This window comes from Roseateles aquatilis, assembly GCF_002205645.1.
Lineage (GTDB): Bacteria > Pseudomonadota > Gammaproteobacteria > Burkholderiales > Burkholderiaceae_C > Roseateles > Roseateles aquatilis.
In genome coordinates this window covers 113,509-170,070 of the sequence record NZ_NIOF01000011.1, presented here as the reverse complement: position 1 = coordinate 170,070, position 56,562 = coordinate 113,509, and the positions used below count along the sequence as shown (strand labels likewise).

The 56,562-nt window shown below is 70.6% G+C and carries 52 protein-coding genes (2 of these 52 cut by a window edge); 30 read left to right on the top strand and 22 right to left on the bottom strand.

Annotated elements, in window-relative coordinates; translation table 11 throughout:
- A protein-coding gene (locus CDN99_RS20930; protein ID WP_088386842.1) for an XdhC family protein crosses the window boundary here: on the top strand, positions 1-525 show its 3' portion. Its footprint begins 483 nt before the window's first position; only the last 525 of its 1,008 coding nucleotides appear in the window; the start codon falls outside the window, past its left edge; it ends in the stop codon at positions 523-525.
- A 6-nt stretch (positions 526-531) separates the two neighbouring features.
- Here the strand turns inward: CDN99_RS20930 and CDN99_RS20925 are convergent, their stop codons facing one another.
- The gene (locus CDN99_RS20925; RefSeq protein WP_088386841.1) at positions 532-1,149 is read right to left on the bottom strand and encodes a DUF6515 family protein; all 618 of its coding nucleotides are present in this window, start codon (positions 1,147-1,149) and stop codon (positions 532-534) included.
- 297 nt (positions 1,150-1,446) lie between these two features.
- On the opposite strand from CDN99_RS20925, the gene CDN99_RS20920 reads away from it, so the two are divergent.
- Positions 1,447-2,124, top strand: a complete 678-nt coding sequence (locus tag CDN99_RS20920; protein ID WP_088386840.1) for a glutathione S-transferase family protein — start codon at positions 1,447-1,449, stop codon at positions 2,122-2,124.
- A gap of 1 nt (position 2,125) precedes the next feature.
- Here the strand turns inward: CDN99_RS20920 and CDN99_RS20915 are convergent, their stop codons facing one another.
- The 8 genes from CDN99_RS20915 to CDN99_RS20880 form a co-directional block, all read right to left on the bottom strand.
- Positions 2,126-2,851, bottom strand: coding sequence for a cytochrome c family protein (locus CDN99_RS20915; RefSeq protein WP_158218911.1), 726 nt, complete (start codon positions 2,849-2,851; stop codon positions 2,126-2,128).
- Positions 2,852-3,114: 263 nt separating this feature from the next.
- A complete protein-coding gene (locus CDN99_RS20910; RefSeq protein ID WP_088386838.1) occupies positions 3,115-5,538 on the bottom strand; it encodes a penicillin acylase family protein in 2,424 nt (807 codons plus the stop codon).
- 16 nt (positions 5,539-5,554) lie between these two features.
- Entirely contained in the window at positions 5,555-6,178 is a 624-nt protein-coding gene (locus tag CDN99_RS20905) for a response regulator (RefSeq protein WP_088386837.1), read from the bottom strand.
- Positions 6,179-6,394: 216 nt separating this feature from the next.
- On the bottom strand, positions 6,395-7,900 hold the full coding sequence (locus CDN99_RS20900; RefSeq protein WP_088386914.1) for an ABC transporter substrate-binding protein: 1,506 nt from the start codon (positions 7,898-7,900) through the stop codon (positions 6,395-6,397).
- Between the two features lie 8 nt (positions 7,901-7,908).
- Positions 7,909-8,655 carry an ABC transporter ATP-binding protein gene (locus CDN99_RS20895; protein ID WP_088386836.1) on the bottom strand — a complete coding sequence of 249 codons (747 nt, stop codon included), beginning with the start codon at positions 8,653-8,655 and terminating at the stop codon, positions 7,909-7,911.
- Positions 8,652-9,632: an ABC transporter ATP-binding protein gene (locus CDN99_RS20890; protein WP_088386835.1), complete on the bottom strand. Its 981-nt coding sequence runs from the start codon at positions 9,630-9,632 to the stop codon at positions 8,652-8,654. The genes CDN99_RS20895 and CDN99_RS20890 overlap by 4 nt, the downstream gene beginning before the upstream one ends.
- A complete protein-coding gene (locus CDN99_RS20885; protein ID WP_088386834.1) occupies positions 9,629-10,438 on the bottom strand; it encodes an ABC transporter permease in 810 nt (269 codons plus the stop codon). The genes CDN99_RS20890 and CDN99_RS20885 overlap by 4 nt, the downstream gene beginning before the upstream one ends.
- Positions 10,435-11,397 carry an ABC transporter permease gene (locus CDN99_RS20880; protein WP_088386833.1) on the bottom strand — a complete coding sequence of 321 codons (963 nt, stop codon included), beginning with the start codon at positions 11,395-11,397 and terminating at the stop codon, positions 10,435-10,437. Before CDN99_RS20880 ends, CDN99_RS20885 begins: the two co-directional genes overlap by 4 nt.
- Positions 11,398-11,585: 188 nt before the next feature.
- Here CDN99_RS20880 and CDN99_RS20875 point away from each other — a divergent pair, with 188 nt between their 5' ends.
- Complete coding sequence (locus tag CDN99_RS20875) at positions 11,586-12,275, top strand: cistern family PEP-CTERM protein (protein ID WP_141100898.1); 690 nt, start codon at positions 11,586-11,588, stop codon at positions 12,273-12,275.
- Positions 12,276-12,420: 145 nt separating this feature from the next.
- Positions 12,421-12,819: an Abi family protein gene (locus tag CDN99_RS29770; RefSeq protein WP_088386831.1), complete on the top strand. Its 399-nt coding sequence runs from the start codon at positions 12,421-12,423 to the stop codon at positions 12,817-12,819.
- Between the two features lie 16 nt (positions 12,820-12,835).
- Here CDN99_RS29770 and CDN99_RS20865 read toward each other — a convergent pair whose 3' ends face one another.
- Positions 12,836-14,182 (bottom strand): MATE family efflux transporter, encoded by a 1,347-nt coding sequence (locus CDN99_RS20865; protein WP_088386830.1) that lies wholly within the window; start codon positions 14,180-14,182, stop codon positions 12,836-12,838.
- A 264-nt stretch (positions 14,183-14,446) separates the two neighbouring features.
- Here CDN99_RS20865 and CDN99_RS20860 point away from each other — a divergent pair, with 264 nt between their 5' ends.
- Positions 14,447-14,818, top strand: a complete 372-nt coding sequence (locus CDN99_RS20860; RefSeq protein ID WP_088386829.1) for a glyoxalase superfamily protein — start codon at positions 14,447-14,449, stop codon at positions 14,816-14,818.
- Here CDN99_RS20860 and CDN99_RS20855 read toward each other — a convergent pair.
- Positions 14,799-15,062, bottom strand: a complete 264-nt coding sequence (locus tag CDN99_RS20855) for a hypothetical protein (RefSeq protein WP_088386828.1) — start codon at positions 15,060-15,062, stop codon at positions 14,799-14,801. The genes CDN99_RS20860 and CDN99_RS20855 overlap by 20 nt on opposite strands.
- Positions 15,063-15,272: 210 nt before the next feature.
- Positions 15,273-16,436, bottom strand: a complete 1,164-nt coding sequence (locus CDN99_RS20850) for a phospholipase A (protein WP_088386827.1) — start codon at positions 16,434-16,436, stop codon at positions 15,273-15,275.
- A 152-nt stretch (positions 16,437-16,588) separates the two neighbouring features.
- On the opposite strand from CDN99_RS20850, the gene CDN99_RS20845 reads away from it, so the two are divergent.
- The 20 genes from CDN99_RS20845 to CDN99_RS20750 all read left to right on the top strand — a co-directional run bounded on the left by CDN99_RS20845 (position 16,589) and on the right by CDN99_RS20750 (position 39,979).
- Complete coding sequence (locus CDN99_RS20845; RefSeq protein ID WP_088386826.1) at positions 16,589-17,986, top strand: hypothetical protein; 1,398 nt, start codon at positions 16,589-16,591, stop codon at positions 17,984-17,986.
- A 333-nt stretch (positions 17,987-18,319) separates the two neighbouring features.
- Positions 18,320-19,204: an N-acetylmuramic acid 6-phosphate etherase gene (locus CDN99_RS20840; RefSeq protein ID WP_088386913.1), complete on the top strand. Its 885-nt coding sequence runs from the start codon at positions 18,320-18,322 to the stop codon at positions 19,202-19,204.
- Between the two features lie 34 nt (positions 19,205-19,238).
- Positions 19,239-19,601, top strand: coding sequence for a transposase (locus CDN99_RS20835; protein WP_088386825.1), 363 nt, complete (start codon positions 19,239-19,241; stop codon positions 19,599-19,601).
- 5 nt (positions 19,602-19,606) lie between these two features.
- The gene (locus tag CDN99_RS20830) at positions 19,607-20,899 is read left to right on the top strand and encodes an MFS transporter (protein ID WP_088386824.1); all 1,293 of its coding nucleotides are present in this window, start codon (positions 19,607-19,609) and stop codon (positions 20,897-20,899) included.
- On the top strand, positions 20,896-22,047 hold the full coding sequence (locus tag CDN99_RS20825) for an acyltransferase family protein (RefSeq protein ID WP_238139629.1): 1,152 nt from the start codon (positions 20,896-20,898) through the stop codon (positions 22,045-22,047). The genes CDN99_RS20830 and CDN99_RS20825 overlap by 4 nt, the downstream gene beginning before the upstream one ends.
- Positions 22,048-22,080: 33 nt before the next feature.
- Positions 22,081-23,604 (top strand): glycoside hydrolase family 10-like protein, encoded by a 1,524-nt coding sequence (locus CDN99_RS20820; protein ID WP_088386823.1) that lies wholly within the window; start codon positions 22,081-22,083, stop codon positions 23,602-23,604.
- Positions 23,605-24,188: 584 nt separating this feature from the next.
- Complete coding sequence (locus CDN99_RS20815) at positions 24,189-27,662, top strand: TonB-dependent receptor (protein ID WP_088386822.1); 3,474 nt, start codon at positions 24,189-24,191, stop codon at positions 27,660-27,662.
- A 274-nt stretch (positions 27,663-27,936) separates the two neighbouring features.
- Positions 27,937-28,938 (top strand): N-acetylglucosamine kinase, encoded by a 1,002-nt coding sequence (locus tag CDN99_RS20810; RefSeq protein WP_088386821.1) that lies wholly within the window; start codon positions 27,937-27,939, stop codon positions 28,936-28,938.
- On the top strand, positions 28,935-29,777 hold the full coding sequence (locus tag CDN99_RS20805; RefSeq protein ID WP_088386820.1) for an N-acetylmuramoyl-L-alanine amidase: 843 nt from the start codon (positions 28,935-28,937) through the stop codon (positions 29,775-29,777). The genes CDN99_RS20810 and CDN99_RS20805 overlap by 4 nt, the downstream gene beginning before the upstream one ends.
- A gap of 87 nt (positions 29,778-29,864) precedes the next feature.
- A complete protein-coding gene (locus CDN99_RS20800) occupies positions 29,865-30,875 on the top strand; it encodes an ABC transporter permease (protein WP_088386819.1) in 1,011 nt (336 codons plus the stop codon).
- Positions 30,876-30,906: 31 nt separating this feature from the next.
- Positions 30,907-31,821 carry an ABC transporter permease subunit gene (locus tag CDN99_RS20795; protein WP_169727055.1) on the top strand — a complete coding sequence of 305 codons (915 nt, stop codon included), beginning with the start codon at positions 30,907-30,909 and terminating at the stop codon, positions 31,819-31,821.
- Positions 31,821-32,765 (top strand): ABC transporter ATP-binding protein, encoded by a 945-nt coding sequence (locus tag CDN99_RS20790; protein WP_088386818.1) that lies wholly within the window; start codon positions 31,821-31,823, stop codon positions 32,763-32,765. Before CDN99_RS20795 ends, CDN99_RS20790 begins: the two co-directional genes overlap by 1 nt.
- A complete protein-coding gene (locus CDN99_RS20785; RefSeq protein ID WP_088386817.1) occupies positions 32,762-33,742 on the top strand; it encodes a dipeptide ABC transporter ATP-binding protein in 981 nt (326 codons plus the stop codon). The genes CDN99_RS20790 and CDN99_RS20785 overlap by 4 nt, the downstream gene beginning before the upstream one ends.
- Positions 33,743-34,011: 269 nt before the next feature.
- Positions 34,012-34,263 carry a type II toxin-antitoxin system Phd/YefM family antitoxin gene (locus CDN99_RS20780; RefSeq protein WP_088386816.1) on the top strand — a complete coding sequence of 84 codons (252 nt, stop codon included), beginning with the start codon at positions 34,012-34,014 and terminating at the stop codon, positions 34,261-34,263.
- Positions 34,250-34,621 carry a type II toxin-antitoxin system RelE family toxin gene (locus tag CDN99_RS20775; RefSeq protein ID WP_088386815.1) on the top strand — a complete coding sequence of 124 codons (372 nt, stop codon included), beginning with the start codon at positions 34,250-34,252 and terminating at the stop codon, positions 34,619-34,621. Before CDN99_RS20780 ends, CDN99_RS20775 begins: the two co-directional genes overlap by 14 nt.
- A gap of 84 nt (positions 34,622-34,705) precedes the next feature.
- A complete protein-coding gene (locus tag CDN99_RS20770) occupies positions 34,706-36,304 on the top strand; it encodes an ABC transporter substrate-binding protein (RefSeq protein WP_088386814.1) in 1,599 nt (532 codons plus the stop codon).
- 126 nt (positions 36,305-36,430) lie between these two features.
- Entirely contained in the window at positions 36,431-37,330 is a 900-nt protein-coding gene (locus tag CDN99_RS20765; protein WP_088386813.1) for a LysR family transcriptional regulator, read from the top strand.
- Between the two features lie 42 nt (positions 37,331-37,372).
- A complete protein-coding gene (locus CDN99_RS20760; protein ID WP_088386812.1) occupies positions 37,373-38,095 on the top strand; it encodes a M15 family metallopeptidase in 723 nt (240 codons plus the stop codon).
- A 76-nt stretch (positions 38,096-38,171) separates the two neighbouring features.
- Complete coding sequence (locus tag CDN99_RS20755) at positions 38,172-39,236, top strand: S66 peptidase family protein (RefSeq protein ID WP_088386811.1); 1,065 nt, start codon at positions 38,172-38,174, stop codon at positions 39,234-39,236.
- 116 nt (positions 39,237-39,352) lie between these two features.
- On the top strand, positions 39,353-39,979 hold the full coding sequence (locus CDN99_RS20750) for a hypothetical protein (protein ID WP_141100897.1): 627 nt from the start codon (positions 39,353-39,355) through the stop codon (positions 39,977-39,979).
- A 13-nt stretch (positions 39,980-39,992) separates the two neighbouring features.
- Here the strand turns inward: CDN99_RS20750 and dacB are convergent, their stop codons facing one another.
- Both dacB and CDN99_RS20740 read right to left on the bottom strand, forming a co-directional pair.
- Entirely contained in the window at positions 39,993-41,426 is a 1,434-nt protein-coding gene (gene dacB / locus CDN99_RS20745; protein ID WP_158218910.1) for a D-alanyl-D-alanine carboxypeptidase/D-alanyl-D-alanine endopeptidase, read from the bottom strand.
- On the bottom strand, positions 41,423-42,370 hold the full coding sequence (locus tag CDN99_RS20740) for an ornithine cyclodeaminase family protein (protein WP_158218909.1): 948 nt from the start codon (positions 42,368-42,370) through the stop codon (positions 41,423-41,425). Before CDN99_RS20740 ends, dacB begins: the two co-directional genes overlap by 4 nt.
- Before the next feature lie 221 nt (positions 42,371-42,591).
- Here CDN99_RS20740 and CDN99_RS20735 point away from each other — a divergent pair, with 221 nt between their 5' ends.
- Entirely contained in the window at positions 42,592-45,453 is a 2,862-nt protein-coding gene (locus CDN99_RS20735) for a TonB-dependent receptor domain-containing protein (RefSeq protein ID WP_088386808.1), read from the top strand.
- A gap of 381 nt (positions 45,454-45,834) precedes the next feature.
- Here the strand turns inward: CDN99_RS20735 and CDN99_RS20730 are convergent, their stop codons facing one another.
- The 4 genes from CDN99_RS20730 to CDN99_RS20715 all read right to left on the bottom strand — a co-directional run bounded on the left by CDN99_RS20730 (position 45,835) and on the right by CDN99_RS20715 (position 50,874).
- A complete protein-coding gene (locus tag CDN99_RS20730) occupies positions 45,835-46,743 on the bottom strand; it encodes a S66 peptidase family protein (protein ID WP_088386807.1) in 909 nt (302 codons plus the stop codon).
- A 47-nt stretch (positions 46,744-46,790) separates the two neighbouring features.
- Positions 46,791-48,059: a serine hydrolase gene (locus CDN99_RS20725; RefSeq protein ID WP_088386806.1), complete on the bottom strand. Its 1,269-nt coding sequence runs from the start codon at positions 48,057-48,059 to the stop codon at positions 46,791-46,793.
- A 9-nt stretch (positions 48,060-48,068) separates the two neighbouring features.
- Positions 48,069-49,490 carry a D-amino acid dehydrogenase gene (locus CDN99_RS20720; RefSeq protein WP_259374725.1) on the bottom strand — a complete coding sequence of 474 codons (1,422 nt, stop codon included), beginning with the start codon at positions 49,488-49,490 and terminating at the stop codon, positions 48,069-48,071.
- A gap of 190 nt (positions 49,491-49,680) precedes the next feature.
- Entirely contained in the window at positions 49,681-50,874 is a 1,194-nt protein-coding gene (locus CDN99_RS20715) for an amino acid aminotransferase (protein WP_088386804.1), read from the bottom strand.
- A gap of 197 nt (positions 50,875-51,071) precedes the next feature.
- On the opposite strand from CDN99_RS20715, the gene CDN99_RS20710 reads away from it, so the two are divergent.
- A complete protein-coding gene (locus tag CDN99_RS20710) occupies positions 51,072-51,482 on the top strand; it encodes a PaaI family thioesterase (protein WP_088386803.1) in 411 nt (136 codons plus the stop codon).
- 72 nt (positions 51,483-51,554) lie between these two features.
- On the opposite strand, the gene CDN99_RS20705 is transcribed toward CDN99_RS20710, so the two are convergent.
- Positions 51,555-52,865, bottom strand: coding sequence for a glutamate carboxypeptidase (locus tag CDN99_RS20705; RefSeq protein ID WP_088386909.1), 1,311 nt, complete (start codon positions 52,863-52,865; stop codon positions 51,555-51,557).
- A 249-nt stretch (positions 52,866-53,114) separates the two neighbouring features.
- Between CDN99_RS20705 and CDN99_RS20700 the strand changes: the two genes are divergently transcribed.
- Both CDN99_RS20700 and CDN99_RS20695 read left to right on the top strand, forming a co-directional pair.
- Positions 53,115-53,459, top strand: coding sequence for a putative quinol monooxygenase (locus CDN99_RS20700; protein WP_088386802.1), 345 nt, complete (start codon positions 53,115-53,117; stop codon positions 53,457-53,459).
- A 112-nt stretch (positions 53,460-53,571) separates the two neighbouring features.
- Positions 53,572-54,063: a BON domain-containing protein gene (locus tag CDN99_RS20695; RefSeq protein WP_238139628.1), complete on the top strand. Its 492-nt coding sequence runs from the start codon at positions 53,572-53,574 to the stop codon at positions 54,061-54,063.
- On the opposite strand, the gene CDN99_RS20690 is transcribed toward CDN99_RS20695, so the two are convergent.
- Entirely contained in the window at positions 54,055-55,194 is a 1,140-nt protein-coding gene (locus CDN99_RS20690; RefSeq protein WP_088386800.1) for a DUF2332 domain-containing protein, read from the bottom strand. The genes CDN99_RS20695 and CDN99_RS20690 overlap by 9 nt on opposite strands.
- 66 nt (positions 55,195-55,260) lie before the next feature.
- On the opposite strand from CDN99_RS20690, the gene CDN99_RS20685 reads away from it, so the two are divergent.
- Complete coding sequence (locus tag CDN99_RS20685) at positions 55,261-55,929, top strand: Crp/Fnr family transcriptional regulator (RefSeq protein ID WP_158218908.1); 669 nt, start codon at positions 55,261-55,263, stop codon at positions 55,927-55,929.
- 18 nt (positions 55,930-55,947) lie between these two features.
- On the opposite strand, the gene CDN99_RS20680 is transcribed toward CDN99_RS20685, so the two are convergent.
- On the bottom strand, positions 55,948-56,445 hold the full coding sequence (locus CDN99_RS20680) for a glutathione peroxidase (protein WP_088386798.1): 498 nt from the start codon (positions 56,443-56,445) through the stop codon (positions 55,948-55,950).
- A 50-nt stretch (positions 56,446-56,495) separates the two neighbouring features.
- Positions 56,496-56,562: the 3' end of a DMT family transporter gene (locus CDN99_RS20675; protein ID WP_088386797.1), read on the bottom strand. 794 nt of this gene lie beyond the right edge of the window; the window shows 67 of its 861 coding nt (coding positions 795-861); its start codon lies beyond the right edge, outside the window — the gene reads right to left on this strand; it ends in the stop codon at positions 56,496-56,498.

The following is a 56,562-nucleotide window of genomic DNA, read 5'->3' as shown; positions in this document are numbered from 1 at the left end:
ACGCACCATGGGCCGCAATGGCGACTGCTGATCATCGGCGCCGGACAGATGAGCCAGTACCTGGCGCAGATGGCGCTGGCGCTCGACTACCAGGTGCAGGTCTGCGACCCGCGCGACGACTATCCATGGACCCTGCTGGCGGCGCCGCTGACGCGGGACATGCCGGACGACGTGGTCCAGCGCCTCGACCCCGACGGACACACGGCGATCGTGGCGCTGACCCATGATCCCAAGCTCGACGACCTGGCGCTGATGGAGGCGCTGCGCAGCCCGGCGTTCTACGTCGGCGCGATCGGCTCGCGCGTCAATCAGGCCAAGCGCCGCGCGCGGTTGAAGGAGCACTTCGACCTCAGCGACGCGCAGCTGGACCGGCTGCATGGACCGGTCGGCCTGCACATCGGCGCCCGCACGCCCCCCGAGATCGCGCTGGCGATCCTGGCCCACATGACGGCGGAACGCTACGGCGTGCAGGTCAGCAGCAGCGCGGTGCCGACGGGCGGGGCGGAGGCGGGGTGCGTGGTGTGAGCGCCCTCACCGCATGCTGTACCCACGCCCATCCATGCAGGCCTCGACCGCGCGATTGAAGATGCCGGCGTCGTTCATCGCCGACGGCTGCGTGGTGGCCCAGCGGTTGCAGGTCTGGCGGTCGGCCTCGGTCTGCTCCGGGCTCTGACCATTGCGCGGATAGATGATCGGATCGGGCCGCGGCGGCGCGACCGGTGCCGGTTGCGCGGCATCGGCGCCGGGGGGCGGGGCGACGACGACGTAGCCCGGGCCGGGCGACGCCACCGCGTAGTACGCGCCGTTGGCGTAGTAGTAGGGCAGGCCGCCGATGCGCAGCGACACGTAGGCCGACGGCAGGATGGGCACCACGAATCCGATCGGCGGCAGGATGACGCGGTAGCTCGGGCCCCACGGCTGGTACCAGACCCCACCGTGATACCAGTAGCGGTTGCCGACGAACATCGCGCCAGACGGCAGGCCGCGCGAGACATAGCCCGGCGACGGGTAGTAGTGGTCGTGGTGATACCGGGCATCGAAGTGCAGGCCGATCTCGGCCCGCGGACCGGGGCCCCCGTGATGCTGGGCGGACGCCAGCCCCGAGCCCAGGGCCAGCACGACGGGAATCAGCCAACGAAGCTTGTTCATGATGGAAGCGCCGGACAGCGCGCGCGTGAGTTCAGGTGGGTATTCAACGCCGGCCCGCTCCGGACCGTCTACGGGGGGCGGTTTCGCAGCGGTAAAGATCCATTGCTCACGGCGCCCCACCCCGCCGCGCGCGGCATTCCTGCGCCCGCGCGGATCGGCGATGATGCGCGCCGTCGCGGCGACCGGCCGCGCATCGACGACGTCTTCACGACGGGCTCACGCCGCCGTCACGACGCCCTCGGCCTCATCGCCCGCTGCGGCTTTTTCCATCGAGTCCTCCCCCGACGCCTCGCCACCATGATCGAGCTCTACTACTTCCCCAGCAACGCCAGCTTCGCGCCCCACGTGGTCCTGAACGAGTTGGGCGTGCCGTTCCAGCTGCGGCTGGTCGACCGCGACAAGGGCGAGCACAAGGCGCCCGAGTTCCTGGCGATCAATCCCAACGGCCTGCTGCCCGCGCTGCGCGACACGCGCGACGCCGTCGCGGGTGACGGCCAGGGCGACCTGGTCTTCTTCGAGACCGCCGCGATCCTGCTGCACCTGGCCGACACGCATCCCGACGCCGGCCTGATGCCGCCGCTGGGCACCGCCGCCCGCGCGCAGGCCTACAAGTGGCTGATGTGGCTGACCAACACGCTGCAGCCGACCATCATCAGCTACTACTACCCCGACCGTTTCGTCGCGCCCGGCAACACCGCCGGCAGCGCCGAGGTCAAGCAGCAGGCGCAGGTCCGCGCCAGCGCGCAGCTCGACCTGCTGGCGGCGGAGTTCGACCGCCACGGCGGTCCGTGGCTGCTGGGCGAGCGCTACTCGGTGCTGGACCCGTTCGCCTTCATGCTGTGCCGGTGGACTCGCAACTTCGCCGATCCGGCGCGCGGTCGACCCGCGTTGGCGGCATTCCTCGCGCGCATGGCGGAGCGCCCCGCGCTGCTGCGCACGATGGCGAGCGAGGCCCTGCCGCAGCCCTGGTACTGACCTAGCGCGCCGGCGTCCCCGGCGGCAACGCGCGCAGATAGTCGTACAGACGCTGCGCGATCGCGGCCCGCTCCGCGGCGGGCATGCCCTCGGCCAACGCCGGCATCGTAGTGCCGGGCCGCACCGCGGCCGGCTCCAGCAGCCAGCGCCGCCAGGTCGCCGCGTCGTAGCCCTTCACGACGACGTCGAGATCCAGCGGCATCTTGTCGCCGCCGTAGCCGCGGACGCGGTGGCAGCTCAGGCAATGCGTGCGCGCGAGATCGGCGGCGCCCGCATAGGTCGCCGCCAGGTCGCCAGGCAACAGCGCGCGCATCGACGACGGTCCCACACGGACCGTCGTCACCTGGTAGGGCCACAACGCGCCGCCTTCGGCCTGCAGCGCCTTCGACGCGCGGTTGTCCCACACGAGGTAATACGGGCCCAGCGGCACCTGCCGCTCGCCCTGCAGGTGGTTGTCCACCTCGAACGCACGCCCGTCCGCGCGCGCCGTCACCAGCCAGGCGCGGTGCTGGGCGAAACGCTCGACCGGAATGCGCGACACGAAACCGTCGAGAGCCCTGAACTCCAGCTCCTGCCCCGGCGCGCGCCAACCCGCGCCCAGCACGCGCGTCAGCACGGCGCCGGCCTCGAAGCCGACGTAGCGGACCTCGGGCATGCGGCCGTCGCGCGCCAGATGAGGCTCCAGCACGGTGACGGTCAGCGGCGCCAGGCCTGGCTTGTCACCCAAGGGCGCGCGCAGGGCCGCCGATGGAGGCAAGTCCCTCGGCGCGACCGATGTCGATGTCGATGTCGATGCCGATGCCGATGCCGATGCCGATGCCGATGCCGCGGAGGGTACGGCCGAAACGGCGGGCGTACCGGTCGCCACCGGCGAGGCGCTCTTGGCAGTCGACGTGATCGGACTCGAGGCGGCCATCACGGCCACCGACGCCATCGCGCCGACGACCGCGACCGACGCGGCCCGCAAGTGCCGCCCGGCCCGCCCCACCGTCATGGCTTCAGCACCAGGTGCCCGCGCGCATGCGCCTGCACGTCGGCCTCCGTCAGCCACTCGCGCCGGTACTGCCCCTTCGCGAGCAGCGGGGCCTGATCGTCGTAATGCGGATCGGGCCAGACGCCGCTCTGCCCGACCGGATTGACGCCCAGCGCCTCCTGCGGCTTCGCGAAGTCGATCAGGCGGCGCGTCGATGGCCCGTAGGTCACCGGCCACGGCCCGTCGCCGTTGCGCTGCGCGAGGTTGTTGGGCACCTCGTGACCGCCGGGCACCGGGAAGGGGCCGACGTTGAAGATCCGGTCCAGCGGTTTCTGCTTGCCGAGCGGATGCTCGTGGGTCAGCGTGTGCACCTTGTCCCAGCGCCACTGCGCGCTATCGGGTCCCATCGTCCGCTGCAGATGGGCCAGCGCGGACTTCCACGCCTGCCGCACGATGTCGGCCTGGGTCTCGCGCTGCGGCGTCGAGCGGTTGTCCCACCAGGGCGAGTCCGCGTCGGCCGTCAGCCGAGGCAGCGCCTGGTCGAGCGCGCGGGTGCGGCGCAGGTTCTCGAACTGCGCCTCGCCGAGTTCGTCCTTCATCGCGGCGCGCAACAGCTCGGCGGTGAATTGCTGGAACAGCACCGGCGCCAGCGCATCGGCGCGATACGCGCCGTTCCAGCGCACCAGCGCCTCCACCAGCGGCTGCTCCTCCACCGACGCCGCGCCGCGCAGCAGCGGGACCAGCGGCCGCAGCACGCGCGGGCCGTAGTCGGTCTGCACGTCGAGCTGCAGCGCCTGGCTGTTCTGCGTGTCCCAGCGCTTGCCCTGGTTGAGCAGCCCGTCGAGGCGACGTCCCCGCTCCGGCAGGTTGTAGTAACCGGGCACCGGCGTCGTCGAATGCGGCTGGAAGTTGGCCGACACGATGTAGCCGCGCGCCGGGTTCTCCTCCTGCGGATTGGCGGAGAACGGCAGGAAGCCGAGCTTGTCGGCCTCCGCCGTCGCGCCGTCGAGGATGAAGGTCGGGTTCACGCCCTCGGGCCGGATCGGCAGTTTGGCGGCCGCCCACCAGCCGATGTCGCCCGCGGCATTGGCCCAGACGATGTTCAGACCCGGCGCGTGGATCAGGCTGGCCGCCTCGCGCGCCTTGTCCAGCGTGTCGGCGCGGCCCAGCTGATAGAACGCGTCGAGCACCGGGTTCTCGGTCTCCAGGAAGGCCCACCACAGCGCGATCGGACGCTCGCCCCGGTCGCCCGGGACGGCGTCGTTGATGATCGGCCCGTGGGGCGAGCGGCGCAGCGTCAGGATCTGGTCCGGCTGGCCCTTGACCTTGAGGACCTCCTGCCGCGCCGTCATCGGCACCCAGCGGTCGTGGACCCAGACCTCGTTCGGATTGGCCGGGTTGATCTTCTCGGCGATCAGGTCGACGTCGTCGTTCTGGAACATCGTCAGGCTCCACCCGAAGCGCTGGTTGTGTCCCAGCAGCGCCATCGGATTGAGCGCGAGGTGATGGCCGTAGAGCTCGAACTGCGGCGTGCGCAGGTGGGCCTCCCACCAGACGGCGGGCGCCGAGTACGCGATGTGCGGATCACCGGCCAGCAGCGGCTTGCCGCTGGCGGTGCGCGTGCCCGAGACCACCCAGGCATTGCTGCCCTCGAACTGCGGCAGCCCGGCCAGCTCCGCGGCGCGGTCCCCGGCGGCGGCCAGCCGCAGCAGCAGGGGCGCGGCCTTGCCCAGGCTGTTCAGCGCCTGCGGCTCCAGCACACCCTGCGGCTTCCAGTCGAGGTCGAAGATGCGCAGGTAGTCGGGACCGAGCTGGTCGCGGATGGCCGTCAGCGCCGGCTCGGTGCGGAACGCGGCGGCGAAGCTGTAGGCCAGGTAGCCGGCCACGCTGAGCGTGTCGGCGGGGGTGAACGGCCGCTTGGGGATGCCGAGGATCTCGAACTCCAGCGGCGCCGGACGCGTCGCCTGGTACTGGTTGACGCCGTCGAGGTAGGCCTGCAGCGCGCGGTAGGCCGCCCCCTGCGAACCGGCTTGGGCGTCGGCCTGGGCCGCGGCAGCGGCCGCCTGCGCGGCCAGCGTGTCGGCCCGCTCGCGGATGCCGAGGGTGCGGAACAGGCGGTCGGTCTCCACCAGCTTGGGGCCGAGCACCTCGGCCAGTTCGCCGCGGGCCAGGCGCCGCAGCATCTCCATCTGGAACAGCCGGTCCTGCGCATGCAGGTAGCCCAGCGCGCGGTAGAGGTCGGCCTCGTTGCGGGCGTCGATGTGGGGCACGCCCCATTCGTCGTAGAGGACCTGCACCGGAGCGCTCAGGCCGGCGAGCCGCAGCTCGCCATCGCGCTGCGGCAGCTTGGCCCGCACATGCCAGGTCAGGCCGGCCGCGCCCAGCGCGACCAGCACCGTCAACGCGATCGCGCCGCGCTTGAGCCAGCGGCCGACGCTCATGGCAGCGTCCCGGGGGTCATGAGCGGGCCGGTTGCCGCAGTTGGGCGAGCGCCTCGACGCGCTTGAGCAGCTCGCGATCGTTCCAGGGCTTCTGGAACATGCCGTACAGGCCCTGGATCTGGTGCAGCCGGGCGTGCAGTTCCTCGTGGCCGCTGATGGCGATGATGGGCATGTCCTCGGTCTCCAGCGCGCCCTGCACCGCCTTGATCAGCCCGAAGCCGTCCATGTTGGGCATCTCCAGGTCGGTGACCAGCACGCCGAAGCGGGTCTGGCCCAGCAGCTCCAGCGCCTCGACGCCGTCGCGCGCGGCGACCACCGCATGGCCGGCCTCGCTGAACAGCTTCAGCAGCTTGGCGCGCACGACGGCGGAGTCGTCCACCACCAGGATGGGTAGACGCTCCGCCGGCGCGGGCGCCGCGACGGGGGGAACGGGCGCGGCCGGCACCGGGGGCGTGCGCGACTCGGCGGCCGACGGCGCCCGCTCCGGGCCGGACATCGGCCGGGGCGCGGGCGGCGGCACGCCGACGTCGCGATGGTCGCCGCGGCGCACCGTGATGATGATGATCACGATGGCCAGCGGGACGGCGATCAGCAGGGGCAGCAGAAACGGCTGCAGGGTCTCGGGCAAATCAAACGGCATGCGGCACTCCGACTCCTCCTCCGGACCGGGCACGCTACACCGCCCGGGGGAGCCACTGTAGAGGAAAAGCCCTCTCACTTGATGGCCGGTGCATGACGCCCGACGAGCAAACGACGTTCAGGCCGCCGTTGACGTTGGCGCGCCACGGCGCGGCCTTCGTTCCCACGCGCCGCGACCGGGCCGGGCCGGGCCGCCTTGTTCCTGTTCTGTTCCGGCTCAGGTCCAGCTCAATGCCGACAGGTCGTTCACGAACAGCGGGGTGCGTGTCCACAAGCCCTTCAGGCCGGCGCGCGCCACGGTGATCCATTGCGGCTGGTACAGGAACGCGGCGACCGCGTCCTGCGCCACGAGCCGCTGCGCGTCGGCGAACAGCCGGGCGCGTTGCGCCGGATCGGCGCTGGCCAGCATGCGCTCGTACAGCGCGTTGAACGCGGTGCTGCGATAGCCCCAGTAGTAGCCGGGCCGGGCGAAGTTGCCGAAGTCGTAGGGCTCCACGTGCGAGATCAGCGTCAGGTCGTAGGCCTTGTTGCCGTAGACGCTGGAGAGCCACTGTGCCCACTCGATGTTCTCGATCCTGACGGCGATGCCGACAGCGGCCAACTGCGCCGCGATCAGTTCGCCGCCCTGGCGCGCATAGGGCACTGGCGGCAGCTTCAACGACAGGCGCAGGCCGGTCGCCCCGGCCTGCGCCAGCAACGCCTTGGCCGCGGCCGGGTCGTAGGCGTTGATCGCGGTGCAGTCGACATAGCCGGGCGTGTCCGGCGTGACGAAGCTGCCGATGGGCACGCCGTAGCCGTCGGCGCTGGCCTGGATGACCGCCTTGCGGTCGATGGCCATCGCGATGGCGCGGCGCACGCGCACGTCGCCGAGCGGCGCGCGCTGATGGTTGATCGCCAGGATCGTCTTGGCCCGCGACGACGCGGAGATGACCTGGAAACGCCCGGGCTGCGCCTTGAACTGCGACAGCGCGCGGGCGGCGGCGACACGCGGGAAGACGTCGACATCCCCCGCCAGCAGCGCCGCCACCTGCGCGGCGGGCTCGCCGATGAAGCGGAACTGCGCGCGCGGGATGCGGATCGCCGCCGCGTCGCGGAAGCCGGGCCAGGCGGCCAGCGTCAGGCTGGCGCCACGCTGCCACTGGGCGACGCGGTACGGGCCGGTGCCGACCGGGCTTTGCGCGTTGCCTGCGGCGCTTTTCGGCTCGACGATCACCGCGGTCGACTGGCCGAGCAGCTCGGGCAGCGCCGGCTCCGGCACCTTCAGCGTCAGCACGACGGTCATCGGATCGGGCGTGGCGATCGCGGCGAAGTTCTCGAAGACGCGACGATCCTTGTTGACGCTGTCCGCCGCGCCCGCGCGCTCGAAGCTGAACCGCACCGCGGCCGCATCGAACGCCGCGCCGTTGTGGAAGCGGACGTTGGGCCGCAACACGAAGGTCCAGGTCCGCTGGTCGGGCGAGACACGCCAGCTCAGCGCCAGCATCGGCCGCGCGGTGCCGTCCTCGGCGATCCTGGTCAACGGCTCCAGCACGTTGTAGAGCACCACCTCGCCGATCGCGGCGGCGGCGCCGGCGGTCGGGTCCAGGCCCGGCGGCTCCAGCGTCATGCCCAGCACCAGCGCCCGGGCGGCGTTGCCCTGGGCCCGGGCGGGCAGGCTCATCGCGGCGCCGAGCGCGGTGCTCGCGGCGCCCAGGGTCAGGCTGTTGAATCGGCGTCGGTCCATGGCGCGGATCATGCCAAAGCGGCCAGCAGATCCCGTGTGTACGGATGTCGCGGTTCGCCCAGCACCTGCGCGGCCGTGCCCTGCTCGACGGCCTCGCCGCCGCGCAGCACCAGCGCGTGATCGCACAGCACCTCGACGGCGGCCAGGTCGTGGCTCACCAGCACCAGGCTGATGCGCTCGCGCCGCTGCAGGTCGCGCAGCAGTTCGAGGATCTGCGCCTGCACCGACACGTCCAGCGCCGACAGCGGCTCGTCCGCGACGATCAGCCGGGGCTGCGTCGACAGCGCCCGCGCGATCGCCAGCCGCTGGCGCTGGCCGCCGGAGAACTGATGCGGGAAACGCAGCGCGGCGTCAGGCTCCAGCCCGACCGCGATCAGCACCTCCGCCACCCGCGCGAGGCGTTGCGCCTCGGTCATCGCGCGCGACGCCAACGGCTCCATCACGCTGCGGCCCACGCGCCAACGCGGATCCAGCGACCCGTAGGGATCCTGGAACACCATCTGCACCCGCGACCGCAACGCACGCCGGGCCGCTGCCGGCAGGGCGTTGACATCCTCGCCGGACCAGAGCACCCGGCCGTCCCGCGGGCGCTCCAGCGCCATCAGCAAACGCGCGAGCGTGCTCTTGCCCGCGCCGGACTCGCCGATCACGCCCAGCGATTCGCCCGCCGGCAGCGTGAAGGCGATGTCGCGCAGGACCTGGCGCCCGCCATACCGCTGGCCCAGGCCGCGGACCTCCAGCAAGGGCGCGGTCATGACGCCACCTCCCAGCAGGCGAGACGGCCGTCGAAGGATGGCGGATCGACGGCGCAGCGCGCGGTCGCCAGCGGACAGCGCGACGAGAACGGGCAGCCGTCGCCGAGCTGCGCCAGCGCCGGCACGTTGCCCCTGAGCGGATGCAGCGTCTGGTCGCGCCCGCCGCCCAGCCTCGGTCGCGCCGCCCACAGCGCCTGCGTGTACGGGTGCCGCGGATGGTCGAGCAGCGCCGATGCCGCGCCCTGCTCCATCACCCGGCCGCCGTAGAGGATCGCGATGCGGTCCACGCGACGCGCGGTCAGCGCCAGGTCGTGGGAGATGAGCAGCAACCCCATGCCGCGCTCGGCGACCAGCTCGCGCAGCAGGTCCAGCACCTGCACGCGCAGCCGCGCGTCGAGCGCGGTGGTGGGCTCGTCGGCGATCAACAGGTCGGGCGCCGCCGCGAGCGCCATCGCGATCAGCGCGCGCTGGCGCTGACCGCCCGACAGTTCATGCGGATAGGCGCTCGCCTGGCGCTCGTCCAGCCCCACCCGGTCCAGCAATGCCATCGCGCGCGCCCTGGCCGCGTCGCGGTCCGGCGCCAGGCCATGCAGCCGGATCGGCTCCATCACCTGGGCCACCACGCGCTGCAGCGGATTGAGCGCCGTGAGCGGTTCCTGGAACACCATCGCGACACGACGGCCCCGCAGCCCGCACCAGCCGTCTTCATCGAGCGTCAGCAGCGCGCGGCCGTCGAGCGCCACATGGCCGCGGACCTCGGCGCCCTCGGGCAACAGGCCCATGATCGCCAGCGCCGTCAGCGTCTTGCCGCTGCCGGATTCGCCGATCAGCGCGAGGCGCTCGCCACGCTCGACGGTCAGGTCGAGCCCACGCAGCGCGTGCAGCCGCGCACCGCCCCGCCCGGGCAGCCACACCTGCAGGTCGCGGACCTCCAGCAGCGGGGGGGCCGCCGCGCGGCCGGTGGCGGTGGCGCTCATCGCGGCTGCTCCTTCGGATCGAGCCGGTCGCGCAGACCATCCCCGAGCAGGTTCAGGCCCAGCACCGCCAGCGTGATCGCGACGCCGGGCGCGATGGCGAGCTGGGGGGCCTCGAACATCAGCGTCTGCGCCTCGGCCAGCAAGCGGCCCCAGCTGGCTTGCGGCGGCTGCGTGCCCAGGCCGAGGTAGGAGAGCCCGGCCTCCGCCAGGATCGCCAGCGCGAAGCTGGTCGTGCCCTGCACGATCAGCAGCGGCAGCAACTGCGGCAGCACGTGGCGCAGGGTGATCGCCACCTTGCCCCGGCCGGCGACGCGCGCGGCGAGTACGAAGTCCCGCGTCCACCAGCTCTTCGCGCTGCCGTTGACCAGCCGTGCGAAGGACGGCACCGCGTGCAGGCCGATGGCCACCATCGCGATGGTCATGCCGGGCCCCAGCGCCGCGGCCAGCAGGATCGCCAGCAGCAACGCGGGGAAGGCGTAGCCCAGGTCCGCGCCGCGCAGGATCAGCGCCTCGACCCAGCCGCGACGCGCGGCGGCCAGCAGGCCCAGCGCGGTGCCGCCGATCAGCCCGAGCCCGACCGCCACCACGCCCACCAGCCAGGCGCTGCGCGCCCCGGCCATCAGGCGACTCAACACGTCGCGGCCGAGCTGGTCGCAGCCCAGCCAATGCGCGCCGCTGGCGGGCGCGAGCCGCCGCGCCATGTCGATCTGCTCCGGCGGCCACGGCGTCCAGGCCAGCGACAGCAGCGCGACCAGCAGCAGCAGGACCGTCAGCGCGGCGCCCAGGACGAAGGCGGCGCGCTTCATGCCTCGGTCCGCGCGCGCAGGCGCGGGTCGATCCAGCCGTGCAGCAGGTCCACGGCGAAGTTGATCAGCAGCACCAGCGCGGCGAGCAGCATCACGCCGTTGCGCACGACGATCAGGTCGCGGTTGGCGATCGCCTGCGCCATCAGGCGGCCGAGGCCGGGCAGCGTGAAGACGTTCTCGATGACGATGGTGCCGGCCAGCAGGTTGGCGAACTGCAGCCCGCCGAGCGTCAGCAACGGGATCGCGGCATGGCGCAGCCCGTGGCGCCAGAGCGCCGCGCGGCGGCTCAGGCCCTTGGCGCGGGCGCTGCGCATGAAGTCCTCGCGGGCGATGTCGAGCAGCGCCGAGCGCGCGATGCGCGCCAGGATCGCGGCCTGCACCAGCGCCAGCGCGATGGCGGGCAGCAGCAGCGCGCGCAGGCCGGGCCACACCCCGCCGCCGAGGTCCTCGCTCCAGCCGGGGAAACCGCCGGCGTCGACCCACCGCAGCTTCACCGCGAAGGCCATCACCAGCAACATGCCCAGCCAGAAGCTGGGCACCGCCAGCCCGAGCTGCGTCAGGCCCATCACGAGGTGATCGCCGACGCGGCCCTGGTGGCTCGCGGCCCACCAGCCCGCAGCCAGCGCCAGCACGACGGTCAACGCCATGGCCAGCAACGCGAGCGGCAAGGTGAGCGCGAGGCGCTCGCGCAGCAGATCGGCGACCGGCGCGCCATAGGAATAGGACAGGCCGAGGTCGCCGCGCGCCAGGCCCGCGAGCCAGTCCAGATAGCGATGCCATGCCGGTTGGTCCAGGCCCAGCTGGCGGGCGAGCGCATCGACGGCTTCGGGAGGCGCCTCGGGTCCCATGATCAATTGGGCGGCGTTGCCGGGCAGCCAGTCGAGCGCGCCGAAGATCAGCGCCGACGCGGCCAGCAGCGTCAACAGCAGCACGCCCAGGCGCTTGAGGAGGTAGGTCATCGCGGCCGGATCATAGGGGGGCGCCTCGGCGCCGAACCGGCCCGCCGGTGTCGCCGTTTTTTACACATCCATTGCCGCATTTATCAGATTTCGTTGCGAATCAAGGGTTTACCAGCATGGCTCGATTCATGCGTGCGGGGTGGGCAGGGAGTCCATAGCCACGTGCATCATCCGAAGAAGGATTGATCATGAAGCCAATGATCCGTTGGGCCGCCGTCGCCGCGGCTACCTGCGCCTTCGCCGCGCAGGCCGGCGCCAGCCCCGTCGTGTTCTCGGCGCTGAACCAGAGCGACACGCTCCTGTTCAGCGCCAGCCAGGACGGCGCCACCCTGAACGCCACCGTCAAGTTCACCCTCACCAGCTGGACGGCCACGTCCGCGACCTTCGCCACCGTCGTCACCAACAGCTCGTCCGGCGCGGGCGGCAACACGTTGATGTCTTTCGGCATCGACACGGTGACGCCCACGCTGACCGGCGCGTCGACCAGTTCCCCCGCCTGGAGCGCCGGCATCAACGCCACGCTGCCCAGCTTCCAGAAAGTGGACCTGTGCATCTGGGACAGCAACAACTGCTCCGGCGGCAACATCAACGACGGCCTGGGTGAAGGCGCTTCGGCCAGCTTCAACCTCCTGCTGACCACCAGCGGCAACTTCCTGCAGGGCATCACCTTCGCCAGCCCCTACGGCATCAAGTTCCAGGACGTGGGCAGAACCGGCCAATCGTTCGAGTTCGCCGGCTGCATCCAGGGGCAGGACGGCTGCGGCGGCGCCACGACCGGCGGGACCACCGTGCCGGAGCCCAACGTTCTGGCGCTGATCGCCATCGGCGCGCTCGCGGCCGGCCTGACCCGGCGCACGCCGTCCGCGCGGCGCGCCTGATCGGCCTCCCGGCCCGCGGGACCCGGCTGCGCGCGCGGGCGCGCCGGCCGGCGATGCGCCATGGCCGGCGCGCCATGCGCCTGGCAGTCCGTGAGCGGCCGGCTTCGCCTGTCATCCTCCCAGGACAGGATCGGCGCACCGATGGATCCGCTCGTGCGCATCGGACGCTCCGTCCGCGGCGGCACAGCTCGGCGTGAATCATCCGGCTGTCCTCACATCGTGGATGCACGCATTCAATGTGACGAGAAATCGAGCGGCCCATCACGCCCGACTCTGGAATCGAACGAATACCCGAGCACCGTTGCTTCCGCCTCTCGCGGCAAGCGGGGATCTGGCCTTCCTGCACGTTGATGAGCATGCCAGGAAGCGCTTGTTCGGCGTACTGTGTTGCATGCGGACGCTGCTCCGGGCCATTGCGAGTGAACTCGACTGGCACCGCCAACTGAAGGCGTTGATGTCCTCCTTCCCACGGACACCGACGCTGTCGATTCACGCCGCAGGTTTCCCGAGTGATTGGGAAACACTGCCGCTCTGGCGCGATTGAAGGGCAGCCGCTCGCCTCAGGCGATCCGCGACGCCCGCCTCAACCGCCGATGCACCGCCCTCGCCTGCGGCACCCAGCCCAGTCGGGCCCAGCGGCGCCACATCAGCAGGCCGCGGATCCACTCGTCCGCCGCGTAGGCGATCCACAGGCCGACCAGGCCCAGCCCGAGCACCTCGCCCAGCAGCCAGCTGCCGCCCGCCAGCACCACCAGCATCGATCCCGCGCCGACCATCACCGGGTACTTCGCGTCGCCCGCCGCGCGCAGCGCGTTGATGACGACCAGGTTGAAGGTGCGGCCCGGCTCCAGGATCACGGTGATCCACATCAGCACGACGGCGCTGGCCAGGATGGCGCGGTCCTGGGTGAACATCGTCAGCAGCCAGGGGGACGCCGCAGCGGCCGCCGCGGCGACGGCGACGCTGATCAACAACCCGCGCGCCAGCGCCCTGCGCACCAGGCGATGCGCCTCGTGCAGTTGCCCCGCGCCGATCAGGTGGCCCACGACGATCTCCGCCGCGAAGCCGGTCGCCAGGCCCGGCAGCAGCACGAAGTACATCAGCTGCGAGGTGTAGCTGTGCGCCGCCAACGCCGACGCGCCCAGGTGACCCGCCACCGCGATGCTCACCATGTAGGCCAGCCGGTAGGCGATGTTCTCCGCCGCGCCCGGCAGGCCGATGTGCAGCACCGCCGCCAGCTCGACCCGCGGCAGGCGCCACCAGTCCGATGCCTTCCGCCGCAGGCCGAGCCGGGCACGCCACAACCACACGTGCAGCCCCAGGCCCAGGCCCCGGCTGATCGCCAGCGCCACCGCGAAACCGGGCAGCCCCAACAGCGGCATCAGCAGCACCGCCAGCAGCAATTGCGCGACCTGCATCACCACCAGCACCATCAGCGTGTCACGGCTGCGCAGATGCGCGCGCATCACGCTCGCCATCGAGGCGTTCCAGGCGTCCAGCATCATCGCGGGCGCCAGCGCCATCAGGAACGGCTGGGACAGCGGCAGCACCTCCTCCGGTGCATTCATCAGGCGCAGCAGCGGGCCGGCGAAGACCAACGCCAGCAGCGCCGTGACGCCGCCCAGCCAGCTGCTGGCGCCGAGCGCGGCCCTGGCCGTCGCGTCCGCCACCGCGCGCCGGCCGCCGCCCAGCGCCTGCGTGATCACCACGCTGATGCCGGCGCCGATGATGCGGAACAGGATGAAGAGCGTGGCCGCCAGCTGATTCGCCAGCGCGAAGGCGGCGCCGGCGGGATCGGAGATCCGCGCCGCCAGGATCGTGCCGATCACGCCGATGGCGATGCCCAGGCAGAGCTCCAGAAACAGCGGCCAGGCCAGGGAGAACAGGCGGGGGGAGGGAGACGACATGAGGCGGCGGCAGGTGGCGAGGGTCGCTCCGCGAGCGCGGCGGGGCGACGCGCGGGATTCTCTCGTGGCCCCCGCGCGCCAGGGGCCGTAACCGCGATGAAACCGTCGAAGCGACGGCGTCGGCGGATGCAGCGGCGCGGATCTGTCGCGCCGGCACCACCCGGCACGCCAAAACGCCTCGCCACCCGACCGCTAGACTGGCGCGATCGCCGCATCGTTCTGGCGTCGTTGTCCCCGTCGTTCCCCTCATCCGGAGCCCCGGCCATGACCTTCACCGTCCAGCAGTCGATCCCGATCCTGCGCATCTTCGACATCGCCAAGGCCCGCGAGTTCTACCTCGACTACCTCGGCTTCGAGGTCGACTGGGAACACCGCTTCGACGACACCGCGCCGCTCTACATGCAGATCTCGCGGGGCGACTGGGTGCTGCACCTGAGCGAGCACCACGGCGATTCGACGCCCGGATCGGTGGTGCTGGTCCAGGTCCAGGATGTCGAGGCGCTGCATGCCGAGTTGTCCGCCAAGCACTATCGCTACCTGCGGCCCGGCATCGAGCACATGCCCTGGAACGCCAAGATGCTGCAGCTGATCGACCCGTTCGGCAACCGCCTGCGGCTCAACGAGTCCCTGGACTGACCGGCGCGGCGACCGGGCAGAACGGCTGGCCGCCGGCCAGGAAGGCGCGGCGCTCCTCGTCGCTGGCATGGCGCAGCACGTCCAGCTCCGCGCGGTCGCCATAGAGCTCGTCGAGCTCCTCCAGCAGCAGCGCGCGCACCGGTGCCTCTTCCGAAGGCGGCAGCGCGCGCACCCACTGACGGTCGCGCCCATCCAGGCGGTATCCCACCACCCAGATCACGCATGTATCGATGAACCCGGCCATCCGCGCAGCCTAGTCGAGGCGCCCGCGCAAGGCGATGGGGTCGCCCCGCCCGGATGCGCCATATTCATCGAATCGCCGCCCGCCGACACGCGCGGCCGGCCTCGCGGCCCGGGGCGACGCGTCAAGCGCCGGTGAAGCGCCCATCAAGCCCCCATCAAGCGCGGATGAAGGATGAATCAGGGATGGATCCGGAAGGGAGCGCGGCCCCGCTCATCGCCACTCGACCACCGACACGCCCACGCCGATGCGGGACTCGCGGAAGTTGTAGTCGATGAGGCTCTCCCCATAACCGCTGAAGAGCTGCAGGTAGCCGTGCAGTCCGCCGCCGATCGGGAACGCCCACTCCAGCTGCGCGGATCCGCGCGAGCGGTCGCCGCCGCGCAGGCTGTGGCGCGCCGTCAGCGCCAGCACGTTGCGACCGATCTTCTGCGTCACCAGCAGCTCGCCGCGGCCGATGTAGTCCTGGATGCCGGGGTTGTCGTCGCTGCCCGTGTTGAGGATGCGCCACCAGGGCCGGAAGCTGACCGTGGTTTCGTCGCGTTCCAGGCTCAGCTCGGCGATCGCGCGATTCCAGCTGCGCGACAGCGGCGCCGCGCGGCCGTTGGACTGGTGGTTGAAGCTCAGGCCAACCATGCTGGCCTTCCAGCCGAAGGGCAGCGCGATGTCGGTGCCGTGGGTCAGGATCAGCTCGGGCTCGTAGTTGGTCTCGCGGAACGGCCGCGACTCGCGACCGTTGTAGACCTGCCAGCGCGAGCTCTGCGTGTACGCGCCCCAGGCCGACAGCGTGCCGTGATCGTCCAGGGCCCAGATCTTGGACTTCAGGCTGACCTGGAACTTGGCCTCGTTCTTGTCCAGGTCCAGCGCGCTGACGACGCCGTTGTCGGGCGTCTCGGACTCCAGCAAGGCATGGTTGGTGCGTGACGCCCAAGACACCGGCAGCAGGTAGACCGGCTTGTAGGGGCGCGGCAGGAAGCGCGGCATCTGGTCCCGGCAGGACAGCTCCCAGCGTTCGGACAAGGTCGAGCCGAGGTAGTTGCGCGCGCTGCCCGACGCTTCGGGCAGGCGCGAGCAGGGATCGTCGGCGCGTGGCGAGCTGGCCGCGGCGGCGACCGGCAGCGCCGCGGGCACGGCCTGCACTGGCATCCGGACCGCGGCCGACGGCGGCGCCGCCTCCGGCGCGCGACCGTGCAGGCGGTCGTAGCAGGCAAGACGTGCCCCCGCGTCGGCGATGCCGATGCAGTCCGCCCGCGCGGCCGGCGACTCGCCCGGCGTCACGGCCATCTGCGCGCGCGCCGTCCCGGGCCAGGCGAGAGCGGCGGCAGCGGCCACCGCGACCGTCGCCACGGCCGGAGACATCCCTCGGATCGACTTCATGTAAGAACTCCCTCTGCCGCCGGCCCGGACCACCCCGCGCTCGCGCGAAGGGCTTCGAGTGCAAACGGCGTGCCCGCCCTCCGCCGCGGCGCGGGTCCGACAAGGCCGAGCAGGCCGCGGGTGCCATGCGCGGCGTCCCTAGAATCGCCCGCATGTTGCCGATCGCTCCCCTCGAAGCACCCGGGCCGCGCCGCCTGGGCGTGGCCCTGTCCGCCTTGCTGCTGGCCGCCTGCTCCCAACTGCCGACGACCGCGCCGGCGCCCGCCCCCTCGCCCGGCGGACCGTTCAGCCCGGCGGCGTTGCAGGCGCTGCGACCGGCGCAGTTCCGGTCGACGGTGGGCAGCTCGACCGAGGCTCAGGACCGCCTGACCCAGGACCGCGCGAAGATCCGGTCCGCCGTCACCGGCGCGGCGAGCGCGCCGCAGGATGCCGCCGCGCTGGGCGAGCTGGCGCGGGCGCTGCGGCTGGTCGCCCACTACCGGACCGACATCGACATCGCCCGCCCCGCCCTGCTCGCTTCGCTGCCGGCGCTGGACCGTCAGCCGACCGAGATCCAGCGTCCGCTGCTGACGGCCGCCTACACGCTGTATGCGGCCGACGCCGCGCCGCTGCTGCGCGACCTGCTGCCCCGGCTGGCGACGCCGCGCGAGTTCGCCATCGCCGCCTACGCCCTGATGCAGACGCGTCAGCCGGCGGACCTGGCGCTGATCCAGTCCCAGCTCGCGCAGCGTGATCGCGGCGAGCCGCGCCTGCAGGCCCTGGCCCTGGCGGTCGCCGCCGCGCAAGGCGTGGCGCAACCGGCGCGCCCACCGCTGGCCGACCTGCTGGCGGTGCGGCCGGGCTACCCGGTGGTGTTCAGCTTCCAGCGTCCGGGTCGGCAGCAGATGGGCCTGGCGCTGGTGCGGCAGGCCGACGGCCGCTTCGTGCGCCGGCCCGACGGCGGGCTCTTCAACATCGAGCAACTGGCGCTGTCCAGCAGCGGCCTGCCCGGCACGATCACGCTGGGCAACACGCCGCAGGGGCTGTTCACCATCCAGGGCGCCGGCCGCGCGGCGACCAACATCTGGATCGGGCCGACGCCTTACCTCCACACCAAGGTGCCGGGCGAAGCCAGCGTCGCCGAATACGAGCAACGCGCCCCCGGCCCGTACGAGCCGCCCTGGACGCTCGACCGCTACCGCGCGCTGCTGCCCGCCTCCTGGCGCGACTACGCGCCGCTGCAGGAAGCCTGGCTGGCCGGCCGCGCCGGGCGCGACGAGATGCTGATGCACGGCAGCACCATCGACCCGCGCTATTACGCCGGCAACCGCTTCTATCCCGGCACGCCGTCCGACGGCTGCCTGGTGGCGATGGAGTACTGGGCCCCCAACGGCACGATGGCGCACAGCGATCAGATCGCGCTGCTGCAGGCCTTCACGGCGCAGGGCCGCGATCGCGGCTACATGGTGCTGGTCGAGCTGGACGCGGGCCCGACGCCGGTCGCGCTGGCCGAAGTCATCGGCGCGGTGCTCGACGTCGAGGCGCGGACCTCGCCGACCGCCAGCCGCTGAGCCGCTGAGCCGACGCTGAATCCGCACGGCGCGATCACGATGACCGCGCAGGCCAGTCCCTCGTCGCCCGCCCGGCCCCGCCGAGGCGTCCGGCAGGCGGGCAGGCACCCCGCCGCTCCGCGGCGCCCGTGCTCCGGGTCCCTGTTGGCGTGCCGCGCGGCGCCGTTCGGGCCATCGGGCGATTACCGCCGGTTATGGCGCTCCCGATGCCTTTCATTGGCGACACCACTATGGGACCACTAGAGTAGGCCGCAGCCTGGGGCCCGTCGCGGTCCGGGCTGATCCTCCGCCCTCTCCGCCCCGCTTCCGTCCCGGCCTCGCGACATGCTCAACATCCTCAATACCGAGACGCCCAGTCTGCAACACCCCGACCTGGACCTGTACGACAGCGCCCGGCTGATGCAGGCGCTGGTCGACGACCAGCGGGCCGCCGTCGAGGCGGTGCGCGCGGCGGCCCCGGCCCTGGCCGCCGCGGTGGACGCCGCGCTGCCGCGCATCGCCGCGGGCGGCAGGCTGCTGTACGCGGGCGCGGGCACGTCGGGCCGGCTCGGCGTGCTGGACAGCGTCGAGCTGGTCCCGACCTTCTCCTGGCCGCGCGAGCGCGCGGTGGCGGTGCTGGCCGGCGGCGAAGGCGCGATGTTCGTCGCCGTCGAGGGCGCCGAGGACGACGAGCACCAGGGCCGCCGGGACATCGAGGTCCTGCAGCCCGGCCCCGACGACGTGCTGATCGGCATCGCCGCATCCGGCCACACGCCCTACGTGCTGGGCGCGCTGGCGGCCGGCCGCACGGCGGCCTGCCTGACGATCGGCGTGGCCAACAACCCCGGCGCCGCGGTGCTGGCCGCGAGCGAGCACCCGATCCTGCTGGACACCGGCAACGAGATCATCTCCGGCAGCACCCGGCTGAAGGCCGGCACGGCGCAGAAGATCGCGCTGAACAGTTTCTCCAGCGCGTTGATGGTCCGGCTCAACAAGGTCTACGGCAACCTGATGGTGGACATGAAGGCCACCAACGCCAAGCTGGTGCGCCGCGCGGTGGCGCTGACGATGCGCGCCGCCGGCGTCGACGAGGCGACCGCCCGCGAGGCGCTGGGCCGTTGCGACTTCAGCGTCAAGACGGCCGTCGTCATGCTGCTGAAGCAGCTCGACGCGCCGTCCGCGCTGGCGCTGCTGGGCCGCCACGACGGCAGCGTGCGGCGCGCGCTGGCCGGGCGCTGATCGGCCGCCCCGCCTACCCGCCGAAAGCCCGGACATGATGCGCGGCCTGCCCCGACGCGAGTACACGCTGGACTTCAAGCAAGACGCCGTCCGGCGCGCGCGGGAGCACGGCCCGTGCGCGACCGCGCGCGCGCTCGGGTTGCCCGAGCAGACGCTGCGCAACTGGATCCGCGCCGGGCTGGAAGGTCGCCCGGTCGGGGCCGAGCAGCCCGGCGCCGACATCACGCCCGCACGCATGGAGCAGACCCGCGCCCAGGCCGAGGAGGCGCGTCGGCATCGCCGCCAGTTGCTGCGCGACGGCGTGTCGCCACCACCGTCTCCGCAGCCGATGGTGCCGCCGCGGACGCAAGCGCTGCATTCCCCGATGCTGCCACTGCCCCGTTTGCACCGACACTGAGCTTCATGCACGCCGCTCCAGATACTCGCAGCCCGTGGGGCTGGGTCCCCTCGCTGTACTTCGCCCAGGGCATTCCGTACGTGGTCGTGATGACGCTGTCGGTCATCATGTACAAGAACCTGGAGATCTCGAACACCGACATCGCGCTCTACACCAGCTGGCTCTACCTGCCCTGGGTGATCAAGCCGCTGTGGTCCCCGCTGGTCGAGCTGATGGGCACGAAGCGGCTGTGGATCGTCGCGCTGCAGTTCGCGATCGGCGCGGCGCTGGCGATGGTCGCGCTGACGCTGCCGGCGTCGAAGTTCTTCCAGCTGTCGCTGGCGGTGCTCTGGCTGATGGCGTTCGCCTCGGCCTCGCACGACATCGCCGCCGATGGCTTCTATCTGCTGGCGCTGGAGAAGCATGAGCAGGCCGCCTTCGTCGGCGTGCGCTCCACCTTCTACCGGCTGGCCAACATCGGCGGACAGGGCGGCCTGGTCTGGCTGGCGGGCGAGCTGCACGAGCGCGGCGGCAGTTGGGCGCTGGCGTGGCAGGGCGTGATGGCGGTGCTGGCCGGTGTTTTCCTGCTGCTGGCCGCGTATCACCTGTGGCGCCTGCCGCGGCCCGACAGCGACGGTCCCGTGCCCAGCGGCGAACGCCACTGGCGCACCTTCTTCCACATCTTCGCGGCGTTCTTCCGCAAGCCCGGCCTCGCGGTGATCCTGGGCTTCCTGCTGCTGTACCGCTTCCCCGAAGCCCAGTTGCTGAAGCTGGCCACGCCGTTCCTGCTCGACAAGCTGGAGGCCGGCGGCCTGGCGCTGACCAACAAGGAAGTCGGCCTGGCCTACGGCACCATCGGCCTGACGGCGCTGACGCTGGGCGGGCTGCTGGGGGGCTGGATCATCTCGCGCGTCGGCTTGAAGAAGGCGCTGTGGCCGCTGGTGCTGGCGATGCACCTGCCCAACGTCGTGTTCCTCGCGATGGCCTGGACGCATCCGGGCAGCCTGTGGATCGTCAGCGGCGCGCTGGCGATCGAGCAGTTCGGCTACGGCCTGGGCTTCACGGCCTACCTGATGTACATGATCCTGGTCGCCGACGGCCCGCACAAGACCGCGCATTACGCGATCTGCACCGGCTTCATGGCGCTGGGCATGATGCTGCCCGGCATGTGGAGCGGCTGGCTGCAGGACCAGCTCGGCTACGTCCACTTCTTCGGCTGGGTGCTGGTGGCGACGGTGCCGTCGCTGGTCATGACCGCGCTGATCAAGGTGCCCGAGGGCTTCGGCCGCAAGGACGCCGCCACGGAGACACGCCGGTGAGCACCGCGCGCGCCGGCGACGGCCGGCTGCTGTCGCTGGACGCGTTCCGCGGCTTCGCGATCGCGGCCATGCTGCTGGTCAACAACCCGGGCGACTGGTCCGCGCTGTACGCGCCGCTGGAGCACGCCGCCTGGCACGGCTGGACCTTCACCGACTGGATCTTCCCGTTCTTCGTCTTCATCAGCGGGATCTCGATGAGCTTCAGCCTGGCCCGCCGCGGCCGGGCGTCGGACCGCGGCGCCGTGCTGCTGCGCACCTGGCGGCGCGGCGCGACCATCATCGCGATCGGGCTGCTGCTCAACCTGTTCCCCTATTTCCACGTCGACACCGTCCGCATCCCCGGCGTGCTGCAGCGGCTCGGGCTGATCACGATCCTGGCCGCGCCGATCGCGCTGTGGTGTGGCTGGCGGGCCCAGTTGGCCTGGTTCGCCGGCCTGTTGATCGTCTACGGCCTGGTGCAGACGCTGGTGGCCGTGCCCGACGCGCAAGGCATCTGGCATCGCGGCTCGTTGCAGCCGGGCGAGGACGTCGGCGCCTGGCTGGACCGGGCGCTGCTCGGCGGCCACCTGTGGGTGCGCAGCAAGACCTGGGACCCGGAGGGCCTGCTCGGCACGCTGCCGGCCGTGGCCAGCCAGATCGCGGGGCTGCTGGCCGGCCGCTGGCTGGCGCTGCGTGGCCGCGATCCGGCGGAGAAGGCGACATGGTTCATGGTCGCCGGGCTGCTCTGCCTGTGGATCGCGCAGGTGCTCGACGCCTGGACCCTGCCGATCAACAAGAATCTCTGGACGCCCGCCTACGTTTTCCTCTGCACCGGCTGGGGAGCACTCGTGTTCGGCGTGTTCTACTGGCTGCTCGATGCCGCGCCGCTGCCGCGGATGCGCGACGCGATGGGGCGTCGCCTGCGGCCGCTGGTGGTGTTCGGCATGAACGCGCTGTTCCTGTTCGCGCTGTCGGGCCTGGTGGCCCGGCTGCTCGGGCTGATCCACATGGCCGAGGGCGTGACGCTCAAGGCCTGGCTGTACGCGCCGCTGCGCGCGCTGCCGGTGGACCCGCGCCTCGCGTCGCTGCTGTTCGCCGCCGGCTTCGTGGCGGTGTTCTACGGCATCGCGTGGGCCATGTGGCGGCGCGGCTGGATCGTGAAAGTGTGAGCGGGGCCCGCGGCGCCCGCCAGTGAGCCTTCGATGCAACGACGACTGCTGATGACCGCGGCCCTGGCCGCGCCCGTGCTGGGATTGCCCGGCTGCTCGATGTGGCGCAAGCCCGAGGAAGTCCCGGCGCTGCCCGCCGCCGCCGGTCCGGACCAGCCGCCACCGGCGCCGCGCGAGTTCCGCGCCGCCTGGGTCGCCACCGTCGCCAACATCGATTGGCCGAGCCGCAAGGGCTTGAGCGACGACGCCCAGATCGCCGAGATCCGCGCGATCCTGGACAACGCCCGCGCGCTGCGGCTGAACGCCATCGTGCTTCAAGTGCGCACCAGCGCGGACGCGCTGTACCGCTCCGAGCTGGAGCCCTGGAGCGAGTACCTGTCCGGCGTCCAGGGCCAGGGGCCGGGCTACGACCCGCTGGCCGTGTGGATCGCCGAGGCGCACGCGCGCGGCATCGAGCTGCACGCCTGGCTGAACCCGTACCGGGCGCGGCAGAGCGGCGCCCGGTCGGCGCCGTCGGCGCTGCACCTGAGCCGCACGCGTCCGGACTGGGTCAAGCGTTATGGCGACCAGCTCTGGATCGATCCGGGCGAACCGGGCGCCGCCGAGCACACGCTCGCCGTCTGCCGCGACCTGCTGACCCGCTACGAGGTCGACGGCCTGCACATCGACGATTACTTCTACCCGTATCCGGTCCAGGACGCGGCCAAGCAGGACATCGACTTCCCCGACGATCCGAGCTGGCAGCGTTACCTGCGCCAAGGCGGCACGCTGGCGCGGGCCGACTGGCGGCGGGACAACGTCGATCAACTGGTACGGCGCCTGTACGACGTGGTCCGCGAACTGCGGCCCGCCGCGCGCGTCGGCATCAGCCCGTTCGGGCTGCCGCGTCCGGATCTGCGACCGGCGGGCATCACGGGCTTCTCGCAGTACGACAAGCTGTACGCGCACGTGGAGCACTGGCTGGCGATGGGCTGGCTGGACTACCTGGCGCCGCAGCTCTACTGGCAGCGCGCGCCGCAGGCGCAGGCGTTCGAGCCGCTGCTGCGGGCCTGGCAGTCGCTCAATCCGCAGGGGCGCCATGTCTGGCCCGGGCTGTTCACCAGCAAGGCTGCGAACGAGGCGGACGGCTGGCCGGTCGACGAGATCCCAGCCCAGATCGACCTGATGCGGACGCCGTCCGCCACCGGCGGACATCTGCACTTCAGCATGATCGCCCTGCTGAAGAATCGCCGGGGCATCGCGAGTACCTTGCGAGCCGGCGCTTACATCCAGCCGTCATTGCCGCCCGAGACGCCCTGGCTCAGCGGCCCTGCCTGCGGGCCGGTGCGGTTGGAGCGGGAGCCGGACGGCGGCCTGCTGCTGACCACGCAGCTCGGCGCACCCGCCCGGTGCTTCGCGCTATGGAAGCGCGCGGCGCACCAGCCCGGGTCGCCGTGGGTGTTCGATGTGGTGCCGCCCGACGGGCGCCTCGGCCGACTCGAGCCGGGATGGCTCCTCAGCGCCAGCGCGGTCAACGGGCTGAATCAGGAAGGACCGCGCGGCGCCTTCGTCGTCTGAGCCTGCCTCGATGACGGCCCGGGGATGGGTCCGCGGGCGCGGGCGGCGCTTCGCGGCGGTCGGTTTCTGTCGATTCCACGCAACGCCGACGGTCGCTCGGTGCGTTCAACGATCCCCCTGGAAAACCCCAATTCGACGCCCGGCCAGCACCGTGGCGTCGGCCGGGAAGTGGGCGCTTTTCGCCATGTTTCCGCCGCGTGTTGCTTTCGCGCAGCACGTGAAAACGCTGGTGAACAGTTGTCACAGCTCCTCAACATTGGCTGGACAGACTGCGCCGCTGACGCGTTGGCACCCCTGCCGCCACGGCCCCGAAAAACGGCCCGAACGGCGCATTGACGGGGCGTGCAAAACAAAGTCACCCCGGTATTGCCACATTGATACAGCAGGTTTCGGCTGGTAGGCTTTTTGCTTCATAAGACGGACAAGGCGCGCCCAGGAGCCGCCTGCCGTAGCGGAGAAAAGGGCGGCCATCTGCCATCAAGACGCAATCGATGGGAATGAATCGGTAACGGAAAACGTTTGCGGATCATTTCAGCAGGGCCCCGGGAAGAGTTTTCGGTCTGACGTCGCACAGGAGCACAGGAATGAATCAGAAGGATTGGTTGGGTTTTTCACGGACGGCGCTAGCTGTCGCGGTCGCCATCGTGGCCGCCGCGCCGGTCATGGCACAGAACACCACGTCCGCCGTCGGCGGCCGCGTGGTCGGCGCTGACGGCAAGCCCGTCGCGGGCGCCACGGTGGTGATCGTGCACAAGGAGTCCGGCTCCTCGAACACGCAGACCACCGACAACGAAGGTCGCTACAACGCGCGCGGTCTGCGCGTCGGCGGTCCTTACAGCGTGACCGTGACCAAGGGCAGCGACCGCGAGGTCAGCGACGGCGTCTACCTGGTGCTGGCGGAAACGCTGAACCTGGACGTCCAGTTGGGCCGTGCTTCGACGCAGCTCGACACGGTGGTCACCACCGGCAGCTCCACCGCCGCCAAGTTCAACAACTCGACGATGGGTGCCGGCACGCAGATCACGCGCGCCGATCTGGACGCCTACGCGTCGATCGCCCGCAACCTGCAGGACTACGCCCGCAACGACCCGCGTCTGGCCCAGACCGACAAGGAACGCGGCGAGATCTCCGCCGGCGGCCAGAACTCGCGCTACAACTCGATCACCATCGACGGCGTCGCGATCAACGACAGCTTCGGCCTGGAAGCCAACAACCTGCCGACCGCCAAGCAGCCGATCTCGATCGACGCGATCCAGTCGGTGCAGGTCAACCTGTCCAACTACGACGTGACCCAGAAGGGTTACACCGGCGCCAACATCAACGCCGTCACCAAGTCGGGCACCAACGAGTTCAAGGGCAGCGTCTATTACGTCTACCGCGATGACTCGATGATGGGTCAACGCTACGACCGCGGCACCGATCGCTACACCGACTTCCTGAAGTTCAAGGAAGACACCAAGGGCTTCACCCTGGGCGGCCCGATCGTCAAGGACAAGCTGTTCTTCTTCGTCAACTACGAAGAGCTCAAGAGCAACCGCGCCCAGCCCGAGTACGGCCCCATCGGCAGCTCGCTGACCAACAACGCGATCTCCCAGGCCCAGCTCGACGCGATCACCAAGACCGCCAAGGACACCTACGGCATCGACACGGGCAGCGTGATCGGCCAGTCGCAGCTGACGGTCAAGGACTACCTGGCCAAGCTGGACTGGAACATCAACCAGAACCACCGCGCCAGCCTGCGCCTGGCCCGCACCGAGCAGTCGGACACCAACAACGGCTCGTTCGGCGGCTACAGCGCCACCGGCCTGCAGATGACGTCGCAGTGGTGGCAGCAGAAGAAGAAGATCGACACCGTCGTGGGCCAATGGTTCGCCGACTGGACGCCGGACTTCTCCACCGAGCTGAAGATCTCGAACCGCGACTACAACAGCGTTCCGCAGAACAACAGCAACCTGCCGGCGATCGGCATCCGCTTCAACGGCGCCCTGCCTGACGGCGCGCCGGCGGGCTCCAGCACCGGCAACCGCTTCGTCAACTTCGGTACCGAGCAGAGCCGCCAGTTCAACGTGCTCGACACCAAGACCCTGGACGCCTACTTCGGCGGCACCTGGATCAAGGACGACCACGAGATCAAGTTCGGCGCCGACCTGCAGCGCAACAAGATCTACAACGCGTTCTTCCAGAACGTGAACGGCAACTACACCTTCGGTTGCGAGAACACCGTCGCCGCCACCGGCAACACGCCGGCGCAGTGGGCCTACAGCTTCGGCAGCATCAACTGCAGCACCGCCACCGCGGCGCAGGTGCAGGCCGCCGTGCTGGAGAACTTCGTGCGCGGCCGTCCGTCGACCTATCAAGTGCAGCAGCCGCTCGCCGGCGGCTCGCTGAACGACGGCATCGCCAACTGGACGCTGACCCAGGCCGGCCTGTTCGTGCAGGACACCTGGAACATCTCCAAGGACCTGAACATCACCGCCGGCTTCCGCGTCGACCAGCTGTCCACCGGCGACAAGCCGGTGTACAACGCCGCCGCGGCTGCCGCGCCGGTGGCCGGCCGCGTCGTCCCCGGCGGCACGGGCGCCAACAGCGTGGTGCGCAGCACCGGCGGCTTCGGTCTGGACAACTCGCAGACCGTCGACGGCGAGAACCTGTTCCAGCCGCGCTTCGGCTTCAACTACGCGCTGGATTCGCGCCAGGGCCACAAGAAGCAGATCCGCGGCGGCGCGGGCCTGTTCCAGGGCGCGGCGGCCACCGTCTGGCTGACCAACCCGTACTCCAACACCGGCATGGCCACCCGCATCATCGGTTGCGGCGCCGCGGGCCTGAACTCCTGCAGCGGCACCGCGTCGGGCGTCTTCAACGCCGACCCGACCAAGCAGCCGGTGCTGCCGGGCACGACGCCGGCCGCCAACGTGGACTACATCCAGAAGGGCCTGGGTCAACCGTCGGTCTGGAAGATGAACCTGGCCTATGACGCCGAGCTGCCGTTCTTCGGCATGAACTTCGGTGTCGAGTGGATCTACACGAAGGTCAACACCGGCGTGTACTACCAGCATCTGAACCTGGGTGATCCGACCGCGACGGGCCCGGACGGCCGCTCGCTGTACTACACGCCGCAGAGCTACTCCACCGGTTGCTGGACCTCCACCAACGGCAGCCTGAGCACCGCTGGCGCCTGCGCCGGCGGCCGCTCACGCGCCCTGTCGAACGCGTCCTACAACAACGTGCTGCTGGCCTCGAAGACGAAGAAGGGCGACGGCAATGCCATTACCCTGTCGTTCACCCGCCCGGCCCGCGACGGCTTCGGCTTCGGCGCCGCCTACACGTACACGGAAGCGTCGGAAGTGAGCCCGCTGACCTCGTCGGTCTCGAACTCCAACTTCAACTCGCGTGCCGTCTTCAACCCGAACGAGAACGTGGCCGCCAACTCGGCGTACATGATCCGCGACCGGTTCACGGCCAACGTGACGTGGCAGAAGGCGTTCATCAGCAGCTTCAAGACCAGCGTCGGTCTGTTCTGGGAAGGCCGTCGCGGCAAGCCCTACAGCTGGACCTACCTGAACGACATGAACGGCGACGGCGTGTCGGGCAACGACCTGCTGTACATCCCGAAGGCACGTGGTTCGAACGAGGTCGCCTTCGTGACCCCGGCCGACGAAGCCGCCTTCTGGGCCGTCGTCGACAACGACAAGACGCTGTCGAAGTACAAGGGCGCCGTGGTGCCGCGCAACAGCAGCTTCTCGCAATTCGTGAACAGCTTCGACCTGCGCATCAGCCAGGAAGTGCCCGGCTTCTTCCCGCAGCACAAGGGTAAGGTCACGTTCGACATCCTGAACATCGGCAACCTGCTCAACAAGAAGTGGGGTCGCATCGACGAGGTCACGTTCCAGTCCGCCGGTGGCAACCGTCGCAGCTTCGTGAACTTCGCCGGCATCGACGCGCAAGGCCGTTATGTCTACCGCACCAACACGAACGCCATCAACGACAACCTGAACATCCGTCAGGTCAAGGGCGAATCGCAGTGGGCGCTGCAAGTCACGGCCGCCTACGAGTTCTGATCGCCTAGCCGCGGATCGGCCGCGAGGCCGGTTCGCGAGCGACGCATCACACCCTCGACACGGGCTCCTTCGGGAGCCCGTTTTTCATGGTCGCGCCGGATCGCCCGCCATCGCGAGCCGTGCAGGCACTGCGTCGCCCCCAGCGCCACGCCGCGTTGCCGTCCCCGACTTCCAACCGTGGGCCCGGCCATGAGCCAGACTCATACCCGTCCCGCGCATTGACAATGGCGGGCACGCAGTGCCCCCCTTAAGCTCCGCGCGCCGATACCCCGCCATGAGCCTCACGCCCACCGCCCCCGCCCCGACCGTGCCCGCCAGGCCGGAGGCCGCGCCGCGCGCCGGCGCGCAGACGCTGGGACTGGGGCTGGATGCCGGCGGCACGCAGACACGCTGGGCCCTGGCCGACCCAGCCGGCCAGACCGTCGCCCGCGGCGAGGTCGGCGGCTTCAGCGCGCTGCTGCTGGACAGCAGCGCCGGCCGCGTGGTGCTGGCGCAGACGCTGCAGTCGCTCGCCGCCGCCGTGCTGGCGCATGCGGCGCCGGGCGCGCTGCGCGGCCTGCAGGCCGGCGTCACCGGCCTGGGCGAACCCGACGGCCCCGCCGGCCGCCAGCTGCGCGCGCTGCTGGCGCAGCAGCTCGGCCTGGCGCCTGCCCAGATCCATTGCGACAGCGACATCGCGCAGGCCTGGCATGCGCTGTTCCAACCCGGCGAGGGCTACCTGGTCTACGCCGGCACCGGCGCGATCGCGGCGTTCGTCGACACGGCCGGCACGCTGCACCGCGCCGGCGGACGCGGACCGCTGCTGGGCGACGAGGGCGGCGGCCAGTGGATCGCGCGCGAGGCGCTGGCGCTGGTCTGGCGCCGCGAGGACGAGCAGCCCGGCGCCTGGACCGATTCGACGCTGGCGCGCCACCTCTTCGACGAGCTCGGCGACGCCGACTGGCCCACCACCCGCGCCTTCATGTACGGCGGCGACAACGCCACGCGCCGCGGCGCGATCGGCCGCCTGGCGCTGGCCGTGGCCCGTGCCGCGCACGAGGACGACGGCGACGCGCTCGCCCTGCTGCACCGCGCCGGGCGGGAGCTGGCGCGCCTGCCGCTCGCGCTGGTGCGCCGGCTCGGCCCACGTCCCGTCGCCGCGGCCGGTCGTGTGCTGCAATTGCACCCGGCGATCGAATCGGGCCTGCGCGCCACGCTGCCGCAAGACCTGTCCCTCACCGTTCAACAACCCGACACCGCACTGGCCGCCGCGAGGCGCGCCGTCCACGCCCCATGAAGACCAAGCTTCTCGCCCTCGCCTCCGCCGTGCTGCTCGCCGCCTGCGGCACGCCGCTGCGCCAGATCGACCGCACGCATGTCTCCGAGAACCAGGACAGCCGCGTGCAGTTCCTGGTCATCCATTACACGGTGCTGGACTTCGACAAGTCGATGAAGGTGCTGACCACCGGCGGCAAGGTCTCGGCGCATTACCTGGTGCGCGAGAACCCCGTCCAGACCTACCAGCTGGTGGACGAGAACCGCCGCTCCTGGCACGGCGGCGTCAGCTACTGGGCGGGCGCGACCAACCTGAACTCGGCCTCGATCGGCATCGAGATCGTCAACCCCGGCTTCACCGACACGCCGATGGGCCGCGTCTACGCGCCCTATCCGCAGCGCCAGATCGACGAGGTCATCCAGCTGACCAAGGAGATCGTCGCGCGCCACAACATCCGCTCCGACCGCATCCTCGGCCATGCCGACATCGCGCCGGGCCGCAAGCAGGACCCGGGTCCGGCGTTCCCGTGGAAGCAGCTCGCCGACGCCGGCCTGATCCCGTGGCCGGACGCCGCGCAGGTGCAGATCAAGCAGGCGATCTACCAGGCCGGCGCAGTGCCCGACGTCAACTGGTTCCAGCAGCGCCTGGCCCAGGTCGGCTACCAGACCCCGCGCACCGGCGTGCTGGACGTCGCCACCCGCGAGGTCATCAGCACCTTCCAGATGCGCTATCGCCCGACCAACATCGCCGGCGACATGGACGCCGAGACCGCCGCGCTGCTGGAGATCGTCACCACGCCCGGCGGCATGCTCATGAAGAAGCCGCTGCCGGGCGACAGCCAGCCGCGCTCGGCCTATTGACGGGTCCGCGCGGCATCGTCCGCGCCTTCCATCCTTGCCGACGCCTTTCCCTCCGCCCTTGTCCCGACGCCCCGCCGCCGCCCCGCCTTGCTGAACTTCCTCCTCCGCCGCCTGGCCACGCTGCTGCCGACGCTGATCGGCGTGACGCTGGTCGCCTTCGGCCTGATCCGGCTGGTGCCGGGTGATCCGATCGCGATCATGATGGGCGAGCGCGCCCTGGACGACGCCACCCACGCGCGGCTGATGCACGAGCTCGGCCTGGACCAGCCGCTGTGGCGGCAGTACGCGGACTACGTCGGCGGCCTGCTGCGCGGCGACCTCGGCCAGTCGCTGGTCTCTCACGAGCCGGTCTCGCGTGAGTTCCTGGCGCTGTTCCCCGCCACCGCCGAGCTGGCGCTGTGCGCGCTGCTGCTGGCGATCGTGCTGGGCATGGCGCTGGGCACCGGCGCGGCGCTGCGGCGCGGCTCGCTGCTGGACCAGGGCGTGATGGGCGTGGCGACGGTCGGGTACTCGATGCCGGTGTTCTGGTGGGGCCTGATCCTGATCATGTTCTTCTCGGTCGGGCTGGGCTGGACGCCGGTGGCGGGCCGCATCGCGGTCGAGTACGACGTGCAGCGCGTCACCGGCTTCATGCTGATCGACGCGGCGCTGCACGACGAGCCCGGCGCCTGGTGGTCCGCGCTGCGCCATCTGCTGCTGCCGGCGCTGGTGCTGGGCACCAGCACGACGGCGGTGATCGCGCGCATGACGCGCTCCAGCCTGCTGGAAGTCCTGCGCGAGGACTACATGCGCAGCGCCCGCGCGCGCGGGCTGTCGCCGGCGCGCATCGTGCTCGTGCACGGGCTGCGCAACGCGCTGATCCCCGTCATCACGGTGATCGGCCTGAAGGTCGGCAGCCTGCTGGCCGGCGCGGTGCTGACGGAGACCATCTTCAGCTGGCCCGGCATCGGCAAATGGCTGATCGACGCGATCGCGCGGCGCGACTACCCGGTCGTGCAGGCCGGCATCCTGATCTCCGCCTGCACCTTCATCGCGGTCAACCTGCTCGTGGACCTGCTCTACGGCGTGGTCAACCCGCGCATCCGCAAGCAGGGCTGACCCGGCCGCACCGGCTGAAAGAACCGACGACATGAGCGCCCTGCCCGCCTCCGCCACGCCTCCCATGCCCGCCGCGCCGCCACCCGGTCCCTGGGCGGAGTTCTGGCGCGGCTTCTCCGCCAATCGCGGCGCGCTGGTCGCGTTGATCGTCTTCGTGCTGCTGGCGCTGTCGGCCGTGCTGGCGCCGTGGATCGCGCCGCACGATCCGATCCATCAATACCGCCAGGACATGCTGACCCCGCCGATCTGGATGGACGGCGGCCAGGCGCGCTTCCTGCTCGGCACCGACGAGCTCGGCCGCGACCTGCTGTCGCGCCTGCTGCACGGCGCGCGCGTGTCGCTGGGCATCGGCCTGGCGTCGGTGCTGCTGTCGCTGATCCCCGGCGTGCTGCTGGGGCTGCTGGCCGCCTTCCACCAGCGCCTGCTGGCGCCGGTGGTGATGCGGGTGATGGACGTGATGCTGGCGCTGCCCGGCTTGCTGCTGGCGATCTGCGTCATCACGGTGCTGGGCCCTGGCCTGATGAACACCGTCATCGCCATCGCCATCGGCAGCCTGCCGGAGTACGTCCGGCTGACCCGCGCCGCCGCGCTGGCGGAGCTGGGCAAGGACTACGTCACGGCCAGCCGCGTCGCCGGCGCGTCGACGTGGCGGCTGATGTTCTCGGCGGTGCTGCCCAATTGCCTGGCGCCGCTGATCGTCAACGCGTCGCTGAGCTTCTCGGCCGCGATCCTGGAGGCCGCCGGCCTGGGCTTCCTCGGCCTGGGCGTGCAGGCGCCGATGGCGGAGTGGGGCACGATGCTCTCGTCGGCGCGCGACTACATCGTGCGCGCGCCCTGGGTGGTGACGCTGCCGGGCCTGGCGATCCTGCTGTCGGTGCTGAGCGTCAACCTGATGGGCGACGGCCTGCGCGACGCGCTCGATCCGCGCCTGAAGAGGGTCTCGTGATGCTGGAGATCCAGGACTTGCGCGTGCGCTTCGGCGCGTTCACGGCGGTCGACGGCGTCGACCTGCGCGTCGCGCCCGGCGAGGTGCTGGGCATCGTCGGCGAGTCGGGCTCCGGCAAGTCGGTCAGCATGATGGCGCTGATGGGCCTGATCGACCCGCCCGGGCAGGTCACCGCATCCGCGCTGCGCTTCCAGGGCCAGGACCTGTTGACGATGCCCGCGGCGTCGCGCCGGCGCCTGATCGGGCGGGACATCGCGATGGTGTTCCAGGACGCGCTGGCCAGCCTCAATCCCAGCTACACCGTCGGCCACCAGATCGAGGAAGTGCTGCGCGCCCACCTCGGCCTGCGCGGCGACGCGGCGCGCCGACGCGCGCTCGAACTGCTGGAGCAGGTCGAGATCCCCGACCCGGCGAGCCGCCTGAAGGCGTATCCGCACGAGCTCTCCGGCGGCATGAACCAGCGCGTGATGATCGCGCTGGCGATCGCGTGCGGCCCCAGGCTGCTGATCGCCGACGAGCCGACGACGGCGCTGGACGTCACGATCCAGGCCCAGATCATGGACCTGCTGCTGCGCCTGCAGCGCGAGCAGGGCATGGCGCTGGTGATGATCACGCACGACCTGGCGGTGGTGGCGGAGATGGCGCAGCGCGTCGCCGTCATGTACGCCGGCCAGGTGGTGGAGACAGGCCCGCTGCCCGAGGTCTTCGCCGCGCCGCGGCATCCGTACACCGCCGCGCTGATGGCCGCGATCCCCGAGCACAACCGCGGCGCGCGCCGGCTGCAGGCACTGCCCGGCATCGTGCCCGGCGCGCTGGACCGGCCGGCGGGCTGCCTGTTCTCGCCGCGCTGCCCACGCGCGCAGCCGCGTTGCCAGGCCGAGCGGCCGGCGGTCGTGGACGGCATGCGCTGCTTCTACCCGCTGACCGAGGAGACGGCCGCATGAGCGCCGCGCAGGACACCCGACCGGCCGACGCGCCGCTGCTGCAGGCGCGCGATCTGGCGCGTCACTACAGCGTCAGCCGCGGCTGGTTCGCGCCCAAGGCCACGGTGCGCGCGCTCGACGGTGTCAGCTTCGAGCTGCGGGCGGGCCGGACGCTGGCGGTGGTGGGCGAGTCCGGCTGCGGCAAGTCCACGCTCGCGCGCGCGCTGACGCTGATCGAGCCCCCCACGTCCGGCCACCTGTTGATCAAGGGCCGCGACGGCGCCGACATGCGGGCGCGCAAGGACCTGCGACGCGACGTGCAGATGGTCTTCCAGAACCCGTACGCCGCGCTGAACCCGCGCAAGACCATCGCCGCGACGCTGGCGGAGCCGCTGGTGATCAACACGACGCTGTCCCGTGCCGAGCGCCAGGCGCGCGTCGAGGCGCTGGCCGCGAAGGTCGGCCTGCGCCAGGAGCACCTGCAGCGCTACCCGCACATGTTCTCCGGCGGCCAGCGCCAGCGCATCGCGATCGCGCGGGCGATGGTGCTGCAGCCGGGCATCGTCGTCGCCGATGAGCCGACCTCGGCGCTGGACCTGTCGATCCAGGCGCAGATCCTGAACCTGTTCATGGACCTGCAGGAGGAGTTCGGCACCGGCTACGTGTTCATCTCCCACAACCTGGCTGTGGTGGAGCACGTGGCGGACGAAGTGATGGTGATGTACCTGGGCCGCGTGGTCGAGCAGGGCGACAAGCGCCGTGTCTTCGCGCAGCCACTGCATCCGTATACCCAGGCGCTGATCAGCGCCACGCCGGCCCTGCGTCCGGCCGATCGCCGCGAACGCATCCGCATCCACGGCGAATTGCCCAGCCCGCTCAAGCCGCCCGGCGGTTGCGCGTTCCATCAGCGTTGTCCGATGGCGATCGCGCGATGCGCGGAGGTGCGGCCGGCGCTGCGGGAGATGGAGGGGCGGATGGTGGCGTGTGACGTGATCTGATCGCAGCGCTCAACAGGCCGGGCCTGTCGAGACAAACCTCCCATGCTCGCCTGAAAGGCGACAGCCCGCACTGACTTCCCCCTTCATCATTTCGACTGGTCGAAGCCATTGCGAGTGATGCGCGGTCGACGTGAAATTGCTGCCCTTCTTTGTTGGGAGCCTTCTCCATGTCACACCGCCTGCCCGAGTCCCTCGCGCCTGCGAAGGGCCGCTTCTTCCCTTCGCCTTCGGGCGCGCCAACAATGGTCGACTCGCCTCAAGGAGCCGATATGGAAGCCAAAGACCACGAACTGACCGTCAGCCTCTCGGAGTTCAAGAGACAGACGAACGCTGTCCTGGAAGCGGCGAATCATCGGCCGATCGCAGTGCTCCGCGGCGGCAAGCCTGCCTTCTACGTGATGGACCCGCTCCTGTTCGAAGCGATCATGGACGACCTCGCAGATCAGGACGTCTACAAGAAGACCATCGAGCGCCTCGCCGAGAAATCCACGCTGATCGAGGTCGATCTTGACGACCTCTGAATCAACACCCTCTCAGCGTGGCCCCTACGGCCTGCTCTTCCTGCCCCAGGCCTGGGACGAATGGCGAGCACTCGATGGCTCGATACGCAAGGCGCTCAAATCCTTGCTGATCAAGCGTCTTGTGCACCCTCATGCGCCTGGATCAGCGTTGAAGGACGAACTGGCGGGCCTCTACAAGATCAAGCTGCTGCGCCACGGCATTCGACTCACCTACCGCGTCGACGACGGCGTGCTTGTCGTCATCGTGTTCTGCGTCGGAAAGCGTGAAGGCGCATTGGCCTACCGGATCACCCTGGTTCGACTCAAGCAGGCCAAGGCCGCAGGCAACGGGTTGGCGTTGAAGTCCGCTTCCGCATAACCCGGTGTTATGGTCCAACCCGCCCATTTCAGTTGTGACCGGCGTTCCTGCGTTTCGACAATGCGTCGGCACTCCCCCTCCCCGATGCGCCCTGTTCTCCCTGTCCTGCTGGCCACCCTGCTTGCCGTCGCGAATCCCGCCGCCTGCGCGGCCGGCGCCGTCGCGCCCAAGCCGCTGATCTATTGCACGGACGCCAGCCCGGAGGGCTTCGATCCGGGGTTATGGGATTCGGCCTCGACCAACAACGTCAACAACCAGATGTTCCAGGGGCTGGTGCGCTTCGAGCGCGGCGGCACCGCGATCCAGCCGGCGCTGGCGACCTCCTGGACCATCAGCCCCGACGCCCGCGAGTTCACCTTCACGCTGCGCGAGAACGTCCGCTTCCACACCCGCCCCTGGTTCACGCCGACGCGCCCGCTCAACGCCGACGACGTGCTGTTCACCTTCGGCCGCTTCCTCGACCGGAACACGCCGTTCAACAAGGCCTTCCCGGCCAACTTCGTCTATCCGCAGAACCTGGGCCTGGCCCAGGCGATCACGAAGATGGAGAAGCTCGACGACCGCACCGTCCGCTTCACGCTGGCGCGGCCCAACGTCACCTTCGTCACCTGGTTCGCGATGGCCTTCGCCGGCATCCAGTCGGCGGAGTACGGCGCCCAGCTCCTGCGCGAGGGCAAGGCCCCGCAGATCAACCGGCTGCCGATCGGCACCGGGCCCTACCTCTTCCGCAGCTATGCCAAGGACGACGTCGTCCGCATGGACGCCAACCCCGACTACTGGGGCGAGCCGCAGAAGACCCGCAAGCTGATCTTCACCATCAGCCGCGAAGCCCCGGTGCGCGTGCAGAAGCTGCTGGCCGGCGAGTGCCAGATCACCTCCCCGCTGCGCGACATCGACGTCGCCGCGCTGGACCGCCATCCCGAACGCATCCGGCTCGAGAAGATCCAGGCGCTCAACATCTCCTACCTGTCGTTCAACCTGCGCAAGCCGCCGACCGACAACCACCTGGTGCGCGAGGCGCTGGACATCGCCATCGACCGCGACGCGATCTTCCGCGCGCTGTTCCCGCGCGGCGACGCGATGCAGGCCGTGAACCCGTTCCCGCCAGCCATCCCGGGCTACAACCGCACGCTCAAGAACGAATACAACCCGGACCGCGCCCGGGAGTTGCTGAAGCAGGCCGGCTTCCCCAACGGCCTGGACCTGGACCTCTGGGCGCTGCCGGTCACGCGGCCGACCAATCCGAACGGCCAGTTGATGGCTCAGCTGATCCAGCAGGACTGGGCCCGCATCGGCGTGCGCGCGCAGATCCGCACCTACGAATGGGGCGAGTACCTCAAGCGTGCCAACGCCGGCGAGCACTCCGTCTACATGAGCGGCTGGGCCGGCGAGAGCGGCGACGCCGACGACTTCCTCACCCCCAACCTCAGCTGCGCGACCAACAAGACCGGCGTCAAGTTCTGCAACCAGGAGTTCGAGCACCTCATCGACGCCGCCCGCGCCACGCCCGACCCGGCCCGGCGCATCGCGCTCTATGAAAAGGCCCAGGAGATCTTCAAGCGGGAGCGTCCCTGGATCACGATGGCACACTCGACGGTCTACATCCCGACCAGCAAGGACCTGCACGGGTTCAAGATGCAACCGAACGGCGGGGTGGTCTTCGAGAACGTCTATCGTGAATAAGCCTGTCCACGCCGCGAGCGCGCCGGTCCGAGCGCCCGACCACCTCCCGCCGCGCCGAATCCTGCCGAGGATTCCGCCGAGGGCCCCGTCCGCAGTCCAGCCGTCGCTGTCGACCGGGGGCGCGACATGAGACTTCGGCACATCGAAGTCTTCCACGCCATCATGCAGGCCGGCACGATCAGCGGCGCGGCGCAGTTGCTGCACATCTCGCAGCCGGCCGTGACGAAGGTGTTGCAGCACTGCGAGCTCCAGCTCGGCATGCCGCTGTTCGACCGCGTTCGCGGCAAGCTCTATCCGACGCCGGAGGCGCAGCGGCTGTTCATCGAGATCGACAAGCTCAACCGCGACCTGGTCGCGATCCGCCGGCTGGCGGCCAACCTGCGCAGCGGCGAGTCCGAATCCCTGCGCCTGATGGCCACGCCCACGCTCGGCGCGGCGGTGATTCCCGCCGCGATGACGCACTGGGCGCAGGCCTTCCCGCGCAGCCATTGCCAGCTCAGCACCAACCACACCCGCGAGATCGTCTCGGCGCTGCTGCTCGGCGAGGCCGACCTCGCGCTCAGCCTGCACGACCCGCGCCATCCCGGCATCAAGGCCGAGGTGCTGGCCACCGGCACGCTGATGGCGCTGTGCCCGCTGCACAGCGCCGAGGCGCAAGGCACCGGCCCGCTGCCGCTGCAGGAGATCCAGTCCGAGCTGATCGCGATGGCCGAGGACGACCCCATCGGCCACATGCTGCACAACGCCAGCGAGGCCGAGGGCCGCCACCTGGACAGCCGCATCACCGTGCAGACCTACCAGCTCGCCCGCGCGCTGGTCGAGGCCGGCGTCGGCATGACCGTCGTCGATCCCTTCACCGCCGCGTCGGCGGACCGCAGCCGCGTCAAGGTCCGCCCGCTGGAACCGGCGATGACCATCCAGCTCTACCTGCTGACCTCCGCCAGCGCGCCGCTGGCGCAGGCGGCGCGGCGGCTGGTCAACTACCTGCGGGACGCGGCCCGCTCCAACCTGGAAAGCCTCGGCTGACATCCCCGGGGCGCGCCACTCGCCGCTGAAGAAGTTCTCGAAATGACCACGCCGGACGCCGCCCTTCCCCCTTCGCCCGCCGATTCATCCGGCACGCCGACTGGTGACTCGCCCGCGCGCGCCCCTGCCGGTGCGATCGCCGACACGCTCGTCGGCGCCCTCGCGATCCCCTGCGAGGAGATCGCCGCGCACCCCGAGTTCCGCGCCCTGCTGAGCATCCCCGGCATCGCGGTGGACCTGCGTTATGCGACACCGGACAACTTCGTCGGCCGCAACGTCTACGGCGGACTGGACTGCGCTTATCTGCGCCGCGAAGCCGCCGACGCCGTGGCGCGGGCGGCCGAGTGGCTGTCGCGCCACCGGCCGGGCGTGACGCTGGTCGTGCTGGACGCGCTGCGTCCGCAACGGGTGCAGGAAGCGCTGTGGGCGGAACTCGAAGGCACGCCGCTGACCAAGTACCTGGCCCACCCGGCGCGCCGGTCCATCCATTCCTTCGGCATGGCGGTCGACGTCACGCTGCTGGCCGCCGACGGCCGCGAGCTCGACATGGGCACCGGCTTCGACGAGATGACGCCGGCCTCGCACCCGGAGTTCGAAGCCGAGCAGCTCGCGCAGGGCGGCCTGACCGCGGCCCAACTGGCGCACCGCGGCTGGCTGCGCGCGGCGATGCGCCACGCCGGCTTCCAGACGATCAGCACCGAGTGGTGGCATTTCGATTTCGGCGACCGCGACCAGGTCCGCCGCGCGCTGCCGCTGGTGCTCTGACCCGCCGTCCGCTCATGACCTGGGCGCGCTCGAACACGTCCGGACCCGGTCCGGCCGGCAACCCCTCGGAGATCCCATGACCGCATCCCGTCGCCAGATCCTGACCGGCGCGCTCGCCGGCGCGCTGCTGCCCGCCGCGCAGGCGCAGACGTCCGCCCCCGCGCGCGATGCGCGCCCGGCCGCGCCGGAGACGGTGCGCCCGCGCCGCCTGCGTCCCGGCGACACGATCGCGCTGGTCAGCCCGGCCAACGCCACCTATGAGCGCGAGCCGCTGGAGATCGCCGTCGAAACGCTGCAGGCGCTCGGCTTCAAGGTCAAGCCCGGCGCCAACGTGCGCGGCCGCTACGGCCAGTTCGGCGGCACCGACGCGCAACGCGCCGCCGACATCAACGACGCCTTCGCCGACGACGAGGTCGCCGGCATCCTGGCGCTGACCGGCGGCTCCGGCTGCAACCGCATCGTCGACAAGCTCAACTACGCGCTGATCCGCCGCAAGCCCAAGTTCTTCGGCGGCTTCTCGGACCTGACCAGCCTGGTCAACGCGATCCAGAAGCAGACCGGCCTGGTCACCTTCCACTGCCCGGTGGCGGGCTCGGAGTGGAACGAGTTCTCGCTGCAACACTTCAAGACGGTCGTCATGGACGCGCAGCCGGACCTGCTGCAGAACCCGCAGGGCGAGCGCGGCGCCCACCTGGTCCAGCGCGAGGACCGCATCAGCACGCTGCGCGCCGGCGTCGCGCGCGGGCCGCTGATCGGCGGCAACCTGGCGGTGCTGAGCTCGCTGGCCGGCTCGGCGTTCTTCCCGGACACGCGCGGCGCGATCCTGTTCCTGGAAGAGATCAACGAGTACATCTATCGCGTCGACCGCATGCTCTCGACGCTGCGCCTGTGCGGCGCGCTCGACCAACTGGCCGGCGTGGTACTGGGCAAATTCACGCAATGCGGCCCCGGCGACGGCAACTTCGGCACGCTGACGCTGGACGAGGTCTTCGACGACTACTTCCTGCCCCTGAACGTTCCCGTCTACCGCGGCGCGATGATCGGCCACATCAAGCGCAAGTTCACCGTGCCGGTGGGTTTGCCGGCCGAGATGGACGCTCGGGCGGGCACGGTGCGACTGCTGTCATCGGCCGTGCTCTGAACGCATCCGCCCTGCCGCCATCGGGCGCCCGACGCGGGCCGCCCGCATCGATCGGGTTGCGGGTGCTGCAACGGGACTGCCGACTAAGGAGCGCTTTCACTTTTGAAGGAGCTCCCATGGAACGATATACGCCTGCTTCGACGTTCTCGCCGGCATTCGCCACGGCCGCGGCCGCGGCCTTCCCGCCATCGCATGCCACGGCAGGCACTGATCCCCGGGCCGCGGCAGAGCGGGACGCGCTGGCCTGGAAAGCGAAATGGGGTGGACTCGTCTGGGTGGCAGACACGCTCAAGCAGTGCTACACCGCACCGGTGCGGGACGGGCTGCGCGGCTGGGGGCTGCACCTCCAGTCGATCGCCGACCAATGGGTCCAGCGTGCGCGTGACAACGAGCTGGACCGCTTCCCCGCGCAGATCCGGCGCTTCGAGGCCATTTGGGCAGGCAATGAGCGGCTCTTGCACCATGTCGGTCACAAGGGACCGGAGCCCATCGCCTCCGTGGCCCAGACACCGTTCATGCTGGCAGCCGCGACCTTCCTGATCAATCGCAACGAGTTCTTCAAGCGCTACGACCGGGGGGCCTACGACCACGTGGGGAAGATGGCCCCGACCGATCGCGCGCAGTTCAACGATCTCATGGATGCGCTGGAGGTTTGCGACAACGCCGCAGAGGCGGACCAGATCCTCGGCCGACTGCACACCTTTGCCCAGCGCACCAGCCCGGCGCCCCTGCGGCGCTTCTAGCGCCCGGTCGATCTCAGCGCCGCGCCACCCAATCCACCAACGCGTCGATCGCCGCGCGGGCCTTCATCGCCTGATCGTCATTGATGATCGCGACCACGATCCAGTTCCTGCCGCGCGAATCCGGCACGAAGCCGGCCAGCGCCACGACGTCGCGCAGCGTGCCGGTCTTCATGCGGGCGCGGCCTTCGGCGGCAGTGCCCTTCATGCGGCGGCTCAGCGTGCCGTCGACGCCGGCCACCGGCAGCGTGGCCAGCAGCTCGGGTCCGTGCGGACCGCGCGCCGAGGCCGCCAGCATGGCGGCCATCTGCGCCACGGTCGCGCGCTCGGTGCGCGACAAGCCCGAGCCGTTCTCCAGCGCCAGGCCCGTCGTGTCGATCTTCCGGGCGGCGAACCATTCACGCACGACGCGGTCGGCGGCCAGGCGCGTGTCCTCGCCGGGCTGCGCCGCCGACGCGCCGAGCCGCAGGAAGATCAAGCGCGCCAGCGCGTTGTCCGAGGACTTCATCACCGGCCGCAGCAACTCGGCCAGCGGCCGGTCGCGATGCATCGCGAGCACCCGGGCGCCCTCGGGCGCGACGCCCTCGCGGATCTCGCCCGACAGCGTGCCGCCCAGCGAGCCCCACAGCTGCCGCAGCGCCTGGGCCGTTTCCCATTGCCGGTCCAGCACGTTGAGCGATTGCAAGACCTGGCACCCGCGCGGGAACTCGCCCGCCAGCACCAGTCGCGCGGCGCCGTCGGGCAAGGCCTCGAAGCGCGACGGCAACCAGCCGCCGTCCCAGTCCTTGCAGGGCTTGTCGTTGAGCCGTACCTCGCTCGTGTCGATCGCCAGCGCGCCGAACTGCGGGAACGGCCGCACCGTCAGGCCGCGGTCGTCGGCGGCGAAGTCGTACTGCAGCAAGTTGCCGTTGAGATGCAGTGCGTCGGGGATGACGTTGTAGGGGAACTCGGCCTGCTCGTCGAAGCGCGGCGCGCCGATCTCGGGCCGGGCCGGATTGAACAACCCGCGGTCGACGACGATGCCGCCGGCCAGTTCGCGCACGCCGTGGCGCTCGCGCACCTCGCGCAGCATCATCCACAACGCGCCCCAGTCGAGGTCCGCGTCGCCGCCGCCCTTGAGCACCAGCGGCGCCTCCAGGCGCCCGTCGCGGATCTCGCCGACGGCGAGCAACTGCGTCTGTCCCCGGCTGTTGGGTCCGAGCCGGTCCAGCGCGACCACCGCGGTGATCGCCTTCATCGTCGAGGCGGGCGCCATCGGCCGGTCGGCATTCAGGCGCAGGCCGGTCTCGGGCGCGTCGACCGGGAAGGCCACCACCGCCAGCGACGTCGGCGGCACGCCCGCCTGCCGCAACGCGGCCTCGACCGGCTCCGGCGGTTGACCGACGGTCGCGCAGCCGCTCAGCGCGGCCAGTGCCACGAAACCCAGCGCGGCGGTCAGGCGGCGGCTCACGATGGCTGCTCCGACCCGGCCTGTGCCGCCGCTTCGTCGCAGAGCACCATCGCGGCCAGCGCGATGTCCTCCAGCCCGATGCCGACGCTCTTGTAGACGACGATGTCCTGCGCCGCCGGCGCATGGCCGGCGACCAGCAGCTCGCCGAGCTCCTTCAGCCGCTCCGGCGCGATCGTGCCGGGCGCGGCGCGGACCAGCTCGCCGGCCTCGGCCAACGCGGCCGTCTTCCATTCGACGACGACCGCCGCGGCGCGCGCCAACAGCGTGTCGTCCAGCTCGCGGGCGACCGGCTTGCTCGAGCCCACCGCGCAGACCAGCGTGCCGGGACGCACCAGGGCGCCGTCGAACAGCGGCTCGGTGGCACGCGTGCAGGTCACGATGACGTCGCTCTCGGCGGCGACACGGGCGGCGTCGACGGCCTCGACGGGCAGGCCGAATTCAGCCGACCAGCGTGCGGCGGTGCCCGGCGCGTCGGAGCGGGCGTGCAGCATCACGCGCTCGAAACGGCGTACGCCAAGCAGCGCCTCCACATGGGCCTGCGCCTGCACGCCGTTGCCGAAGACGCCGAGCACGCGCGCCTGCGCGCGGGCCAGCGTATCCACCGCCAGCGCGGTGGTGGCGGCAGTGCGGACCCGGGTGAGCTCGTTGGCCGACATCGTGGCCAGCGGCAGCCCGGTGGTGGTGTCGAAGAGGTTGACGACGAACTGGAACTTGCCGTTCAGCGTCGCGTAGACCTTGGTGCCGAGCATGTCCGGCAGCACCGCGCCCATCGCGCTGACCATGGGCGCGCCGCTGGCCTGCGCCAGGGCGGCGCGACTGCGGGGCAGGACCGTCGCGCGGCCTTGGGCGAAGTGTTCGAAGGCCTCGCGCAACGCCGCGAGTTGGGCCGGCCGACGGGCCGGGGTCAGGTGCCGTGCCACCTGCGTTTCGGTGATCGATCGCATGGGGCGACTGTATAGTCCCGACCCCTTTGCATTCCCGCAGGTTATACGCGCGAGACAAGCATTCATCGTGCCCGACGCAACAAATGGGTGAGGGCCCTATGACGGCGAAATCGACTCGTGCTTGATCATCGGCGCAGCTCGCATCGGGGGCGGTCTCGGGACCGCGCCGCAGTCGTTGGAGGCGTTCCAGGGACGCCGGACCGTTTAACAAGGAGAAGGTCGTGAAACTGAATCAACTCGCCCGTTGTCTGGTCGTCGTGGGGCTGGGTGCCCATGCGGCGGCGTGGTCGCAGGAAGTGCAGAAGATCGAGCGGGTGGAGATCACCGGCTCCAGCATCAAGCGGATCCAGGACGAGGGCGCGCTGCCGGTGCAGACCATCTCCCGCAAGGACCTGGACCGCCAGGGCATCGTCTCGGCCGAGCAGTTGATCGCCACCCTGACGTCCAACGGCAACGGCCTGGACAACCTGGCCTCCAATGCGGACGTGGTCTCGGGCCAGTCCCGCGGCAACAACGGCGCGACCTCCGCCAACCTGCGCCTGCAGGGCGCCAACGCGACGCTGATCCTGCTGAACGGCCGCCGCATCGCGGCGCACGGCCTGAACGGCGGCGTGGTCGACCTGAACCAGATCCCGATGGCGGCGATCGAACGCGTCGAAGTGCTGAAGGACGGCGCCTCGTCGACCTACGGCACCGACGCCGTCGGCGGCGTCATCAACTTCATCCTGCGCAAGGACTACCAGGGCCTGCAAGCCAGCGCCTTCACCGACGTCACCGAGCATGGCGGCGGCAACATCTATCGCGCGTCGGTGACCGGCGGGGCCGGCAACCTGGACAAGGACGGCTTCAACGTGATGGCCACCTTGTCCCTGACGGACAACAAGCGGCTGAACGGCTCGCAGCGCGACTTCGTCAACAGCTTCCAGCCCGATCGCGGCCTGTCGCCCGACACGCGCGGCACGCCGTTCGCGACGGTGTTCTTCTCGCCCACGATCACGGCCCCGACCTACAACGGCGCCACCATCACCAGCGCCAACATCCTCGACCTGCCGGGCGGAGCGGGCTGCGCGTCGCAGCCCAACATGGCGCCCTACGCGGAGAAGCTGTGGAACTCCGCCGCCGCGTCGCCGGCCAACCAGTTCGGTTGCGCGTGGGACAGCGGCAAGGCGGCCGTGATCCAGCAACCGGTCAAGAACACCAACCTGGTGTCGCGCGGCATGCTCAAGCTGGGCGAGCATGTGCTGACCGGCGAGGTGCTGCTGGGCAAGTCCGAATCGCAGAAGATCTTCTCGGGCAACCAGATCAGCAGCGGCAGCGCCACGGCCACGATCACGCTGCCCAACGGCAGCGTCGTGCCGAGCCCGTTCCGCAGCCTGGCCTACCCGTCCACCGGCGCCGGCTACCAGCGCGTGTGGAACGCGCTGGTGGGCACCTTCCCGAGCCTGGCCTCGCAGGCCGGCAAGCCGCTGGCCTTCCGCTGGCGCTGCATGGAATGCGGCTCGCGCGAGTTCGAGACCACCACCGACACCGGCCGCTACCTGCTGAGCATGGACGGCCCGCTGCCCTTCCTCAAGGACTGGGACTACAAGGTCGGCGCGTCGCAGGCGTTCAGCAAGAGCAACTCGGTGCTGGGCAGCGGTTATCAGAACTGGGTCGGCCTGGCCAACCTGATCAACACCGGCGTGCTCAACCCGTTCCTGCTGGCCGGTGAATCGCAGACCCCGGCCGCGCTGGCGGCGCTGGACGCGATCTCGGCCGCGGGCACCAAGCTGTACGGCGGCAAGTACACCACCGACGAGTACGACGCGACCGCGTCCGGCCCGCTGTTCAAGCTGCCGGCCGGCGACGTGATGGCGGCGGTGGGCGTGGACTACCGGATCGAGAAGTACCGCTTCGACGGCAACAACACCGTCAACACGAACGACATCAACACCTGGATCTTCAACGCTCCGTTCGACAACGTGAACGCGCTGAGCGGCGTGAAGCGCAAGGTCGGCGCGATCTTCGGCGAGACCATCATCCCGGTCTTCAAGAACCTCGACCTGAACCTGTCGGTGCGCTACGACAAGTACACCGGCTTCGGCAGCACGACCAACCCGAAGGCGTCGATCCGTTATCAGCCGTTCGACAGCCTGGTGTTCCGCGGCTCGTACAGCACCGGCTTCCGCGTGCCGACCTTCAACCAGCTGTTCAACGGCGTGACCGAATCGCCGTACACCGGCGCGGGCGTGCCCGATCCGTCGACCTGCCCGAGCAACGTGGTGAGCAATGCGCCGGGCTGCCAGGCGGTGACTTTCAACACGCTGTTCGGCGGACGTTCCGACCTGAAGCCGGAAGAGTCCAACATGTCCAACATCGGCTTCATCTGGCAGCCGACGCGGGACTACAGCATGAGCGTGGACCTGTGGGACATCCGTCGCAAGGGGCAGATCCAGAGCCTGACGCTGACGCAGATCCTGAACAACTACCGGCTGTTCCCGTCGGCGTTCATCCGTGACGCCAACGGCGTGCTGCAGACGGTGGACACCCGCTGGGTGAACACCGGTGAGACGCAGACGAGCGCGCTGGAGTTCTCGCTGCGCGGCAGCACTGCGATGAACGGCGGCCGCCTGAGCGCGGGCCTGGACGGCACCTACCTGCTGAAGAAGAAGTCCAAGCTGCTGAACAACGTGGCCTTCGGCCCGAGCGAGATCGGTCAGTTCACGCGTTCGAGCGAGCTGGGCATCCGCTGGAAGCACAGCGCGTACATGACCTACACGTATGGTGACTGGGCCTGGTCGCTGCGCCAGCAGTACAGCAGCGGCTACTACGGCTACGTCCCGCCGGGCGTGGCCAACGGCAATGCCTCGGCGCCCGCCTTCGACCCGTGGGTCAAGCCGTACTACCTGCACCACGTCAGCGTCGCGTACAGCGGCATCAAGAACCTGACGATCACGGCCGGCATCAAGAACATCTTCGACCAGGACCCGCCGTTCGCGAACAGCTACGACACCAACACCGGTTCAGGCAGCTCGTGGGAACCGCGCGTGGCCGATCCGCGTGGCCGCTCGTTCACGCTGGGCGTCGACTACAAGTTCTTCTGATCGACCGAGACAGGCCGCACTCGCGGCCTCTCGCGAAAGCCCGCCGGGGAGACTCGGCGGGCTTTTTTCGTTGGGCACCACGCGGAATGCGCGGCGACGCGCCAACGCTGCAATCGACGGGCAGGCTCGGGCTTCGGGACGCCTTGACCGGCACGTGGATGTGGCTTCTGCGCGAATGCCAACTGACCGGCGCAACGGGACTCTGGTCCGTGAGCGCCAATCAGATGCCGGTGGATCATCTGCCCCGCCCCGAAGCTCCTCTGCTCCCGGCGCACGGCCTCATCGATCCGATGCCTGCGACAAACGCAGCGATCCGCTCACCCGCATCCGGCCTCGGCAGTCGCTTGGGTGCGGCGATGACCTGACGCCGCGACCGATCGATCAGACGCTCAGCGTCCCCGCCTCGACGTCCATCGTCACCTCCACGCCGATCGGCAGCGGCAGGTTGGGCGTCGTATGGCCGCTGGGCCAGCCGGCAAGGACCGGCACGCCGAGCTCGCCGAAGTAATCGGCCAGGACGTCGTCCGACGACTCCGCGTCGGTGAAGCTGCCCAGCAGCACGCCCGCGATGTCGTTCAGCGCGCCGCTCAGGCGCAACTGGCAGAGCAGGCGGTCGATCTTGTAGGGGTCCTCGGCGACGTCCTCGAGGAACAGGATCGCGCCGGACAGGTCCGGCATGAAGGGCGTGCCCAGCAGCGCCACCAGCACCGCCAGATTGCCGCCGGTCAGGATGCCGCGCACCGGCACCGCGCCGCGATTGAGGGGATGCGGCGGCAGCGACGGTCCCAACCGGTCGCCGACGCGCAATCCGCTGCGCAAGCGATCCGCGAGCAGGACGGCATCGGCCCAGCCGGCCTCGCCCTTGCACCAGTCCGACGCCGGCATCGGCGCATGCCAGCCGGCGATGCCCAGCCGCTGCCGCAACACATGCAGCGCGGTCAGGTCGCTGTAGCCGATCAGCGGCTTCGGATGCCGCCGCAGAAGCTGGCGGTCGATGCGATCCAGCAGCCGCGTGCAACCGTAGCCGCCGCGCACGCCGATCACGGCGTCCACGTCCGGATCGTCCAGCGCCTCATGCAGGTCGGCCAGCCGACGGCCGTCGTCCGCCGCCAGGTGGCCCAGGAACGCGGGACCATGGCAGCCGGGGAACACCTTCGCCCGGAAACCGAGCCGCTCGATCAACGGCACGACCAGCGCCAGCGTGCCCTCGCGCGGCGGTCCGGCGGGAGCGATGACGCCCAGGCAGGCGCGGTCGGGCAACGGGGACAGCAGGAAGGAGTCGGAGGCCATCGCATCGGTGCGGACCGGCGAGGGTCCGCGGTCGGTTCAGGATCGGATCAGGCCTCGAGCCAGGCCGCCAGGCGGGCGTCGATCGCCGCGCCCAGCGCGGGCACGCGCCAGGTGGTCGCGCAGGACGGATGCGGCGCATACCGGGACCCGAGGCTGGTCAGCAACGCGATCAGGTAGTGCCGCCGCCGCGGCGCGATGCCGCGCACGATACCGGCATCGGACGCGTAGTTCTCGGTGTTGCCGGTCTTGTGGGCGAACCACACCTCACCGCCCGCGGCGAAGCGGCGCAGGTCGCCCGGCAAGGACACCTCGCCGGCATGCAACGCGCCGTCGGGCTGCAACCATCGCCCCGGCAGACGCGCCGGCAGCCCCGGCACCCAGCCCGGGACGCCGCCCAGCGCCGCGCTGGACAGGATCTCGTGCAGAGCCTGATCCTGCAGCGCATGGATCGCCTGATTGCGGCTCTCCGCCGACAGCCGCGGCGCATTCGCCGGCAGCCACGGCGCCGGCGGCGCGGTCGGATCCAGCCACCACAGCAGCCGCACCGTGTCCCACGCCGTCATCTGCAGTTGACCGACACCCGATCCCGCGCCGTTGCCCCATCCGCCTTCCGGCGTGGTGTTGGCGAAGCGCAGCGTCGTCAGGCCGAGCGATGCGAACAGCGTGTGCAGCTCGTTGCGCACCTCGCGCCCGCCGTCGCGGCGGATCGCGCCGGTCGCGTGCATCAGCGTGACCAGCGCCGAGGTGGCTTCGTTGCTGCTCCAGGTGACCATGTCGGCGGCCCAGTCCGCGACGGGACGCTCGCGGCCGCCGAAGCGCAGCGGCCGCCACCACCCGGCACGGCCCTGGTCGACGAGCCGGCCCACGCCCACCAGCAGCATCAGCTTCAGCAGCGAGGCCGGATAGGGCGCCACCATGCGCGTGCCGTCCTCGCCGGCGAGCGGCTGCCAATCCATCGCGGACCAGTCCGACTCCGGACGCCAGGCGATGGAGTTGCCCTCGGCATCACGCTGGTCGGCGATGAAACGGACATGGCCGACCGCCCCCCCGTTCGGCGGGAGGCTGGCCACCACGCCCTCGGGATGCTCGCGCGAGAACAGCACGTTCGCCCACACCGGCGCGCCGCGCTCGGGGAACGCGACGACCGCGAGGTCCAGGCTGGGGAAGTGCCGAAGCGGTCGGCCGCCGTCCTGCGAGTCCGCCGTCGCGCCGAAGTCCTGCGCGCGCACGGCCTCGCGCAGCGCCTGGGCCAGCGCGTCGTGCGTCAGGCCCGTCGGGGCCCGCTTCGGATCGGTGGCGGGTGGCGCGGCGGTCATCGCGCCGCCTCAGGCCGCGCGCAGTTGCAGGCCGTCCAGCGCGATCGGGCTGGGCTTGCCGGACACCAGGTCGGCCACGATGCGGGCCGAGCCGAACGAGAAGGTGAAACCGAGCGCGCCATGGCCGACATTCAGCCACAAGCCGCGCAGCGGCGTCTCCCCCAGCATCGGCGCGCCGCTCGGCGTGGCCGGACGCAGACCGGCCCAGGGCACGGCGCGGTCATAGTCGGCGGCCTTGGGGAAGGTCTCGCGGACGTTGCGCTGCAACGCGGCCAGGCGCTTCGGATCGATGCGCGTGTCGTCGCCCACCAGGTCGACCATCGCCGCGACGCGGAGCTGGTCGCCGATGCGCGCGTACAGCGTCTTGCGTTCGAAGTCGGTCACGCTGACCGTCGGCGGGCGGTGCACGCCATTGATGGGCGCGGACAGGCTGTAGCCCTTGAGCGGGTACAGCGGCAGGCGCAGCCCCACCAGCTCCGCCAGACCCGCGCTCTGCAGGCCGGCCGCGAGCACGATGCCGTCGGCACCCAGCTCGCCCTGGTCGGTGCGCAGCGCGACGACACGATCGCCCTCGCGGACGAAGCCGGTCGCGTGGGCCGTCAACCGGCCCTGGAAATTCGGATGCGCCGCCAGGCGCTCGCCCAGCTGCACGCTCAACGCGTGGCAATCGGCCACCGCCTCGCCCGCCGTGAAGATGCCGCCGGCCAGCCATTCGGCGCCGCCGTCGCCCAGCGCCGGCTCCAGCGCCAGACATTCCTCGCGGGTCAGCGCGCGTTCCGGCCCACCGACCAGGGTGCGGGACGCCACTCGGCCGAATTCGTCCGGCTTGCGATAGACGACCAGCTTGCCGGGCGAGCGCAGCTCGATCGTGTCCAGCGACGTCTGCCGCAGCAGGTCGCCGAAGCACTGCTGGCTGAAGGCGCCCAGCTCCAGCAAGCGCTCGGTCGTGCGCCGATTCACCGGCCCGCGGCAATGCGCCAGGAACGACGCCAGCCAGCGCCATTGCGCCGTCGTGCCGTCAGGCTTGAAACGCAACGGGCCGCCCGGGTCGAGCAACCAGCGGATCGCCTTCAACGGCACGCCGGCATCGGCCAGCGGCGACACATAGCGATAGCTGAGCTGCCCGCCATTGGCCCGGCTGGCCCCCGTGGCTAGCTCGACGTCGCGCTCCACGAGCGTCACCCGATGTCCCGCCTCCACCAGGGCCCAGGCGGTGGTGACACCCACCACGCCACCCCCGATCACGACAAGCTGCTTCATCCGGACAAATTCATTCTTTGAATGGTCCGGCAGAGTACGGATTCGGCAATGGCTCAGCCAATGAAAGCGGTGGCGATACCCATAACCTTGTCGAATGCGCGTTGGGGGTGGTGTTCGCGGTTTTTTCTGCGTGGGCGCGTGAGAGGGGCAGGCGGGGCCTGTTTTCTCCATGTCCCTCCTCTTCAACTGCCTGTCGGCAGTCGAATTCACCTTCCTTGACTTACGAAAACAGGCCCCGCCCGCCCCTCTCCGACACACCGCGGTCATCCGAGAAATACCGGCGCATGAATGAAAAAGGGCGGCGCAATCGCGCCGCCCTTCCTTTGGAAACGAATCGTTCAGCGTTGGGACGTTCGGGCGTTCAGGCGAGCACGGCTGCCATCGCATTGGCGGTGGCTTCGACGTTGCGGGTGTTCAGGCCCGCGATGCACATGCGGCCGGAACGCAGGATGTAGACGCCGAATTCGTCGCGCAGACGGTCCACCTGCGCCGGCGTCAGGCCGGTGTAGCTGAACATGCCGCGCTGCTTCAGGAAGTAGTCGAAGTTGCGGCCCGGCACCTTGGCCGAGACCACCTCGAACAGCGCGTTGCGCATCGCCAGGATGCGCTCGCGCATTTCCTCGACCTCGCCTTCCCACAGCGCGCGCAGGCGCGCGTCGCCCAGCACCTTGGCCACGACCTGGCCGCCATGCATCGGCGGGTTGGAGTAGTTGCGGCGAATCGTGAACTTCAGCTGCCCCAGCACGTTGGCCGCCTGCGCCGCGTCCGGGCAGACCACCGACAACGCACCGCAACGCTCGCCATACAGGCTCATGTTCTTCGAGAAGCTGTTGGCGACGAAGAAGCTCAGGCCGGCCGCCGTCAGCGCGCGGATGGCGAAGGTGTCGGCCTCCAGGCCGTCACCGTAGCCCTGGTAGGCCAGGTCCAGGAAGGCGATCAACTCGCGCTCCTTCAGCACCGGGATCAGCGCGTCCCACTGCGACTGCGACAGATCCACGCCGGTCGGGTTGTGGCAGCACGCATGCAGCAGCACGATGCTGCGCGCCGGCGCCTCCGACAGCGCCTGCAGCATCGCGTCGAAGCGCAGGCCGCCGGTGGCGGCGTCGTAATACGGATAGGTCCGGCACTCCAGGCCCGAGCCCTCGAAGACCGCGCGGTGGTTGTCCCACGTCGGGTCGCTCAGGTAGAGCGCGCTGTCCGGGAAGTAGCGCTTGATGAAGTCCGCGCCGACCTTCAGGCCGCCCGACGAGCCCACGCCCTGGATGGTCGCGACGCGGTTGCTCTTGAGCGCCTCGCTGTCGACGCCGAACAGCAGCTTCTGCACCTCGGTGCGGAAGTTGGCCGCGCCTTCCATCGGCAGATAAGGCCGCGCGCCGGCCTGCTCCACCACCGCCAGCTCGGCCTGGCGCACCGAATCCAGCATCGGGATGCGGCCGTCGTCATCGAAGTAGATGCCGATGGACAGGTTGATCTTCTGGGTGCGCGGGTCCTTCTGGAACGCTTCGTTCAGGCTCAGGATGGGATCGCCCGCGTAGGCGTCGACGTGCTGGAACATGTGGGAACTCCAAGGCCCGGAACCATTCCGGAGCGGCGACGGCCATTATCCCCAGCATGGGGCGCTGGCGGTCCTGCGCCGACAATGCCGGGTCATCCGGACTCCATGCCATCGCGGCATCGCCCCGCGCCGCGCCGGCGCGCCGGCCCCGTCCGGGCCATCCAAAAGACTGAATCCCCCCGACTTCGGAGCATTTCATGCCGACCAATGACGAATTCAACGCGCGCGGCGCCGCCTGCCTGCCCGGCCACCTGGGCATCGACATCGTGGAGGTGGCCCGGGGCCAGGTCCACGCGCGCCTGCCGGTGCGCCAGGAAGTGATGGCGCCCAACGGCTACCTGCACGCCGGCAGCGTCGTCACGCTGGCCGACACCTGCTGCGGCTACGGCTGCATCAACAGCCTGCCCGAGGGCGCCCAGAACTTCACCACCGTCGAGCTCAAGTCCAACCACCTCGGCACCGCCCGCGACGGCGTCATCGAGTGCCATGCCACCGCCGTGCACCTCGGCCGCACGACGCAGGTCTGGGACGCCGTGGTCACGCACAACGGCAAGACCATCGCGCTGTTCCGCTGCACGCAGATGATCCTGTACCCGAAGGCCGCTTGATCCCTCGGCCGGGCGCCCCGGCGACCGCGCGCCGCCGGGAGGTCTCGCGCGCGACGCCCTGTCGACGGGCGCTCAGGGCGCCTTGCCGCTCCCGATCGCCATGATCAGCCGCGTGGCCAGCACCAGCTTCGGCGCGATCGAGTCCAGCACGACGTACTCGCTGTCGCTGCTGTGGGCGCCGAAGCCGCGCACGCCCATGCCCTCGATGACAGGGGCCCGCGTCGACAGCGCGGCATAGGCCGCATCGGTGCCGCCGCCGGTGGGCACGTCGCGCACGACCAGCTCCAGTTGCTGCTCCGCCGCCAGCGCCTTGGCCCTGGCGGCCAGCGCGCGCGACGCCTCGGTCGCCTGCAACGGCGGCCGGCCCAGGCGGAAGGCCAGCGTCACTTCCGATTCCGGCAGCAGCTTGTTCTGGATGCGCTTGCGCAGCTCGGCTTCCATGCCCTCGAAGTCGGCCACCTTGTCCGCGCGGACATCGGCGAACGCCTCCGCCTGCGCCGGAATCGCGTTGCGCACCGAGCCCGCCTTGGCCATGGTCCAGTGCAGTTGCTTGCCGTTCTTCGGATCGGACAGGTCGCGCATCTGCAGCACCTGGTGCGCCATCTCGTAGAGCGCGTTGACGCCGCGCTCCGGCGCCGCGCCCGCGTGCGAGGACCGGCCCTTGACCGTCAGCGTCGCCGCGGCGATGCCGCTGGTGGCCAGTCGCAGCGTGTCGGCGCCGCTCGGACCGCCGCCGCCCTCGAAGGACAACACGGCGTCGTGCTCGGCGCCGAATTTCGTGATGGTCGGGTGCGAGCCCGGGGAGCCGATCTCCTCGTCGCCGTTGATCAGCACGGTGATCTCGCCGAAGTCGCGGAAGTTGACCGCCTTCAGCATCGCGATCAGGTGAAGGATGGTGGCCACGCCCTGCTTGTCGTCGGCGATGCCCAGGCCGTAGGCGCGCGGGCCGTCGATCCGGAACGGCTGCTGGGCCAGCATGCCGCGCTGGTAGACCGTGTCCATGTGCGCGATGAGCAGCACGCGCTTGCCGTTGGCGGCCGCGCCCTTGAAGGTCGCCTTGACCATCTGCCCGACCTTGGCCGGCCCGTCGCCCGCGTCGGAGGACGGCGAGGCGATGGTCTTGCCCGGATCGATCAGGTCGACCTGCCCGCCCAGCTCGCGCAGCCGCTGCGCGATGACGCCGGCGATGCGGTCCAGGCCCGCCCGGTCGGAGCTGCCCGACTCGATCTCCACCAGTTGCTGCAGCGTCTTGAGCAGCGCCGGCTGCTCGCGCGCCGCGAGGGCCTGCAGCTCGGGCACGGTCTGCGCCCGCGCGACGCCGAGCGTGGACAGGGCGGCCAGGGCCAGCGCGGCATGGCGCAACGGACGGAGGTGGGCGGACATCGTCATGGTGGCAAGGTGCGCCGCTCGGCGCGGGAGCGAAGGAAGCATCGATCCTATCGGCGATCCGGCGCTTGGGAAGGCCCACATGACGCGCCATGGTCGCGACACGGCCGCCATGCGCCAAACAGATCTTCCCTTGCGCGGCGGTTGAAAGAGTTTCCGCCGTGGCGGGGTGTTTCCGCGCGGTGGCGGTGCCTAGCATCCGGGACTCGCGCTCCCGCCTTCCCCACCGTTCGCAAGGACCTTCCGATGACGATCGATCCCCACGTCCACGCTTCCACTCACGACCGTCCTGCCGGCGACGCGCCGCTGACGATGATCGCCGTGCTGGTGGCCCGCCCCGGCCAGCGCGAACGTCTGCGCACCGAGTTGAGCCGGCTGATCGAGCCGACCCGCGCCGAACCCGGCTGCCTGGACTACGTCCTCTTCGAGCTGCGGGACGAGCCCGGCACCTTCTACATGCGCGAGGCCTTCACCGACGAGGCCGCGCTGGACGCGCATCGCGCGATGCCGCACTTCCGCGCGTTCGAGGCCGTGGCGGGCGATCTGCTCGGCGCGCCGCTGCGGCTGGTGAAGCTGGATCGGGTGGCCTGACGGCGGCGGCGACCGGCACTGGCGGCGGCGCGCCCGATCAGGCAAGCTCGCCGCCATGTCGCCCGCCTCGATGCCTGCCCTCGCCCTCCGGGCCGCGATCGTCGCGGGTTCGATGATCGTGCCTGCGCTGGCCGGCGCCGAGGAACAGCGCCGCAACGTCTTCGGCGATCCCTTCGTGCAGCTCACCTCGGCGATTCCCGCAGGCGTTTGCGCGCCCCCGCCCGGGCCGCTGCTGACCGACGCCGAGGCTCGCGCCCAGGCCCACGGCCGCATCGAGCGCGGCACCAGCTGCTACCAGAGCGGCCGTTGCCGCCTGCCCAACGCCTATCTCTACGACAAGGAAATCATGCCCCGCGTGCGTCAGGCCGTCGCCGCGGACGGCCGCTTCGACAGGACGACCAGCGTCTGGGCGCTGGGCCAGCGACGCTGGATCTGGCTGCAAGGGTGCGTGAGCAAGGCGGAGGAGGCCGCCGCGCTGGAGGCGCTGGTCAGGCAGATCGACGATGTCGAGAGGGTGGTGAACGAGCTCCGGGTCGTGCCGGCCGCCACGTCCGCCATGCCCGCGGCCACGCCGCCGTCGGCACCACCCGCGTCGTCACGCTGAACTCGCGCCCTCGCGATCCAGCCACTCGATCCATCGCCCATGCGGGTGGGACCAGGCCAACGGGTCGGTCCTGAGCGCGCCGCCGGCCTCGTCGTCCCGCCATTGCAAGGTCCACAGCGTCGCGCTGCCGGGCGATTCGCCGGAAGGCGCATCGGGCGGCGACGGCAGCGGCGCGAGTTTGCCGACCTCCCCGCTGATCCACGCCAGGCCGCGCTCGCGGACCAGCCGCTCGATGCGCCGGACATGCTCGCGCAACGCATCGGGCGCGAAGTACGCCAGCACCCAGACGTTGAAGACCACGGGCCGCGTGCCGACGGGCAAGGCGTCCAGCCAGCGCTCCAGCACCGACAGGCCGTCGTCGTCGCGCACCAGCGGCACCGGATGCCGGCGGGCGTCGGCGAGCGCACGATCGAGCCGATCCCGCCGCGCCCCGTCGCCCGGCCACAGGCAGGCGCGCAACCAGCGCGCGGCCGCCTCGTCGAAGGGATCGATGGGCTGCAGGTCGACGCCCATGCGGTGGGCCGCGCGCCAGCGCGGCTCGCCCAGCAAGGCACCGGGCCGATCACCGCGCCACGCCGTGCGGACCAGCGGCGCCTGCGAGGACTCGCCCGTCCACGTGCTCACGCCGTCGTCGTAGGCATATCGGTCGACGCCCAGGTTCAGGCCCGCGCTGCAACCGAAGTCGAACAGCGCCAGCTCGACCGGCGCGGCCTCGGTGCCGCCCAGCCGCGTCGCCAGCGCCTGCAGCGCGGGACGCAGCACGGCGCAGCGGCCGGTCTCGTTGGTCTGCGTGGTGCGGGTGCGGATCAGCTCGCGCAACGCGACGTCCTCGCGACGGGCGAAGTCTTTCAGCAATCCGGGCAATTCGCCGTCCGGCGCGCGGGTGCCCCCAGCGCTGGCGTAGTACGCGGCCAGCGGATGCGGCGCGCCGGCCAGCACGCGGTCGTGCAGCGCCGCCAGCAGCAGCACCGGCAGGCGCTGCGTCGGCGGTGCTGCCAGCAGGAGGGCCATCAGCCCCTCATCCCCCGCGATCGCGGCGGCCAGCGCCTGGTACAGCGCGTCGTCGCGACCATCGGTCTCGGCGAAGCGGGCGAAGAGGTGGGCGATGCGCCCGAGGTCGTCGTTCTGCATGCCGGGAACTCTAGGCCTGCTCGCGCGGCCAGAATGTCGGGTATCCGACAAACTCAGACGAAACCCATGCGCCTGCCCGCGCCGTCCGCCGTCGACGCCCTGTGCGCCAACTTTCCCGGCCTGACGCCGCCGCCCGCGCTGGCGCCCAGGCTGGAGGCGCTGCTGCCCTGCCGGGCGCTGGCGGCCGATCGTGTGCTGTTCGCGCAGGGACAGACGCCGAAGGCGTTCTACATGGTCGCAAGCGGTGAGATCGAGGCCCGCTTCGCCGCGCAGGACGGCCGCATGTCGGTGCTGGAGCACGTGCGGGCGCCTCGCCTGTTCGGGCTGGCGGCCTTCGTCACCGAGCGTCCGGCGCGCTACGAAGCCGTCGCGACGACCACGAGCCGCGTGTGGATCATCGGCATGCCCGCCTACCGCGTGCTGATGGACGACTGGCCCGGCTTCGCGCGGGCGCTGATGCGGGAATTCGCCGAGCGCTTCGAAGGCAACCTGCGTTTGCTGGAGGCCGCCCGCCACCTGAGCGCGCCGGAGCGCTTCGCGGTCGCGCTGCGGCAGTTGACCGCCGAGCGCGCCGCCGCGGCGGATGCCGACGGCTGGCAGGAACTGCGGGCGACGCAGTCGGAGCTGGCGCGGCTCGCGCACCTGTCGCGGCAGACCGTGAATCAATTGCTGCGCGCCGCGCAGGACGCCGGCCAGCTACGGCTGCGTTACGGCCGGATCGCGATCCGGCCCTGAGGACCCGTCGCGCGGGGCTCAGTCGGCCAGCGCCGCCTCGACCTCGCCGCGGATCGATTCCGGCGAGTCGTTGGGCGCGAAGCGCTTGAGCACCTGCCCGTCGCGGCCGACCAGGAACTTGGTGAAGTTCCACTTGATCGCCTGGGTGCCGAGGATGCCGGGCTTCTCGCCCTTGAGCCATTGCCACAGCGGATGGGCCTCGCCGCCGTTGACCTTGATCTTGCCCATCATCGGGAAGCTGACGCCGTAGTTGAGCTGGCAGAACGAGGCGATCTCGTCGTTGCCGCCCGGGTCCTGCCCGCCGAATTCATTGCTGGGGAATCCGACCACCACCAGCCCGCGCGCCTGGTAGTCGCGCCAGAGGTCCTCCAGGCCCTTGAACTGGGGCGTGAAGCCGCACTCGCTGGCGGTGTTGACGACCAGCAGCACGCGGCCGCGGTACTGGGACAGGGCGACCGGCTCTCCGCCGATGCTGATCGCGTCGAAATCGAAGGCTGTCTTGCTGGTGGCGCTCATGGATGACCTCCTCGAATGGACCGGGGTGCATCCTAGCGCGCCGGGCGGCATCAGGCGCGTCGGCGCTCCACCGCCGCCAGCAGCGCCGCGGCCAGGATCGCGGCGCCGCCCAGCGCG

Bases quoted from the DNA above. Each gene is read 5' to 3' on its own strand.
- CDN99_RS20925 (WP_088386841.1), bottom strand. From the start codon at position 1,149: ATGAACAAGCTTCGTTGGCTGATTCCCGTCGTGCTGGCCCTGGGCTCG.
- CDN99_RS20920 (WP_088386840.1), top strand. From the start codon at position 1,447: ATGATCGAGCTCTACTACTTCCCCAGCAACGCCAGCTTCGCGCCCCAC.
- CDN99_RS20910 (WP_088386838.1), bottom strand. From the start codon at position 5,538: ATGAGCGTCGGCCGCTGGCTCAAGCGCGGCGCGATCGCGTTGACGGTG.
- CDN99_RS20905 (WP_088386837.1), bottom strand. From the start codon at position 6,178: ATGCCGTTTGATTTGCCCGAGACCCTGCAGCCGTTTCTGCTGCCCCTG.
- CDN99_RS20900 (WP_088386914.1), bottom strand. From the start codon at position 7,900: ATGGACCGACGCCGATTCAACAGCCTGACCCTGGGCGCCGCGAGCACC.
- CDN99_RS20895 (WP_088386836.1), bottom strand. From the start codon at position 8,655: ATGACCGCGCCCTTGCTGGAGGTCCGCGGCCTGGGCCAGCGGTATGGC.
- CDN99_RS20890 (WP_088386835.1), bottom strand. From the start codon at position 9,632: ATGAGCGCCACCGCCACCGGCCGCGCGGCGGCCCCCCCGCTGCTGGAG.
- CDN99_RS20885 (WP_088386834.1), bottom strand. From the start codon at position 10,438: ATGAAGCGCGCCGCCTTCGTCCTGGGCGCCGCGCTGACGGTCCTGCTG.
- CDN99_RS20880 (WP_088386833.1), bottom strand. From the start codon at position 11,397: ATGACCTACCTCCTCAAGCGCCTGGGCGTGCTGCTGTTGACGCTGCTG.
- CDN99_RS20875 (WP_141100898.1), top strand. From the start codon at position 11,586: ATGAAGCCAATGATCCGTTGGGCCGCCGTCGCCGCGGCTACCTGCGCC.
- CDN99_RS20865 (WP_088386830.1), bottom strand. From the start codon at position 14,182: ATGTCGTCTCCCTCCCCCCGCCTGTTCTCCCTGGCCTGGCCGCTGTTT.
- CDN99_RS20860 (WP_088386829.1), top strand. From the start codon at position 14,447: ATGACCTTCACCGTCCAGCAGTCGATCCCGATCCTGCGCATCTTCGAC.
- CDN99_RS20855 (WP_088386828.1), bottom strand. From the start codon at position 15,062: ATGGCCGGGTTCATCGATACATGCGTGATCTGGGTGGTGGGATACCGC.
- CDN99_RS20850 (WP_088386827.1), bottom strand. From the start codon at position 16,436: ATGAAGTCGATCCGAGGGATGTCTCCGGCCGTGGCGACGGTCGCGGTG.
- CDN99_RS20845 (WP_088386826.1), top strand. From the start codon at position 16,589: ATGTTGCCGATCGCTCCCCTCGAAGCACCCGGGCCGCGCCGCCTGGGC.
- CDN99_RS20835 (WP_088386825.1), top strand. From the start codon at position 19,239: ATGATGCGCGGCCTGCCCCGACGCGAGTACACGCTGGACTTCAAGCAA.
- CDN99_RS20830 (WP_088386824.1), top strand. From the start codon at position 19,607: ATGCACGCCGCTCCAGATACTCGCAGCCCGTGGGGCTGGGTCCCCTCG.
- CDN99_RS20820 (WP_088386823.1), top strand. From the start codon at position 22,081: ATGCAACGACGACTGCTGATGACCGCGGCCCTGGCCGCGCCCGTGCTG.
- CDN99_RS20815 (WP_088386822.1), top strand. From the start codon at position 24,189: ATGAATCAGAAGGATTGGTTGGGTTTTTCACGGACGGCGCTAGCTGTC.
- CDN99_RS20810 (WP_088386821.1), top strand. From the start codon at position 27,937: ATGAGCCTCACGCCCACCGCCCCCGCCCCGACCGTGCCCGCCAGGCCG.
- CDN99_RS20805 (WP_088386820.1), top strand. From the start codon at position 28,935: ATGAAGACCAAGCTTCTCGCCCTCGCCTCCGCCGTGCTGCTCGCCGCC.
- CDN99_RS20795 (WP_169727055.1), top strand. From the start codon at position 30,907: ATGAGCGCCCTGCCCGCCTCCGCCACGCCTCCCATGCCCGCCGCGCCG.
- CDN99_RS20790 (WP_088386818.1), top strand. From the start codon at position 31,821: ATGCTGGAGATCCAGGACTTGCGCGTGCGCTTCGGCGCGTTCACGGCG.
- CDN99_RS20785 (WP_088386817.1), top strand. From the start codon at position 32,762: ATGAGCGCCGCGCAGGACACCCGACCGGCCGACGCGCCGCTGCTGCAG.
- CDN99_RS20780 (WP_088386816.1), top strand. From the start codon at position 34,012: ATGGAAGCCAAAGACCACGAACTGACCGTCAGCCTCTCGGAGTTCAAG.
- CDN99_RS20770 (WP_088386814.1), top strand. From the start codon at position 34,706: ATGCGCCCTGTTCTCCCTGTCCTGCTGGCCACCCTGCTTGCCGTCGCG.
- CDN99_RS20765 (WP_088386813.1), top strand. From the start codon at position 36,431: ATGAGACTTCGGCACATCGAAGTCTTCCACGCCATCATGCAGGCCGGC.
- CDN99_RS20760 (WP_088386812.1), top strand. From the start codon at position 37,373: ATGACCACGCCGGACGCCGCCCTTCCCCCTTCGCCCGCCGATTCATCC.
- CDN99_RS20755 (WP_088386811.1), top strand. From the start codon at position 38,172: ATGACCGCATCCCGTCGCCAGATCCTGACCGGCGCGCTCGCCGGCGCG.
- CDN99_RS20750 (WP_141100897.1), top strand. From the start codon at position 39,353: ATGGAACGATATACGCCTGCTTCGACGTTCTCGCCGGCATTCGCCACG.
- CDN99_RS20740 (WP_158218909.1), bottom strand. From the start codon at position 42,370: ATGCGATCGATCACCGAAACGCAGGTGGCACGGCACCTGACCCCGGCC.
- CDN99_RS20730 (WP_088386807.1), bottom strand. From the start codon at position 46,743: ATGGCCTCCGACTCCTTCCTGCTGTCCCCGTTGCCCGACCGCGCCTGC.
- CDN99_RS20725 (WP_088386806.1), bottom strand. From the start codon at position 48,059: ATGACCGCCGCGCCACCCGCCACCGATCCGAAGCGGGCCCCGACGGGC.
- CDN99_RS20720 (WP_259374725.1), bottom strand. From the start codon at position 49,490: ATGGAGAAAACAGGCCCCGCCTGCCCCTCTCACGCGCCCACGCAGAAA.
- CDN99_RS20715 (WP_088386804.1), bottom strand. From the start codon at position 50,874: ATGTTCCAGCACGTCGACGCCTACGCGGGCGATCCCATCCTGAGCCTG.
- CDN99_RS20710 (WP_088386803.1), top strand. From the start codon at position 51,072: ATGCCGACCAATGACGAATTCAACGCGCGCGGCGCCGCCTGCCTGCCC.
- CDN99_RS20705 (WP_088386909.1), bottom strand. From the start codon at position 52,865: ATGTCCGCCCACCTCCGTCCGTTGCGCCATGCCGCGCTGGCCCTGGCC.
- CDN99_RS20700 (WP_088386802.1), top strand. From the start codon at position 53,115: ATGACGATCGATCCCCACGTCCACGCTTCCACTCACGACCGTCCTGCC.
- CDN99_RS20695 (WP_238139628.1), top strand. From the start codon at position 53,572: ATGATCGTGCCTGCGCTGGCCGGCGCCGAGGAACAGCGCCGCAACGTC.
- CDN99_RS20690 (WP_088386800.1), bottom strand. From the start codon at position 55,194: ATGCAGAACGACGACCTCGGGCGCATCGCCCACCTCTTCGCCCGCTTC.
- CDN99_RS20685 (WP_158218908.1), top strand. From the start codon at position 55,261: ATGCGCCTGCCCGCGCCGTCCGCCGTCGACGCCCTGTGCGCCAACTTT.
- CDN99_RS20680 (WP_088386798.1), bottom strand. From the start codon at position 56,445: ATGAGCGCCACCAGCAAGACAGCCTTCGATTTCGACGCGATCAGCATC.